Origin of the sequence: Microbacterium istanbulense (genome assembly GCF_037204145.1) — a bacterium.
Lineage (GTDB): Bacteria > Actinomycetota > Actinomycetes > Actinomycetales > Microbacteriaceae > Microbacterium > Microbacterium istanbulense.
The window spans coordinates 1-56,995 of record NZ_JBBDGN010000002.1 but is presented as its reverse complement, the minus strand read 5'-3'; the positions used below and the strand labels follow the sequence as shown (position 1 = coordinate 56,995).

At 67.4% G+C, this 56,995-nt stretch carries 52 protein-coding genes and 1 tRNA gene (1 of these 53 cut by a window edge); 18 read left to right on the top strand and 35 right to left on the bottom strand.

Annotation, left to right across the window (positions count from 1 at the left end; all coding sequences use genetic code 11):
- Positions 1 to 422, top strand: partial view of a response regulator transcription factor gene (locus tag WDU93_RS03265; protein WP_337317418.1) — the 3' portion only. 247 nt of this gene lie to the left of the window's left edge; the window shows 422 of its 669 coding nt (coding positions 248-669); its start codon lies off the left edge, out of view; it ends in the stop codon at positions 420 to 422.
- 24 nt (positions 423 to 446) lie between these two features.
- Here WDU93_RS03265 and WDU93_RS03260 read toward each other — a convergent pair whose 3' ends face one another.
- From WDU93_RS03260 to WDU93_RS03250, 3 genes are all read right to left on the bottom strand, one after another.
- Positions 447 to 989, bottom strand: coding sequence for a DoxX family protein (locus tag WDU93_RS03260; RefSeq protein ID WP_337317415.1), 543 nt, complete (start codon positions 987 to 989; stop codon positions 447 to 449).
- Between the two features lie 68 nt (positions 990 to 1,057).
- Positions 1,058 to 2,458 (bottom strand): choice-of-anchor K domain-containing protein, encoded by a 1,401-nt coding sequence (locus tag WDU93_RS03255; RefSeq protein ID WP_337317412.1) that lies wholly within the window; start codon positions 2,456 to 2,458, stop codon positions 1,058 to 1,060.
- Between the two features lie 542 nt (positions 2,459 to 3,000).
- On the bottom strand, positions 3,001 to 3,426 hold the full coding sequence (locus WDU93_RS03250) for a hypothetical protein (RefSeq protein ID WP_337317409.1): 426 nt from the start codon (positions 3,424 to 3,426) through the stop codon (positions 3,001 to 3,003).
- Positions 3,427 to 3,493: 67 nt separating this feature from the next.
- Here WDU93_RS03250 and WDU93_RS03245 point away from each other — a divergent pair, with 67 nt between their 5' ends.
- Both WDU93_RS03245 and WDU93_RS03240 read left to right on the top strand, forming a co-directional pair.
- On the top strand, positions 3,494 to 4,348 hold the full coding sequence (locus tag WDU93_RS03245) for a hypothetical protein (RefSeq protein WP_337317406.1): 855 nt from the start codon (positions 3,494 to 3,496) through the stop codon (positions 4,346 to 4,348).
- A gap of 312 nt (positions 4,349 to 4,660) precedes the next feature.
- Entirely contained in the window at positions 4,661 to 5,443 is a 783-nt protein-coding gene (locus WDU93_RS03240; RefSeq protein WP_337317403.1) for a DUF2971 domain-containing protein, read from the top strand.
- A gap of 12 nt (positions 5,444 to 5,455) precedes the next feature.
- On the opposite strand, the gene WDU93_RS03235 is transcribed toward WDU93_RS03240, so the two are convergent.
- Together WDU93_RS03235 and WDU93_RS03230 are read right to left on the bottom strand one after the other, a co-directional pair.
- Positions 5,456 to 6,751 (bottom strand): COG1361 family protein, encoded by a 1,296-nt coding sequence (locus WDU93_RS03235; RefSeq protein ID WP_337317399.1) that lies wholly within the window; start codon positions 6,749 to 6,751, stop codon positions 5,456 to 5,458.
- Positions 6,752 to 6,885: 134 nt separating this feature from the next.
- Complete coding sequence (locus tag WDU93_RS03230; RefSeq protein ID WP_337317396.1) at positions 6,886 to 7,377, bottom strand: hypothetical protein; 492 nt, start codon at positions 7,375 to 7,377, stop codon at positions 6,886 to 6,888.
- Between the two features lie 212 nt (positions 7,378 to 7,589).
- Between WDU93_RS03230 and WDU93_RS03225 the strand changes: the two genes are divergently transcribed.
- A complete protein-coding gene (locus WDU93_RS03225; protein ID WP_337317393.1) occupies positions 7,590 to 8,003 on the top strand; it encodes a hypothetical protein in 414 nt (137 codons plus the stop codon).
- Between the two features lie 127 nt (positions 8,004 to 8,130).
- Here the strand turns inward: WDU93_RS03225 and WDU93_RS03220 are convergent, their stop codons facing one another.
- The 3 genes from WDU93_RS03220 to WDU93_RS03210 are packed head-to-tail and all read right to left on the bottom strand — an operon-like array spanning position 8,131 to position 9,409.
- The gene (locus WDU93_RS03220) at positions 8,131 to 8,523 is read right to left on the bottom strand and encodes a hypothetical protein (RefSeq protein WP_337317390.1); all 393 of its coding nucleotides are present in this window, start codon (positions 8,521 to 8,523) and stop codon (positions 8,131 to 8,133) included.
- On the bottom strand, positions 8,520 to 9,143 hold the full coding sequence (locus tag WDU93_RS03215) for a hypothetical protein (protein ID WP_337317387.1): 624 nt from the start codon (positions 9,141 to 9,143) through the stop codon (positions 8,520 to 8,522). Before WDU93_RS03215 ends, WDU93_RS03220 begins: the two co-directional genes overlap by 4 nt.
- A complete protein-coding gene (locus WDU93_RS03210) occupies positions 9,140 to 9,409 on the bottom strand; it encodes a hypothetical protein (protein WP_337317384.1) in 270 nt (89 codons plus the stop codon). The genes WDU93_RS03215 and WDU93_RS03210 overlap by 4 nt, the downstream gene beginning before the upstream one ends.
- Positions 9,410 to 9,675: 266 nt before the next feature.
- On the opposite strand from WDU93_RS03210, the gene WDU93_RS03205 reads away from it, so the two are divergent.
- Together WDU93_RS03205 and WDU93_RS03200 are read left to right on the top strand one after the other, a co-directional pair.
- Positions 9,676 to 10,104, top strand: coding sequence for a hypothetical protein (locus WDU93_RS03205; protein ID WP_337317381.1), 429 nt, complete (start codon positions 9,676 to 9,678; stop codon positions 10,102 to 10,104).
- Positions 10,105 to 10,204: 100 nt separating this feature from the next.
- Positions 10,205 to 11,092, top strand: coding sequence for a hypothetical protein (locus WDU93_RS03200; protein ID WP_337317379.1), 888 nt, complete (start codon positions 10,205 to 10,207; stop codon positions 11,090 to 11,092).
- A 127-nt stretch (positions 11,093 to 11,219) separates the two neighbouring features.
- Here WDU93_RS03200 and WDU93_RS03195 read toward each other — a convergent pair whose 3' ends face one another.
- From WDU93_RS03195 to WDU93_RS03175, 5 genes are all read right to left on the bottom strand, one after another.
- Positions 11,220 to 12,242 carry an SIR2 family protein gene (locus WDU93_RS03195; RefSeq protein WP_337317376.1) on the bottom strand — a complete coding sequence of 341 codons (1,023 nt, stop codon included), beginning with the start codon at positions 12,240 to 12,242 and terminating at the stop codon, positions 11,220 to 11,222.
- 250 nt (positions 12,243 to 12,492) lie between these two features.
- A complete protein-coding gene (locus tag WDU93_RS03190) occupies positions 12,493 to 13,056 on the bottom strand; it encodes a hypothetical protein (protein WP_337317373.1) in 564 nt (187 codons plus the stop codon).
- Positions 13,053 to 14,243 carry a toll/interleukin-1 receptor domain-containing protein gene (locus WDU93_RS03185; RefSeq protein WP_337317371.1) on the bottom strand — a complete coding sequence of 397 codons (1,191 nt, stop codon included), beginning with the start codon at positions 14,241 to 14,243 and terminating at the stop codon, positions 13,053 to 13,055. The genes WDU93_RS03190 and WDU93_RS03185 overlap by 4 nt, the downstream gene beginning before the upstream one ends.
- The gene (locus tag WDU93_RS03180; RefSeq protein ID WP_337317369.1) at positions 14,210 to 15,316 is read right to left on the bottom strand and encodes a hypothetical protein; all 1,107 of its coding nucleotides are present in this window, start codon (positions 15,314 to 15,316) and stop codon (positions 14,210 to 14,212) included. Before WDU93_RS03180 ends, WDU93_RS03185 begins: the two co-directional genes overlap by 34 nt.
- 36 nt (positions 15,317 to 15,352) lie before the next feature.
- Positions 15,353 to 16,705 (bottom strand): ApeA N-terminal domain 1-containing protein, encoded by a 1,353-nt coding sequence (locus WDU93_RS03175; protein WP_337317367.1) that lies wholly within the window; start codon positions 16,703 to 16,705, stop codon positions 15,353 to 15,355.
- A gap of 217 nt (positions 16,706 to 16,922) precedes the next feature.
- Between WDU93_RS03175 and WDU93_RS03170 the strand changes: the two genes are divergently transcribed.
- Positions 16,923 to 17,996 carry an IS1249 family transposase gene (locus tag WDU93_RS03170; protein WP_337318079.1) on the top strand — a complete coding sequence of 358 codons (1,074 nt, stop codon included), beginning with the start codon at positions 16,923 to 16,925 and terminating at the stop codon, positions 17,994 to 17,996.
- A gap of 164 nt (positions 17,997 to 18,160) precedes the next feature.
- Here WDU93_RS03170 and WDU93_RS03165 read toward each other — a convergent pair.
- A tRNA-Tyr gene (locus tag WDU93_RS03165) sits at positions 18,161 to 18,241 on the bottom strand.
- Between the two features lie 86 nt (positions 18,242 to 18,327).
- Positions 18,328 to 19,239 carry a carbohydrate kinase family protein gene (locus WDU93_RS03160; RefSeq protein WP_337317365.1) on the bottom strand — a complete coding sequence of 304 codons (912 nt, stop codon included), beginning with the start codon at positions 19,237 to 19,239 and terminating at the stop codon, positions 18,328 to 18,330.
- Positions 19,240 to 19,329: 90 nt separating this feature from the next.
- Here WDU93_RS03160 and WDU93_RS03155 point away from each other — a divergent pair, with 90 nt between their 5' ends.
- Positions 19,330 to 19,956, top strand: coding sequence for a hypothetical protein (locus tag WDU93_RS03155; protein WP_337317363.1), 627 nt, complete (start codon positions 19,330 to 19,332; stop codon positions 19,954 to 19,956).
- Between the two features lie 70 nt (positions 19,957 to 20,026).
- Here WDU93_RS03155 and rpoC read toward each other — a convergent pair whose 3' ends face one another.
- Both rpoC and rpoB read right to left on the bottom strand, forming a co-directional pair.
- Complete coding sequence (gene rpoC / locus WDU93_RS03150; protein WP_337317361.1) at positions 20,027 to 23,902, bottom strand: DNA-directed RNA polymerase subunit beta'; 3,876 nt, start codon at positions 23,900 to 23,902, stop codon at positions 20,027 to 20,029.
- 87 nt (positions 23,903 to 23,989) lie between these two features.
- Complete coding sequence (rpoB, locus tag WDU93_RS03145) at positions 23,990 to 27,493, bottom strand: DNA-directed RNA polymerase subunit beta (protein ID WP_337317359.1); 3,504 nt, start codon at positions 27,491 to 27,493, stop codon at positions 23,990 to 23,992.
- A 243-nt stretch (positions 27,494 to 27,736) separates the two neighbouring features.
- Between rpoB and WDU93_RS03140 the strand changes: the two genes are divergently transcribed.
- From WDU93_RS03140 to WDU93_RS03130, 3 genes are all read left to right on the top strand, one after another.
- Positions 27,737 to 28,603, top strand: a complete 867-nt coding sequence (locus WDU93_RS03140) for a spermidine synthase (protein WP_337317357.1) — start codon at positions 27,737 to 27,739, stop codon at positions 28,601 to 28,603.
- A 102-nt stretch (positions 28,604 to 28,705) separates the two neighbouring features.
- Positions 28,706 to 29,233 carry a hypothetical protein gene (locus WDU93_RS03135; protein WP_337317356.1) on the top strand — a complete coding sequence of 176 codons (528 nt, stop codon included), beginning with the start codon at positions 28,706 to 28,708 and terminating at the stop codon, positions 29,231 to 29,233.
- Positions 29,234 to 29,291: 58 nt separating this feature from the next.
- A complete protein-coding gene (locus tag WDU93_RS03130) occupies positions 29,292 to 29,780 on the top strand; it encodes a SprT-like domain-containing protein (protein ID WP_337317355.1) in 489 nt (162 codons plus the stop codon).
- 12 nt (positions 29,781 to 29,792) lie between these two features.
- Here WDU93_RS03130 and WDU93_RS03125 read toward each other — a convergent pair whose 3' ends face one another.
- The 9 genes from WDU93_RS03125 to WDU93_RS03085 form a co-directional block, all read right to left on the bottom strand.
- Entirely contained in the window at positions 29,793 to 30,188 is a 396-nt protein-coding gene (locus tag WDU93_RS03125; protein WP_337317353.1) for a DUF3054 domain-containing protein, read from the bottom strand.
- Between the two features lie 50 nt (positions 30,189 to 30,238).
- A complete protein-coding gene (locus WDU93_RS03120) occupies positions 30,239 to 30,901 on the bottom strand; it encodes a 2-phosphosulfolactate phosphatase (protein WP_337317351.1) in 663 nt (220 codons plus the stop codon).
- A 224-nt stretch (positions 30,902 to 31,125) separates the two neighbouring features.
- Positions 31,126 to 32,583: an ABC transporter permease gene (locus WDU93_RS03115; RefSeq protein ID WP_337317349.1), complete on the bottom strand. Its 1,458-nt coding sequence runs from the start codon at positions 32,581 to 32,583 to the stop codon at positions 31,126 to 31,128.
- The gene (locus WDU93_RS03110; protein WP_337317348.1) at positions 32,580 to 33,341 is read right to left on the bottom strand and encodes an ABC transporter ATP-binding protein; all 762 of its coding nucleotides are present in this window, start codon (positions 33,339 to 33,341) and stop codon (positions 32,580 to 32,582) included. The genes WDU93_RS03115 and WDU93_RS03110 overlap by 4 nt, the downstream gene beginning before the upstream one ends.
- Before the next feature lie 253 nt (positions 33,342 to 33,594).
- A complete protein-coding gene (locus WDU93_RS03105) occupies positions 33,595 to 34,230 on the bottom strand; it encodes a response regulator transcription factor (RefSeq protein WP_337317345.1) in 636 nt (211 codons plus the stop codon).
- Positions 34,230 to 35,459: a sensor histidine kinase gene (locus WDU93_RS03100; protein WP_337317343.1), complete on the bottom strand. Its 1,230-nt coding sequence runs from the start codon at positions 35,457 to 35,459 to the stop codon at positions 34,230 to 34,232. Before WDU93_RS03100 ends, WDU93_RS03105 begins: the two co-directional genes overlap by 1 nt.
- A 73-nt stretch (positions 35,460 to 35,532) precedes the next feature.
- Positions 35,533 to 36,324, bottom strand: coding sequence for a class I SAM-dependent methyltransferase (locus WDU93_RS03095; protein WP_337317341.1), 792 nt, complete (start codon positions 36,322 to 36,324; stop codon positions 35,533 to 35,535).
- Positions 36,325 to 36,354: 30 nt separating this feature from the next.
- A complete protein-coding gene (locus tag WDU93_RS03090; protein WP_337317339.1) occupies positions 36,355 to 37,491 on the bottom strand; it encodes an AMP-binding protein in 1,137 nt (378 codons plus the stop codon).
- Between the two features lie 7 nt (positions 37,492 to 37,498).
- The gene (locus WDU93_RS03085; protein WP_337317337.1) at positions 37,499 to 38,509 is read right to left on the bottom strand and encodes a 1,4-dihydroxy-2-naphthoyl-CoA synthase; all 1,011 of its coding nucleotides are present in this window, start codon (positions 38,507 to 38,509) and stop codon (positions 37,499 to 37,501) included.
- 60 nt (positions 38,510 to 38,569) lie between these two features.
- Between WDU93_RS03085 and WDU93_RS03080 the strand changes: the two genes are divergently transcribed.
- Together WDU93_RS03080 and WDU93_RS03075 are read left to right on the top strand one after the other, a co-directional pair.
- Positions 38,570 to 39,595, top strand: coding sequence for a GNAT family N-acetyltransferase (locus tag WDU93_RS03080; protein WP_337317335.1), 1,026 nt, complete (start codon positions 38,570 to 38,572; stop codon positions 39,593 to 39,595).
- Positions 39,596 to 39,619: 24 nt separating this feature from the next.
- A complete protein-coding gene (locus WDU93_RS03075) occupies positions 39,620 to 40,591 on the top strand; it encodes an o-succinylbenzoate synthase (RefSeq protein WP_337317333.1) in 972 nt (323 codons plus the stop codon).
- A 145-nt stretch (positions 40,592 to 40,736) separates the two neighbouring features.
- On the opposite strand, the gene msrA is transcribed toward WDU93_RS03075, so the two are convergent.
- Both msrA and WDU93_RS03065 read right to left on the bottom strand, forming a co-directional pair.
- Positions 40,737 to 41,285 carry a peptide-methionine (S)-S-oxide reductase MsrA gene (msrA, locus tag WDU93_RS03070; protein ID WP_337317331.1) on the bottom strand — a complete coding sequence of 183 codons (549 nt, stop codon included), beginning with the start codon at positions 41,283 to 41,285 and terminating at the stop codon, positions 40,737 to 40,739.
- A 131-nt stretch (positions 41,286 to 41,416) separates the two neighbouring features.
- Complete coding sequence (locus WDU93_RS03065) at positions 41,417 to 42,034, bottom strand: TetR/AcrR family transcriptional regulator (RefSeq protein WP_337317328.1); 618 nt, start codon at positions 42,032 to 42,034, stop codon at positions 41,417 to 41,419.
- Between the two features lie 135 nt (positions 42,035 to 42,169).
- Between WDU93_RS03065 and WDU93_RS03060 the strand changes: the two genes are divergently transcribed.
- Both WDU93_RS03060 and WDU93_RS03055 read left to right on the top strand, forming a co-directional pair.
- The gene (locus tag WDU93_RS03060; RefSeq protein WP_337317325.1) at positions 42,170 to 44,959 is read left to right on the top strand and encodes an MMPL family transporter; all 2,790 of its coding nucleotides are present in this window, start codon (positions 42,170 to 42,172) and stop codon (positions 44,957 to 44,959) included.
- Complete coding sequence (locus WDU93_RS03055; protein ID WP_337317322.1) at positions 44,956 to 46,977, top strand: YhgE/Pip domain-containing protein; 2,022 nt, start codon at positions 44,956 to 44,958, stop codon at positions 46,975 to 46,977. The genes WDU93_RS03060 and WDU93_RS03055 overlap by 4 nt, the downstream gene beginning before the upstream one ends.
- 483 nt (positions 46,978 to 47,460) lie before the next feature.
- Here the strand turns inward: WDU93_RS03055 and ccsB are convergent, their stop codons facing one another.
- The 6 genes from ccsB to WDU93_RS03025 all read right to left on the bottom strand — a co-directional run bounded on the left by ccsB (position 47,461) and on the right by WDU93_RS03025 (position 53,325).
- Positions 47,461 to 48,441 (bottom strand): c-type cytochrome biogenesis protein CcsB, encoded by a 981-nt coding sequence (gene ccsB / locus WDU93_RS03050; RefSeq protein WP_337317320.1) that lies wholly within the window; start codon positions 48,439 to 48,441, stop codon positions 47,461 to 47,463.
- The gene (resB, locus tag WDU93_RS03045) at positions 48,434 to 50,155 is read right to left on the bottom strand and encodes a cytochrome c biogenesis protein ResB (protein ID WP_337317317.1); all 1,722 of its coding nucleotides are present in this window, start codon (positions 50,153 to 50,155) and stop codon (positions 48,434 to 48,436) included. The genes ccsB and resB overlap by 8 nt, the downstream gene beginning before the upstream one ends.
- Positions 50,136 to 50,918: a cytochrome c biogenesis CcdA family protein gene (locus WDU93_RS03040; protein ID WP_337317314.1), complete on the bottom strand. Its 783-nt coding sequence runs from the start codon at positions 50,916 to 50,918 to the stop codon at positions 50,136 to 50,138. The genes resB and WDU93_RS03040 overlap by 20 nt, the downstream gene beginning before the upstream one ends.
- Positions 50,915 to 51,562, bottom strand: coding sequence for a TlpA family protein disulfide reductase (locus WDU93_RS03035; protein ID WP_337317310.1), 648 nt, complete (start codon positions 51,560 to 51,562; stop codon positions 50,915 to 50,917). Before WDU93_RS03035 ends, WDU93_RS03040 begins: the two co-directional genes overlap by 4 nt.
- A 42-nt stretch (positions 51,563 to 51,604) precedes the next feature.
- A complete protein-coding gene (locus WDU93_RS03030) occupies positions 51,605 to 52,228 on the bottom strand; it encodes a histidine phosphatase family protein (RefSeq protein WP_337317307.1) in 624 nt (207 codons plus the stop codon).
- Between the two features lie 110 nt (positions 52,229 to 52,338).
- The gene (locus WDU93_RS03025) at positions 52,339 to 53,325 is read right to left on the bottom strand and encodes a DUF368 domain-containing protein (RefSeq protein ID WP_337317304.1); all 987 of its coding nucleotides are present in this window, start codon (positions 53,323 to 53,325) and stop codon (positions 52,339 to 52,341) included.
- Between the two features lie 103 nt (positions 53,326 to 53,428).
- Here WDU93_RS03025 and aspS point away from each other — a divergent pair, with 103 nt between their 5' ends.
- Positions 53,429 to 55,210: an aspartate--tRNA ligase gene (gene aspS, locus WDU93_RS03020; protein WP_337317301.1), complete on the top strand. Its 1,782-nt coding sequence runs from the start codon at positions 53,429 to 53,431 to the stop codon at positions 55,208 to 55,210.
- A 124-nt stretch (positions 55,211 to 55,334) separates the two neighbouring features.
- Here the strand turns inward: aspS and WDU93_RS03015 are convergent, their stop codons facing one another.
- Entirely contained in the window at positions 55,335 to 56,156 is an 822-nt protein-coding gene (locus WDU93_RS03015) for a sulfite exporter TauE/SafE family protein (RefSeq protein WP_337317298.1), read from the bottom strand.
- Between the two features lie 25 nt (positions 56,157 to 56,181).
- On the opposite strand from WDU93_RS03015, the gene WDU93_RS03010 reads away from it, so the two are divergent.
- Positions 56,182 to 56,697: a GNAT family N-acetyltransferase gene (locus WDU93_RS03010; RefSeq protein ID WP_337317295.1), complete on the top strand. Its 516-nt coding sequence runs from the start codon at positions 56,182 to 56,184 to the stop codon at positions 56,695 to 56,697.
- A gap of 79 nt (positions 56,698 to 56,776) precedes the next feature.
- Positions 56,777 to 56,959 carry a YegP family protein gene (locus WDU93_RS03005; RefSeq protein WP_337317293.1) on the top strand — a complete coding sequence of 61 codons (183 nt, stop codon included), beginning with the start codon at positions 56,777 to 56,779 and terminating at the stop codon, positions 56,957 to 56,959.
- Positions 56,960 to 56,995: the final 36 nt, after the last annotated feature.

Sequence of the window (56,995 nt, the reverse complement as noted above, 5' to 3'; positions counted from 1 at the left end):
CGGTGCTCGTGCTCTCGGCATACGTGACCGGCCCCTACGTGCGCGAGCTGCTCAGCGGTGCGGGGGCCGACGGCGCCGTCGGTTACCTGCTGAAGGAGAAGGTGGGGCGTGTGGCCGACTTCGTGCGGGTGCTCGAGACCGTGGCCGGCGGTGGTGTCGTGATCGACCCCGAGGTCGTGCGTCACATCACCGCGGCAGATACCGCAGAGCAGGGACCGTTGGCGCGGCTGACGCCCCGCGAGCGTGAGGTGCTCGCGCTGATGGCCGAGGGACGTTCAAACGGCGAGATCGCGGCCGAGCTGTTCCTGTCGGGTGCGGCGATCAGCAAGCACGTTGCGAACGTGTTCGTGAAGTTGGGGATGCCGCCGGATGAGGGCAACCGGCGGGTGAAAGCCATCCTCACCTGGTTCGAGCACCGCTGACGTCGTTGGCGCCGCCGCGGGCGTTCAGACGGCGATCGGCTTCTTCGGCGGCGTGGGTCGATAGAACAGCGCCAACTGGCCGAGCGCCCCAAGGATGCCAAGGCCCGCGCCGATCGCGAAGGCCCACCAGCCGCTGAAGAGGCCGGCGATCGGCGTGCCTGCAAAGAGCAGGTGGTCGACGCTGAAGCGGCCCGCCCCGATCATCGCGAGCAGCACTGGGGTGGCGGCGAGCACGAGGTTGTATTCGTAGCCGTTGGCGGTGATGAAGAAGCCGTTGCGGCCGCTCACCGTGCGGATGGCGACGAGCATGACCGCCACGAACCCGGCCGCGGCGAGCGGCGTGAACGCGCCCAGCGCGAGCGCGAGCCCGGCGGCGAGTTCGACGGATGCCGCAGCGCGGGCGTTGAACAGTCCCGGCTTCATGCCGATGCTCTCGAACCACGCCGCGCGAGCCTGGATGCCGCCCTTGCCGAAGAACTTGTTCCAGCCGTGGGCGGCCATCGTGAGCCCCAGCAGCAGCCGCATCAGTAGCACGGCGATGTCGAGTTCGACGCCTCCAGCGATCATGTCTGCACTCCTATCGGAACCGTGTGGTCACCCTACCGCTGTCGCGGTTGCGTGCACGGGCGTGAAGATCAGTCGGTGGTCGAGGTGCGGCGTGCGCGGAGGGCGAGCAGCAGCACACCGCCGACCGCCAGGGTCAGCCCGCCTGCGAGGAGCCAGGGCTGGAGTACGCCGCCGGTGGCGAGGAGCGCGCTGGTCGTCCGTTCTGGCGCTGCGGGCGCGGCCGTCGCACCGCCCTGAGTCGTGGGTGCCGTCGTCTCGGTGGGCCGGGGCGTGGCAGTCTGCTCGGTGATCTCCGTCGGCTTCGTCGTTCCGGTGGGCCCGGTCGTCCCTGCGGGCTCGGTGGGCGCCACGGGCTTGCCCGGGGAGACGAGGCCGGAGTTACCCGGCGTCGTGGCGTCGGCCACGTTCAGGATCGTCACCGCAGTCGGCGCCACGGAGGAGACGCCCTCGGTCACCGCGATCAGGCAGAACTCGGTGTTCGCGCGCTCCGCCGTGTAGGCGGCGTCGCCGGTCGCGCCGCAGGTACCGTCGGGCAGCATCCGACCGAACGACAGATGCAGGTCGACGAGGGCCGATCCGAGGTCGATCACCGAGTCCTCGGGCTGCTCGAGAATGAGCCGGTCTGCGCAGGCGTAACTCGCGTTCGGCACGTCCGCGCCCTGGTACTTGCAGTCCGCCGCGGATCCGCTGTCGCTGGTCTCGTCGATACGCACCGTGTACGTCCGGTCGACCGTCTGCGTCTGACCTGTCGCGCGGTCGGCAAACGTAAAGGAGGTCACCAGGTCGTAGTTGTGGACTCCGCGCAGGATCGTCTGGTTGAAGTGGGTGAGTGTGGCCACCGTGCTCTCGCCGAGGGGAAGCTCCTCACCCTCCGGGGTCGGGCTCGCGGTGAAGCCGAGGCCCGTCTGGTTCTGGGGGGCGAGGGAGCAGTCACGCCAGAACGGATGCCAGCCCGAGCGCACCTCAGAGGTGCCGTTGCCGGTCAGGCACTTGTAGTCGAGGACGTTGCCCTTCGGCTCGGGGTTTCGCGTCGGGTTGACGAACACGCCCGAGGCCGAGGCGACGGCGATCCCGCTCGTGGTCGCCGGCACGAGCGTGCCGGCGGTGAGCCCCGTCAGTTCGGCGTCATCGGTGTCCTGCTCGAAGCCGTCGCGCCTTTCCTGCTCGACGTCGTAGAGGCACGGGGTCGTACTCGACTCATCGGCGAACATCGTCAGATCGTCGAACGTCGCCGCGCCCGTCGAGTCGGTCGTGGCGGTGGCCGCCGTCGGCACGGCGCAGTTCGCACTGCTCAGCGTCAGCTGCCAGCCGTCGAGCGGCGCGGTGCGGCCCTCGACCTCGACGGATACGACGATGGAGCCCGTCAGTTCAGCGGCCGATGCCGGAGCGGCAACGACGAACGAGAGCACGGGGGCCAACAGCGCGACGGTGGCGCCGGTGACCAGGCGCGACAGAGAACGAGAAGACAAGGAATTTCTCCTGAGAAGACCACCGGCGGGTGAACGGTGGATGGTGAGCGGCGAACAGTGGCGGTCGGCCAGGCAATCAGAGCAGCCGACCCACTGTTCAAGATGCAAAGTCAACCGAAATATTACGCGATTCGGGGCACATTCCCTGAGATTCTCCTGCGTTAGCGACGATCCTGGGCGGTTCGTCCGTGCGTCTCTTTCCTGTCCACCCGCGTAGATGCCAGGCTCGGACCCTGACCATTTCGGAACTGAACCACGCGCGGGAGATCCAACCAGGAGCATATTTCGCCCCACGGACGCGAAAAAGCCCTGGACCTCAGCATCTGAATACCTGGTCAGGGGCTCTTTCTACAACGTGGGGCAATCCCGTATCTCTTTTCGCTCTACTCTCTACGGGTCGGGTGAAACGCTATTCCTACGCGTTTCCCACGCGATCCTTTCGCTATTCCCATGGGCACCCTCGACAGCCCTACTCCCGCTTGAGAATCTGCCTTCTGAAATCGGGGTCTGCGAGCGTCGGCTGCTCGTCGGTTCTCGGGGCGTCAGAGTCGTACTTGCGTCACCCGCGCGACGAAGGTCCCGCGGAGCTCCATACGCTCGAGCTCGCTGTCCATGATGTGCGTGGTCCTCTCCTCGAGGATCTCCACGGCGCTCACCGTCCAGGGCACTCGTTCGGTCGCGAGTGCGCTCGCCTTGTCCACGATCTCGGCGAGAGGTAACCGCGGGTCTGATGGGCGAACCTCGACTTCGGTGAAGCCAAGCCCCCGAAGACGATTCGCCGCCGTGCGGGCGTACTGAAGGTCGATCTCGAAGTGCCGGTCGTCCTCGGGCCACCGCGCACTGAGTTCTCGAGTGAAGAGGTCTCGGAGCGCGTCCGCGCCCTCCGGAAGCTCCACAACAACGCGAGTCTCTTTGGTCGCGACCATGTGCTTCAGCTCGAAGGTAAGGGTGGTGATGATGTCGACCATGAGATCAACGTAGTGGTGAGTGCGGTTGGATGGACGCGTCAACCGCATGCGGTCGAAAGGATGCCCCTTGTCTGTGAACCAGTGGTCACGCCTGAAGCTCACCCGAAGCTGGTGGCTGTTCAGTGAGCTGCTCGGGCGCGTTGAGACGTGGAACGCATCCGGGGAGTTCGCCGCGGACGTCCGCGTGCTTGATGACCGGACGGCGCTCGAGTTCTTGACCCCAGCTGGCTTCCGGCCTCCAGTGGCTGAGTGGGCGCTGCTCGTAGGTGACGCGGTACACAATGCGCGGTCAGCTCTGGATGCGCTCGTCTGGGATCTCGCGCATTCGGACGGCGCCACGCCGGCGAACCCGACCAGGGTGGCGTTCCCTATCACCACGACCGCGCGCGAGTGGAAGAACAACGTGAAGTCGCTCGAGACTGTTCCGGAAGGCCCGCTCGAGCGGATAAGGCTCGCGCAGCCTTGGGTGGCTTCCTCCGACAACATTCACGGCGACTGGCTCAACATCTTGAGCAGGTTGGACAACGACGACAAGCATCGCGGTCGCGTGGTCGCAGTCCCGCTGGAGGAGAGCGTTGAGTTGCACTTCGACGGCCTGACGCTAGGAGATCGTCTCCCGGAGGGCGGGTTCTTCCATATCTGGGAATCGGGCCTTTCCGGGTTGGAGGTTGCTGGAACGCCGTTCGCGCGATTCGGCTTCGGTGCTCGCATCAATGGAGACGGGCCGGTGGCCGGCACTGCCACCATCACTCTCGCTCCAGCTGTGACCGTCTTCGACCAGGTCATCCCCGTCGGCGCGCTGCAAGGGGAAATGCTTCCTCGCCTCCATCGTCTGCTGAGTGAGGTCTCAGCCGGAGGCGAACTCCAGGAGGCGTGGATCGAGCCAGAGTCGTTCGACCCTGCCGCACCTCCGCCTCGCTGATACCGCGTCGACGGCCACGATCCTTCGTCTCGTCAGGTGACCTGGACGTTGGGGTCCGGTGAGGACTCGCGGCTCAGCCTCGCCCGCTCACGCGCCTCATCGGCCCGAGACGTCGTTCACGTCTTCGACGCGTGACCCAGCCGCCAGTTCTTCTGTGCGACCCGAACTGTGCACACCGCATGGAGATGGAGGCCGGCGAAGTCACCGCAAACGACGTGTTCAAGGCGCTCATCGAGTGTCTCGATGAAGCCCACGTTCCAGTTCGCTCGCTCTTTCGGCGTCGCCGACTGGCCCGCGCAATAAGCTCCAACGGTGGACCTTGACCTCAAGCTGGCGGACCCTTCAGTCCAGATCGACGACGACGTGCCGTTGTGGCGTTACCTCGATCTCCCGAAGTATCTCGACCTGCTGACCACCCAATCGCTGAAGATGCCACGCGCGTCGAGCATGGAAGACGTCTACGAGGGGCTCATGGCGCCCGGCGCTATCGCTGCGACGATTGCGAGGGATCTCGCGGACGGCGCACCGGGTTATGTCCGGCACGCTCGGATCAATCAGGTCCACAAGAGATCACTTTTTCTGACACATCGGACCTACATATCCTGCTGGAACGCCTTCCCGTCCGAGAACGCTGGCCTCTGGCGACTCTACGGTGATGAGAAGGGCGTAGCGATTCGGACAACGTGGGGGTCGCTCCGCCGCTCCCTCGCGGGCACCGCCGACTGCGTTCGTGACGTCTTCCACGGCAAGGTCGAATACCGCTCGGCCCAGGAAGACGACAGGATTCCGCAGACCTACACCGACCAGTACTTCATCAAGCGGAGAGAGTTTTCCCACGAGAACGAGTTCCGCCTCGTCGCGCATGACGAATCCCGCGAGCACAAGTTCAACGAGCCTTCTCTCGAGGGGCTCCCCCGCCTGGCTACTCTGCCTTGCGATCTGAACACCCTCATCGAGGAAGTGGTGGTCAGCCCACGACTCGGCGAGTGGGTATGGGAAACCGTGAGAGACGTGTCCCACAAATACGGCGGGACGTGGGACGTCACCCACTCGCGCCTCTACCAGCCACCGCCCGACGAGATCATGGACTATTAGAGACCGCGCTTCTCACAGCCAGACCAAGGTGAGCTGGGCGCACTTCGTTCCGTTGTTCGTATGAACGGCCACGATGTCGATCTCTTGGAGGTTCGCGTCGGCGAGAGGGCCGTCAATGACTACGTCGAACGTGACCCACACGTTCGCGTTCGGCGCGTAGGACCCGACGTTGATCCGTTCCCCGACGATGCTGTCGGTCATCGCGGCGACGTCCTTCGTCCGCGCGTTCGACCAGAACGTTGTCCCCTTCACCAAGTGCATGTTCGCTGGCAGCTCCACCTCGAACACGACGTCATTCTGCTGTGTCGTCCCCGTGTTCTGGTAGGTGCCCATCAAGGTCACGCGTTGCCCGGGAGTCGCGACGAGCGTTTCCGACCAAGCATCCGCTCCATCCTGCTGAGCGAAGGCGCCCACTTCAAAGTTCGGCTGGTCGATACGGATCTCAAAGGTCACCCAGGATCGGCAGCGTTCACCAGCAGGGAGCGTGCCGTCGAGCTGGTCGCATCCGAGCTCTACTCCTGTGGTGAAGATGTCGTCGGAGAGGACTGTGCCGTTTGCTCCTCCTTCTGAGTGCAAGACCGCGGAGCTCGCGACGTAGCGAAGAGCGAACTCTAGTTCGGGATCTTCCCCGACGTAGTTGACACCGTCCCAGATCTCGTTGGGTGCGACGTTGGATGTGACGAAAGCGTGCGACGGCGCGCTTCCTTTCGCCACACCAGGCATCTGCACGCGAAGCCGGACATCGCTAGCCGTGTCGCCGCCCTCCGCGGCGTCGTTGTTCACGATGACCGCGACCTCGTAGTCCTTCCCAGGCACAGCGACAACCGAGTTCCGCCAGTCCGCGTCCGGGTCGCCCGCGAGCCTCACCACCATGAATCGTCGTTCGTCGCCGAAGTCAGGGTCGTCGACGACAGAGTTCAGCATGGCCGCGACCGGTCGCTTGGAGTCGGTGGCAACGTCACGTGCAGGTCCCCACCCTGCGGAGGCGACCTGTGTGCCTTCCGACGGCGTCGGCGTGGGTGACACCGGCACGCTCGGAGCGGAGGTCGGCGCCGGTTCCGCGGTCACGTCGCCGCCCGCCAAGGCCACCGAGGTTACGACGCTGACGACGAGGCATAGCGCGAGCACGCCCCCAGCCGTCCCCGCTGCTACTCGATGCTGTCGTGCGCCTCCCCAAAGCCGCCGCAAGGGGTTTTCGTCCTGCGGACCCTTCATCCAAACACGCAAGATCAGGAACGCCAGCCCGCCCCACAGCGCCGCGAGAACGATGTTCACGGTCCACCCGTTGACCTGCTGCAGCCACCCCATGGCCGGAGCATAGCAGCGGCCGAATCGTGCGTCCCCGGCCGTGACGTGGAGCGTGTCAGCCTCGGCTTGTAGGCCGTCGAAGGTTCACACCCACCCAGTACGCGCACCTATGCACACTGAGAATCTCACCCACGTCAGACCGGCCCGAAAGCCTCGTCCTGGATGGACCTCACCACCTGCTCGCTGGCCCCCGCCCATCCGAACCGTCGGAGTAGGTGAAGACTAGGAGCAACGACAAGTTCACGACCCGAGTCCTGGACGCCACCCGCGGGAAGCAGGACCGTGCGTTCCCACGCCGCTGTCTGCAGTCGGTGCTCTTCGTAGAAGGGTCGCCAACGACGGTCCCCCGGGACCAGTTCCCACCCTTTCGCGCCGAGAAGCTCCATCGTGACCTGGTAGGGCTCCGTCGACGCCACAGCAGCTTGCAGTCGCTGCGCGAATATAAGAACTTCGGTGAACTCTGTAATCGGCTTCCAGAGCGGGAAGTACCCGTGACCGGGTTTCGCGTCGGCACCTCCATCGAATGCGTGTCGACCATCAAGAGGCAGCGCGTGCCATGACTGGAACTGCCCGCTCTCGAAAGCGACCCAGGCCTCACGGTGCATAACCGTCTCCTGCTCGGTCACCCAGGTGGCTCCTTGTTCCGGGCGAGAAGCGCACCAACCGGCACGTCAGCGCCCCGCGACGCACGAAGTCCACGAAGAAGGGCGCGGCATGCCGGCCGGACGCCGCGCACGGTTCGGCCTCGTGCCGGCGTGACCACGTCGCACCGTAGGCCGCGCATTAAGGAGGGGCACCCGGAAACCGGGTGCCCCTCCTTCACAGAAAGCACATGACCATGACCACGACCGCGATCCAACCCGTCCACCCTGACGACTACGTCAGCGACATCGCCGTCGAGATCGGACTCGCCCTCCGAGAGATGCTCGAAGACCGATACGCGGGAAAGATCCGCCAGCGCCTGCGCGACAGCCCACTGACGACCGTCCCCGGCCACACGATCTTCGTGCCGTCCGCCGAGTCACTGCACTCGACGCCGGAGTCCTCGACGACCACCGAAGCAGCCGCGAGGATCCTGCCCATCGTGATCCGTGATCTGCGACGGCAGCTCGACGACGCCGGCGTCACCGAAGCATCGGACTGCTGGGACTTCGCGTACACCTGGGACGGCCACGGGCTGTTCGGAGACTGCCAGTTCGTCGAGCTCGGCTTCCGGTTCGATGCCTACATCGAAGTGTTCCCGCGCGCATAACGGGGTCATGGCGACCAGAATCCGCATCGCACGTCACGAACACGGGTGCGTGTCCTCGGCGTGCACCGGAGTGTCCGAGTTTGCCTCTAGGCCTGGGACAGCGCCTGTTCGCTGCCTTCAGGAGCCATCATGCGTGACTCGTGATGAGGTCGCCGGAGGGGTCGCGTGTCAGCATGAGTCCGAACTCCTCGAGATCATCGACATCGGCGGCGACGCGTTCGCCGTCGTCGCCCTGCACACGGTAGCGAGGGCTCTCACCGGCCCAGTCCTCGATGACGTGCGCGTGTGCGCCCCAGATCTTTCGCACCCACGCGTCGATCTGTTCAGCGCACTCCACCAGCCCATGAACATCGTCGACCCCGTGAACGATGACGAAGATGAGTCCGCCGGCCTTCCAGGCCTCGAAACGGATGCGATGATCTCCGAACGGCTGCGTCATGGGCATGTCGACCATCGTGGGGATGGAGCCGTCGGGTGCATGCTCCGTGTACACGGTGCGGGAGAAATCGAAAGGGATCACCGATCCACCGTATCGAGGACCGAGGTCCGCTCGAACCGGTCCAGGATCTTCTCGAGCCTGCCGATGCTGTGGAAGCCTCCGTTCATCTCCGCGTGCTGGATGACCACAGCTCGGTCGTAGTACCCGGTCTGCGCCAGGTCGCTGAGGTACTTCATGGTCAGCTGGTCGGCGAGCTCATCATGCCAGCCGTTGTACCCCTCTCGCACGATGCCCTCGAGCGCCTTCGTCGCCGCCTCGTCATGGCCCGTTGCCATCACCTCTCCGGTGGCCACGTTGTACGCTCCCGTGAGCTTGGCCCAGGCGTCGAAGCTCATCGAAGTCGGCTCGACGAGCAGCACGACGTTCTTCGTCCTGGACAGCCTCTGCAGGAGCTTGCGTGTCGGGCACCACGCGACGACGACCGTGTTGTCCGGGATATGACCGGACCTCTCCGTGACGATGTGCTGCTTCGAGAGGTACCGACGCGAGCTGACGTTCGCTTGTGTCGCGGCGAGCACTGTCACACGCCGTGCGAGGTGCCGGGCGAAGCCTTCGGCGAGCTGCTCACCCAGGGTGAACGTGTCTCGCTCCAGAGACGACGGTAAGTAGAAGAACTGATAATCGCGCAGGTCAACCATCACGCGTTCCAGTCGATATCGTCGGCTGTCAGCTGTATCCGGGTTCCGTCCTGGATGCGCTGCGCCCATTCGCTGAGGTCCGATTCCGTGATCTTCCCGTCGTAGCGCGCGAACAGCTGTTGGAGTGCTGGGCGGATCGCGTCGAGCGGCGCGCCCGTGTACTGCTGGCGCAGCTGTTCGAGCTCTGCTGTCTGCTCGGCGGCTACCTTCTCCAATGCCTCCTGCGCGATGCGCTTGAAGGCCTGGTCATCGAACTCGAAACTGCTCATGTGATGCTCCCGTCGGTGGTTGCGAGTGTAGGAGCAACGTCGGACATCGCCCTTCCGCCGGAAACCGAGAGAGTCCCGGTTAGATGGGGTCGCCCATCGCTTCCAGCGCGGCGCACACGAGGCCTCCACGGGCCGCTGACGTGTCGCGTGTGGGTCGCCGAGGTCACCAGCGAGAAGAGCCCGTAGACCGCCGTACTTCGCGCCGCGGCAACAATGCAGCTACTGGCTGGTCTCTCGGCGCTGCTCGAACGCTGGAAGATAGAAGCATGTATGACGAGTACGACGAAGAGCTTGACTCAGATGACTGGACCCGAGACGAAGCCCTGATGTTCGCACCGAAGATGGCCAACGACGAGTACGTCGATGGGCTTGGTCGTCAGATCTTCTCCCTTCTCGACGGAGCATTCCCGGGGCAGGTTCAAGTCGCCAACGTGATGTTCGAGCGAGGGAACTACACGATCCAAGAAGGCTTTGCGGATGAAGCAGCCGAACACCAGTTCGCAGCCAAGGCGTTCCCCGTATTGAAGCAAGAGATAGTTCGACAGGTCAGGGGCCTCGGAGCCCTGCCCGGCGACTGGACTGTTCGCTTCGAAGTGGACGGTTCTACCTCTCGGCAACGAGGAGCCGACACAGACCCGTACGCCGCTGTCAGCGTGCTCGTCGTTGAAGGTCCGCGAGACCCTGACTTCGATTGATCCTCCGAGACGGCACTGCGGCGGCGGGTCTGTGAACCCGCCGGCCAGTGAACGCGCACCGAATCCCGGAGCCATCCCTCGCACGGTTATCGTCTGAGCCATGACAGAAGAGTCGCCGTCCACCACAATCGCTCTCGTCCCACCGTCCCTCGTCCCCCTTGCCCCGTTGCCTCCGACGGACCGGGAGACGTACATCTCCGACACGGCGATGGAGCTGCAGAAGACGGGCGGCAGGCCCGATTCCACCGGGGCGTTCGTCTTCTTTCACCTTGGGCCCGAGTGGGTGGATCGCATCACGGAGATCATGGGACGCGTCGGTTCCGCAGGTGAGCAACTCGCGATAGCCCTCGCCACGAACAGGGACGCGCGCCGGTGGACCGCCCCTGACGCGTCCGGGATGGATGTGCAGTTCGCGACGATGGCGGTGCGGGCGCAGGCAGAGATGACGGCTATGTGGACGCTCAGCGCCGCTCATGGTCTGGCGAACGCGCTCGTGCGCCTATTGTTGCTGGACGCTGATGCGGCGAAAGTCCTCACCGACGCACGTCCGAACGCGAAAGGGTTCCCACCGTTCAGCGAAGACCAGGCGGCGTGGGTCTCGTTCGAGCCCACCATCATGAAGGTGGCCAGAAGAGCGGCAGCGGCGTCCCCGTCGCCGGCGGTGGTCGTCGCAGCAAGGGCGCTGTCTTCGCTCTTCGGTGACAAGCGGTGGGATGACCTACTCGATCTGCGGAACGTGGGCTTTCACCGATGGCGGCCGCAGACGGTCGACGGCGGAACTCCGAAAGCGTCCTCCGTAACAATCTCCGCCACCTCACGCTCCATCAGCGTCGGCGTGGGACCCTCCAATGTGGCGCCCGACATCGAGACGACGTTGAAGATCGCCGAGGCAGGCTTAGACATCTTCGCCAAGGCTGCACGAACGTTCGACGAGTGCATCCATGCCGCCATCAACGAACTCAGCGGTAAGGAGCTCTTCCAGATCTGACAATGGGAGGCCGCTCATCCTGTGACGGTCGGTGAAACCGGGAGCTCAACGCGCGCAATACCGCGAGCGATCCGGAACCGAAGCCCCGGTACGCCGGCCACTGGCGGATTGATGGCCAGCGGCCGATTCAATCGAAAAGGCTGCCGAATGCCGTCGCCGCCGACTCCTCGATAATGCGGACACGTTCTTCACGACCGGGTATCGTGTCGTGCCGCAGCCCCGCGACAGTGTGCCCGAACCACTCGCTGCCGGACTTCTCGAGGGCTTCGAGGTCGCGGGGGTTTCGGGTCGGATCGACAACCAAGAGCCGGCGGGAGCCGTCGTTCGCCGCCCATCGGTCCAGCGCGACATCGACATGGACGTCTCGGAACCCGTAGCCGACGGTCACTACAAGAGCGCTGTCTTCGAGGAGCTCGGAGAACGCGCTGAGCAGTGCGGGCATCGTCCCATCCTGGGTGAGCTTGTTCTCCAGGCCGAAGCGCAGGTCGGAGAAGATCCCGCTCCCGTTGAAACGGAGCTCCGCCTCACGCGACATCGTCTTGAGTCCACTACGCGGGATCGGCCCGCCCCCTAGAACCACGGAGTGCCAGTCCAACGATCCATGGAGCTTCAACAATGGGGTAGCGTCGCGAGGGATCGGCCACTTGAACGCGCCTTCCCAGTCGTCTGCCCCCGTCGCGACGAGGGCGCCGCAGGCTTCGGCGGCAGTCTCCACGAGCGTGTCGAAGTTCAATGTCGCGATCCCGACGATGTCGGCGCGGACCAGCGAGTCGAGGTACGCCGTCGGCGCGTTGACGGAGTGGTTGCGCAGAGACGCGACGGCGACGTCGAGGATGTTGAACTGGACCGTCTCGATGGACTTCGCGGTGACGATGTCCGGTACGTTCAAGAGGCCTGCCCATGTCGACTGCTCGACGAGCACGTGCCGCAGATCGTCGAGAGAGCGCCACAGCTGTTCGACGTCAATGGCGTCCTGGTCCACATGCGCTCTTACGAACTCCCAGGTCCGAGGTTCCCTCGACCGCTCGTCGAGCGTGTCGAAGACGATCTTCGTGAGATCCTTCGACATCGGAAGACCTGCCGGAACAGAGGCACCCGCGCCGAGGAGCACCGTGATCTTTCCGGACGCCTCAGCGACCCATTCGTGCACGCACTACTCCTGTTCCCTGGGCTGGTGCAGGAGCCGCATGATGTCGGCAACCTCCTCTGGCCACAACGTCTGCAACATGTCCTCATGTCTGCTCACGGGTGAAGCGCCAGACACGAGGATTGTCCACTTTGTGGAAGTCGTCAATTGTCATCATGACACGCGGCGTCGCGCCGAGTGACCGACACGGGTGACGATCCAATGCGCATGCTCCGTCCCCTGCGGCAGGTCGGCCTCAAGCACACACGCCGGGCTAGCGCATGCGTCGGCGTGACCAGACATTCTTTCGCCGACTCTCCACGGGCGCCTTCTCACTCATGACCTGCACATCGCCCGCAGCCCCTACCCGCGCACGCAGCGTGCGAACAGTAACGAGGGCGTCAGGAACCGCGTTCTTCAGCGGCGGTATCGGCACGCCGTCGCGACGAACGATCCCGCCGGCGTTCACCACCGCGCCTCCCGCATCGACCACGAGCCGAATGACTTGAAGAGTGCCGTCGTCGATGCGCGGGCTCGCCTCCCGCCACTCTTTCTCCTCGAAGTCACCAAGCGACCACGTCAAGCGACCGAGGCGGACATTGCCACGCCACGCCCACCAACCCTTGTCACCGTCGAAGCGCACGTCGACCACATCGCCGATCCGGATCGTCGCGACGGCCTCTCGGTCCACCGACCGCTCATACATCTTGTTGACGAGGTTGTAACCGGCCGCGCGGAGCTGTGCTGTGGCGTCAGGAAGCACGCGTACGCCGATGTGCGTACTGCCGTCCTTGTTCGGTCCGCTGAGGATCTCCCAGCGCCCCAAAGCCCTTCTCACGACCTCAGCGCAGCCACGACGCGAGCGACGAGCTCCTCCGCGAGCGCATCGCTGTTCTGGGCGATGCCTTCCCCGCGGACGGTATCGGGCATTGGCGTCGGGAACCGGTCTTCGAATCCCATTCCCATCGACGCGGAGTTCCGTGAGCCGACGATAGAAGCGTCACCCACCATCAGCGACCTCGAGGGGTGGATGCGTGCCGTGATGCCGTATCTCTCGGCGACGGGAAGGTCCACGCTCATCAGCAGCTGCACCACCCGGGCTACACGCGCCCGGATCTGGGAGGGGTCAAGCACCCCGCCCAGCATGTCGTGCGGCAGCGTGATCCACGCTGTCCGCTGCCCCTGACGGGTTACCAGGAGCCCGGCCGCATCGTCCCCCTCCACCCGCGCATACGCGACGTCCGCCGTAAACCCGTTGTCCACCGCGCCAGCCTGGGCGAATAGCCCCGCCGACCGCCCAGTCACGACGAACTCGTTCGCCACCGCCTCCAACTGACCGAGGAGCAGCGACTGAGTCTCCGCAGGCACTAACGAGACCTCCAAGGCAACGTACACGTCGTCTCGGTGATGCCGCGGCAATACCGCTTCACGGGCCATAGACGTCATCGTGGACCCTGCGGGCGCCCAGTTAAGTCCGCCAGCGGGCGTCACGCGTGCAGGTGATGCTGTCTTCGGTTCGACGCCAGGGAATGCAGGTTCGTTGGCGGGCTTGCTGCGTCCGGGCTCGACAGCGGCGATGAGCGCGGCCGCTGCATCCTCGCGGCTCAGGCCGACAAGCTTCACGTAGACGATCTGGCTGAGGAGACCGTCGAGATGGGTCGGCTCGATGAGCACGGGAATCACGTTCCGGTTCAGCCCCTGCGGATCCTTCGCGAAGCCGGCGGCCCACTCCGAGGCTGCCATTCCGCTCTCAAGGAACGCAGGTGAAAGCACGAGCAAGGTCTTCTTCGCGGTGGACGCTGCCCTGTTCATCTCCAGAACGAAATTGCTGCCCGCCTTGAAGTCCCACTTCTGGAACACGACCTTGTGTCCTGCAGCCTCCAGCTGCCAGGCGATCCACTCTGCCCACCCGGAGTCCGCCTCGGTGTAGCTGACGAAGAAGTCTGGGGTGTCATCGACTGCGCTCATGCCCCTGATCTTCGCAGAGGTAATCACTCGAACGCGTCCGTGTCCCGAGCGAAGCACGTCAGCACCGACGTCGCGTTCATGATGGCGAGCACCGCGTTGATCCGCGAGTACTGATGCGAGGTCACAGCGTGCGTGGTCGCGTTGCGGTGGAACGCGTTGTGTCGCTCATGAACCGTGTGCTCACCCCTCATCAGGGTGAACGAGGGTCGCAGCGCGAGCTGCAACCTCCAGCTGCGCTCCTCAGCCAGCTGCCTGCTGTACTCGGGGTTGAGCATGCTGCCCATCGTTCGTCCCAGCGCAGCCCGACTGAACCCACTCAGGAGTGTGTCGAGCACGTTGGTCGCGAGAGCCTGGGCCGCCTCGACATGTCCGTCCTGAAACGCGCGTACGGCGCGCACAATCGTGTCCGCGAGGAACAGCGGGCGTCCACCGAGCGGAAGGGACGACACGACGTTCGCACACGTGGTGACGATCCCTCGACGGTTGTTACTGATGACCCGGCGACGCGCCTGAGCGTCTGGTGCGTCCAGGAGCAGGATGATGACGCGTCTGTTGGGCACCCACGCGAGCGGAATGCCTTCCGAGAGGATCTGGAAGACGTCCTGCTCGATCTCGTCGACATCGACTCTCACACCCCGCCAGTTCGACGGCAGGTGAAGCTGCAGACTGGCGAGGTTGGGCAGCCAGGACGGAATCGACTTCAGGATGGTGGAGTCGAACTGCTTCATCACTGAGGCGGCGAGGTTGTCCACCGCCCTCGACATCCGCTCGGTGAGGTTCGCGGAGATGCTGTTCGCAAGGAGCTCAGGCATCTTGAACGACGGCATCTGGGAGGCCAGTTGTGCGGTGACCGAATCGGTGAGGAGGGATTCTCGCAGCCCGAGGACCTCCGGCGTAAGCATCCGCGAAAGGTTGTCGAGAGTCGCGGAGAGGCCGAGGCTGTCCAGAGTCGGCAACCGCGGCACGATCTTGTCTAGGAAGCCCGGCGGCATCGTGATGATGGGCGCGGCGATCTTGCCGGAGTCGATGAGGGCTTGGAAGTGAGCCACGTCGTCGTCGAGGTCATCATCGAACTCCACCTCCACGAGCGGGTTCGCGGCGCTTGCGTCCGAAGAGTCGCGCTCATTCATGAACTAAGCGAAGCACACGACGCCGACACCGGCGCGTCAGTCGTGCACGGCGAGCTCGCGAGCAACGCGCTGTTGATGCTCCCCAGGGAGGCCCAACTTCTCCATCAGGACGAGAGTCAGCACTCCAGTCGTCATCTGCTCCAGCGTGAACGGATTCGTGTCCAATGTGTGGTTGCCCGTGTGCGCAAGAGTGTTCCGCGCCGCGACGACATCGTCAACCCAGGTCTCAACGTCCGGAACGACGAGGGAGCGAGCCGCGCGGTCCGGTATCCGAGTAAGAGCCCGCAAGCGCCTGCGGAACGACATTCGGTTCGCCAACGCGCTGTCCACCCAAGCCCGCTCGTCCTCATCCTCCACCGCGTCGAGCACCTTCGCTCGGAGCACCTCGAAGTCCTCGTCCGCCATGTGGGTCGTCGTATCCGAAAACGCGGCATGGAACCCTTCCGCAGCGATGGCGCTCAGCAGCAACCGGGTCTCGGTATAGCCGGGGCGGGCGTACTGCATCCCGAAGAACACGTTGCATGCCGTCGCGGCGTCCTCGCGGAGCGTTAGCCACGCAGGGATGACGTCCTCGAACGCGATGTCGTTGCATGTGAACCGAAACTCGTAAAACGACGTCCCCTCGACATCAGGGGATGCAGTGTGGATCCGTCGTCCATAAGCCTCAACGGTCGCCGGCATCTCGACGAATCGCTCCAAGGTGTCACCTGCCGCAGGCTCAGTATCCGTCGCGACGGTGAACAGGGTGCTGACGAGGCCACAGGCTTCCCCGGAGGCCAGGGTCATCAAGTCCGACAGGTGCTGGATCAGGCCGTTGAAAGCGTCAACCGCGACCGGTTCCGGCGGGGTCAGATGCAGGTACGGGGTGACAGACGTGGACACCGTCGTGCTCGCCCGCGACTCCACGGATCTGAAGGAATCTGCGTGGGAGCGCGCGGTAACTGTCCACTCCCCGTAGTGAGCGGTCGACTCGAGCCCAGAGACCGCGGCGACCAGGCCTGGTCGGTCCTCATCGACCATACGGTTCACGACGGGGGCCGCGAGGAAGCCCGTCAGGTTCTCCAGGCTGACCCGCGCGCCGCTGAAGATCGCTTCCTCAGGATGGAAGTGCGCCCCGACGTACGCCCGCCGGGCATGAAGGCGTTGAAACTCCCCACCCGGACCAGGCCCAAGGCCCCGCTGAATGAGCGAGAAGCAGTGGGTCAGCGTGACAGGGATACCCTCCGCGACGCCCCAGATCACTGGGACCGTGTCATCGAATCGCATCAGCGACCCCGAGAGGTCGAGCCGGACCGAACCATCGACATGGATGACGAGGCGCCCCATTACGTGTGGCTGCCCCTCCTTGAACCACCACTGCCCATACAACTCTCGCGCCAGATCAGTCACGTGCTCATTCTGGAGGGCGCTTCAGACGTTTGGTGTATCCGCTGCCGAACAGGGGCACCCGTGCACAACGTGCTGGAGGGACTTCTCGCGCTCGCGGGTTATAGGCCAAAAGGAGTGGATGGTTTCTTGGTCTAGCGGCGTGATCATGCGGTGAGATCGGGTTTGTCATGGTCTGCGAGGCTTACTCGTGGATCTTCCCTCGAACTCGACGACCTGCATGGTATGCGGCGGTCATCTGGTGAAGAACGGCCGGCACCGATCCGGGACACAACGGTGGCGGTGCCCGTCATGCGGCGCATCGTCCGTGCGTCGGCGCCCTGATGTGACCCGGCGTGAACAGTTGCGCCGGTTCGTGACGTGGCTGACCGGGAAGCAGACCCAGGCCGAGATCGACGGCACGACGACAGGACGGACGTTTCGCCGCGAGATCGCATGGTGCTGGGCGCTGGAGCCGCGATTGCCGCCCGCGACCGAGATCCATCACGCCGTCCTCGTCGACGGGTTCTGGGTGAGCGGATGGTGCCTGCTGATCGCGCTCAGCGACACGGGCCGTGTCCTCGCCTGGCAATGGTCCGGAGGCGAATCCGTCGCCGCCTGGAAAGCACTCCTCGAACAGGTCGCAGCGCCCGGCGTCCTCGTCTCAGACGGTGGCAGCGGCCTCCCGACCGCGCTGGCCGTGTGCTGGCCCGAGACCAAGCACCAACGCTGCCTGTTCCACCTGCAGATGAACGTGTCCCGGCACCTGACACGCAACCCGAGAACCGACGCCGGGCGCGCCCTGCGCGCCCTCGTGATGCGCCTCAGCGACATCCATGACGAAGACGCAGCGATCGCCTGGCGGCTGAAACTCGAGGTCCGGTGGAAGGCCTTCGGGCACCTCACCCGGGAAAGGACGATGTTCCGCAACGGACAATGGGGCTTCACCCACGATCGCCTCCGCAAGGCCTGGCAGCTGATCCGTCACGTCTCCCGCAACGAGACCCTGTTCACCTGGATCACCTACGGCAACCCCCGCACAACATCACCATTGGAAGGCGGGATCAACAGCCAGATCCGTGACGTCCTGCGCCGACACCGCGGCCTCAGCGAACAACACCAAAAACGCGCCGTCGAATGGTTCCTCGCCCTCCACGAGCTCCCGCTCGACGAGGCCATCGCCCTCGCCAAACCCGCCCCGACGCCAAGCCCGCAGACAGAACCCAACGAAACGAGCAACACCGCCCCCTACGGCACCGGCCTCGACCCAGCCGAAGGCCTCTGGACCCGATCAGGATGGGCAGGACACGGATGACACACCCGACCCCATCCACTCTTTCTGGCCTATAACCCCCGGATACGGGGACCGATTCGCGTCGAAAACGAGGAAAGCCACCGGATTCTCGGTGGCTTTCCTCTTGTGACCTGGCCTTCTGAGATACGAGAACAAAATCCTCGAGATCCGGGAATGGCCCAACGTGGCAAGTGAGGGATTCGAACCCCCGAAGCTTACGCGGCTGATTTACAGTCAGCTCCCTTTGGCCGCTCGGGCAACTTGCCAGTGCACACCCGTCCGGCTTTTCCAGCCAACCGGGGGCGCGAGTATCAAGCATACCCGCCCACGGCACCGGCAAGAAATCGACGGCTCAGCTGCCGAACACGCCCCGGTCGGCCTCTGCCAGCGACTCCGGCGTGCGCAGCAGACCACCCTCGGCACGCACGGTCGCCGCAGCGATCAACATCGCCCTCTCGACCAGCTCCTGCCAGCCGTCTGCGGTCTCCGGCTCGCCGGCCGCGAGACCCGCCGTGATGGCGGCGAGCGTGGCATCCCCCGCGCCTACCGTGTCGACGATCGGGCCGGGAAGCACGGAGATCGGGGCCGTGAACGTGCCCGCATCCGTCTCGAGCACGGCCCCGTCGGGGCCTGCTGTCGCGAGCACGGCGGTCGCACCCAGGTCGCGCAGACGCGCGCGCAGCGTGTGCACGTCGCCGTCATACAGCAGTGCTGCGTCGTCGGCGCCGACCTTGACCAGCGCCGATCGTCCGACGAGGTGCTCGAAGCCGCGGATGAACCGCACGCGGTCGGACATCATGCCCGCTCGCGGGTTCGGGTCCACAGCCAGCGGCGCATCTCCCAGGGCGTCGACGAGCGCGTCGACCTCTTCGTGCACGTCGAACGGGAAGCAGCTGATCGCGACGATCCCCGCCCCGGCGATCGCAGCGCGCGCCTCGTCGCCGTATCGGATGCTGCGCCGCTGCGCCGCCTCGTTGAACACGTACTCCGGCTCGCCGCCGGGACCGCGCGTGACGATGGCCCTGGACGACCCGCGTGGCGCCTCGCTCTGGATGAGCGTGACGTCGTGGTCGGCCAGGTACCCACGGATGTGATCGCCGGGCTCGTCGTCGCCGACCATCGCGATGAGGGTGGTCGGGATGCCGAGCCGCCGCAGCCCCACGGCGACGTTCAACGCCGCGCCGCCGACCAACTCGCGCACGCCGTGCTCATCACGGATCTCGTCGATCAGGGCATCGCCGATCACCACGGCCCCGGCGCTCACGCCTTGCTCCTCGAAGTCATGCGCCCATTCTTCCCCACACCACCAGAGCGGCGGCACGGTTGTGACGGAGAAAAGCGGTACTTTGGCGCCATGAAGACGCGATTCGCGTTCGCCGGTGCCGCAGCGCTGCTCGCACTGGTGCTGTCCGGATGCGGCGGAGCCGCCGATCCTGTGGCATCAAACGCGCCAGCAGCATCAGCATCCGCCTCGTCGGAGAGCACGACATCACCGCAGCCGACGGCATCCAGCGATCCGGATGCCGCGACGGTACCGATCCCCACCGACTGTCGCGCCATCCTCGCCCCGGCCGTCCTGGCCGAGCTCGACGGAATCCCCCTCAACGATCCTGCCTTCGACCCGAGCGGCTCGCTGGAGGACGGCTCGCTGCGCTGCGTCTGGGCCGACCCCGGCGCCGACACCACCAGCCTCGTCACCGAGATCATGGGGCTCGGGCGGGAGTCTGCGATGGAGCTGCTGAACGCCCTCGCGGACGACGACGGGTTCACCTGCTACGCCCCCGACGGCGGCACCCGCTGTGAGAAAACGTGGGAGAACGAGCAGTATCCGGTCACCGACGGTCGCACCCTGTTCTGGCGTGACGGGGTGCTCATCGACACGCGGTACTCCAACCTCGCGCCGTCGGGCTACACCGCATCGATCGTCGAGTACATGTTCCCGTCGCCGCAGCCGACCGCCACGCCGAGCCCGACGCCCTGACGACCCGGTCCAGGTACGGCTGAGGCCCCGAGTTCCGAAGAACCCGGGGCCTCAGTCAGACACCTATCGATCAGTTGTAGGTGCCGGGGGTGATGTCGTCGGTCGAGAACGCGTCGAAGTCGACGTAACCGAAGTCACCGTCGGCGTACGCACCGTCGGATGCGAAGATCCGGTTCGGGTAGCGCTCGCTCTTTGCCTCTTCGGTCGCCTCGACCGTGATGTCACGGTACTTCGACAGACCGGTTCCGGCCGGGATGAGCTTACCGATGATGACGTTCTCCTTGAGACCGACCAGCGGGTCGCGCTTGCCCTCCATGGCGGCCTGCGTGAGCACGCGGGTCGTCTCCTGGAAGGATGCGGCCGACAGCCACGACTCGGTCGCCAGCGACGCCTTGGTGATACCCATCAGCTCCGGACGACCCGACGCGGGACGCTTGCCCTCAGACACAGCCTCGCGGTTGATCGTCTGGTAGCGCTTCAGATCGACCATCTCACCGGGCAGCAGGGTCGTGTCGCCGTGGTCGACGACGGTGACCTTGCGCAGCATCTGGCGCACGATGACCTCGATGTGCTTGTCGTGGATCGGCACACCCTGCGAGCGGTACACGCCCTGCACACCGCCGACGAGGTACTTCTGCACCTCGCGGGCACCCATGACACGCATGACCTCCTTGGGGTCGAGCGTGCCGACCTGCAGGGGCTGACCGACGGTGACGTGCTGGCCGTCCTCGACGAGAAGCGTCGCACGCTTCAGCACCGGGTAGACCACCTCTTCGTCGCCGTTGTCGGGCGTGAGGATGACCTTCTTGGCCTTCTCGTTCTCTTCGATCGTGATGCGGCCATCGGCCTCGGCGATCGGGGAGGCCCCCTTGGGGGTACGCGCCTCGAAGAGCTCCTGCACACGGGGCAGACCCTGGGTGATGTCATCCGCCGATGCCGAACCACCGGTGTGGAAGGTACGCATCGTCAGCTGGGTACCGGGCTCACCGATCGACTGAGCGGCGATGATGCCGACGGCCTCACCGATGTCGACGGTCTTGCCGGTCGCGAGCGAGCGGCCGTAGCACTGCGCGCAGACACCGACGGCCGAGTCGCAGGTGAGCACGGAGCGCACCTTGATGGACTCCACACCCGCCTCGACGAGCTTGTCGATGAGCACGTCACCCACGTCGTCACCGGCGGAGGCGAGAACCTCGCCGGCCTCGTTGACGACATCGGCGGCCAGGGTACGGGCGAACACCGAGTTCTCGACGTTCGCGTCGCGGACCAGCTCGCCGGCCGAGTTCGGCGCGGCGATCGGCAGCTCGAGGCCCTTGGTCGTGCCACAGTCCTGCTCGCGGATGATGACATCCTGCGAGACGTCCACCAGACGACGGGTCAGGTAACCCGAGTCGGCGGTACGCAGAGCGGTGTCGGCCAGACCCTTACGGGTACCGTGCGTCGCGATGAAGTACTCCGCCACCGACAGACCCTCGCGGTACGAGGAGATGATCGGACGGGGGATGATCTCACCCTTGGGGTTGTTCACCAGACCACGCATACCGGCGATGTTCCGGATCTGCAGCCAGTTACCACGGGCGCCCGAGGACACCATGCGGTTGATGGTGTTGTCCTGCGGGAAGTGCGCCTTCATTGCGGCCTGGACCTCGTCGGTCGCCTCGGTCCAGATCTTGATGAGCTCCTGGCGACGCTCGGCGTCGGTGGTCAGACCCTTGTCGTACTGCGACTGGACCTTCGCGGCCTGCTTCTCGTAGCCGGCGACGATCTCCGCCTTGTTCGGCGGGGTGAGCACGTCGCTGAGCGCCACGGTGACACCCGAACGGGTGGCCCAGTGGAAGCCGGCGTCCTTGATGCGGTCCAGCGTTGCCGCCGTCTCGACCTTGGGGTACTCCTCGGCCAGCTTGTTCACGATCTGCGAGAGCTTGCCCTTGTCGGCCACCTCGCGCACGAAGGGGTAACCCTTCGGGAGCGCGGCGTTGAAGATCGCCTGACCCAGCGAGGCGTCGACGAGCCCGTGACGCTCGTAGCCCTCCGGCGCCTCTCCCTCGAGGAAGGTGAGGCCGGGGACGCGGATGCGGACCTTCGCCTGCAGGTCGAGGGAGCCCTCGTCCTTGGCGAGGATCGCCTCGGAGACCGAGCCGAACGCACGACCCTCACCGGCAGCGCCTTCCCTGACCGTGGTCAGGTGGTGCAGACCGATGATCATGTCCTGCGAGGGCAGGGTGACCGGACGGCCGTCAGACGGCTTGAGGATGTTGTTCGAGGCGAGCATCAGCACGCGGGCCTCGGCCTGAGCCTCGACCGACAGCGGCAGGTGCACAGCCATCTGGTCACCGTCGAAGTCGGCGTTGAAGGCCGCGCAGACGAGCGGGTGCAGCTGGATGGCCTTACCCTCGACGAGCTGCGGCTCGAAGGCCTGGATGCCGAGACGGTGCAGGGTGGGTGCACGGTTGAGCAGCACAGGACGCTCGCGGATGATCTCCTCGAGCACGTCCCAGACCTCGGGACGGGTGCGCTCGACGGCACGCTTGGCGGCCTTGATGTTCTGCGAGTGGCCGAGGTCGATCAGACGCTTGATCACGAACGGCTTGAAGAGCTCCAGAGCCATCTGCTTGGGCAGACCGCACTGGTGCAGCTTCAGCTGCGGGCCGACGACGATGACCGAACGGCCCGAGTAGTCGACGCGCTTGCCGAGCAGGTTCTGGCGGAAACGACCCTGCTTACCCTTCAGCATGTCGCTGAGGGACTTCAGGGCACGGTTGCCGGTACCGGTGACGGGGCGACCACGGCGGCCGTTGTCGAACAGTGCGTCGACGGCCTCCTGCAGCATGCGCTTCTCGTTGTTGACGATGATCTCGGGGGCACCGAGGTCGATCAGACGACGCAGACGGTTGTTGCGGTTGATCACACGGCGGTACAGGTCGTTGAGGTCGGAGGTCGCGAAGCGGCCACCGTCGAGCTGCACCATCGGGCGCAGCTCCGGCGGGATCACCGGAACGACGTCGAGCACCATGGCGGCCGGGCTCATGCCGGTCTCCAGGAACGAGTTGACGACCTTGAGACGCTTGATCGCGCGGATCTTGCGCTGACCCTTGCCCTCGGCGATCTGCAGGCGCAGCGACTCGGCCTCGGCGGCCAGGTCGAAGCTCTGCAGACGACGCTGGATGGCCTCGGCGCCCATGTGGGCCTCGAAGTACTGGCCGAAGCGGTCCTGCAGCTCGTGGAAGACGTCGTCCTCGGGGCGTAGTGCGCCGACCTCGAGCGTGCGGAAGTCCTCCCACACGCGCTCGAGCTTGGCGATCGCCTCGTCGGCACCCTTGCGGATGAGCGACATCTCCTTCTCGGCGGCGTCCTTGACCTTCTTCTTGGCGTCGGCCTTGGCACCCTCGGCCTCGAGAGCGGCGAGCTCCTCCTCGAGACGCGCGAGACGCGAAGCGATGTTGGCGTCGCGACGGTCGGCGAGCGTCTTCAGCTCGAGGCGGATGTTGTTCTCCTGCGTGGCGAGGTCGCGGTGACGAGCATCCTCGTCGACCGAGATCACCATGTAGGCGGCGAAGTAGATGACCTTCTCGAGGTCCTTCGGGGCCATGTCGAGCAGGTAGCCCAGACGCGAGGGCACGCCCTTGAAGTACCAGATGTGGGTGACCGGGGCGGCGAGCTCGATGTGGCCCATCCGCTCACGGCGCACCGAGCTCTTGGTGACCTCGACGCCACAGCGCTCACAGACGATGCCCTTGAAGCGGACACGCTTGTACTTGCCGCAGGCGCACTCCCAGTCGCGGGAGGGCCCGAAGATCTGCTCGCCGAAAAGGCCGTCCTTCTCGGGCTTCAGGGTGCGGTAGTTGATGGTTTCAGGCTTCTTGACCTCGCCGTAGGACCATCCGCGGATGTCATCTGCGGTGGCCAGGCCGATCCGAAGCTCATCGAAAGTGTTTGACTCGAGCACTAGTTCTCCTGTGTCGGAAATTCTTTTTGAGAAATCGGGGCTTCGACGGGCTCAGCAGCCGCTCGGGGCGCTGAGCCTGTCAAAGGGTCAGATCTCGTCGATCGAGGCGGCCTCGAAGCGGCTGGAGATGTTGATGCCGAGCTCTTCCGCTGCGCGGAAGGCCTCGTCGTCGGTGTCGCGGAGGTTCACCGTCGTACCGTCGGCCGAGAGCACCTCGACGTTCAGGCAGAGCGACTGCATCTCCTTCATGAGCACCTTGAACGACTCGGGGATGCCCGGCTCCTGGATGTTCTCGCCCTTGACGATCGCCTCGTAGACCTTGACGCGGCCGAGGATGTCGTCGGACTTGATCGTGAGGAGCTCCTGGAGCGCGTATGCGGCGCCATAGGCCTCGAGGGCCCACACCTCCATCTCACCGAAACGCTGTCCACCGAACTGCGCCTTACCACCGAGCGGCTGCTGGGTGATCATCGAGTACGGACCGGTCGAGCGCGCGTGGATCTTGTCGTCGACGAGGTGGTGCAGCTTCAGGATGTACATGTAGCCGACCGAGATCGGAGCCGGGAACGGCTCACCGGAGCGGCCGTCGAACAGCTGGGTCTTGCCCGAGCTGTCGATCAGGCGCACACCGTCGCGGGTCTCGCGGGTCGAGTCGAGCAGACCGGAGATCTCCGCCTCGCTCGCGCCGTCGAACACGGGGGTCGCGACCTTGGTGTTCGGGGCGACGTCGCGGGCGTGCTCGGGGAGCTTCGCGGCCCACTCCGGGTTGCCCTCGACCTTCCAGCCCTGCTTGGCGATCCACCCGAGGTGGGTCTCCAGCACCTGACCGAAGTTCATTCGACCGGGGATACCGAGCGGGTTGAGCACCACGTCGACCGGCGTGCCGTCCGACAGGAACGGCATGTCCTCGACGGGGAGGATCTTCGCGATGACACCCTTGTTGCCGTGGCGGCCGGCGAGCTTGTCACCCTCGGTGATCTTGCGCTTCTGAGCGATGTAGACCACGACGCGACGGTTGACGCCCGAGCCCAGCTCGTCGTCGCCCTCTTCGGCGTTGAACTCCTTGACGGCGATGATCGTGCCCTGCTCACCGTGCGGCACCTTCAGGGAGGTGTCACGGACCTCGCGGCTCTTCTCGTTGAAGATCGCGCGGAGCAGGCGCTCCTCGGCGCTCAGCTCGGTCTCGCCCTTCGGCGTGACCTTGCCGACGAGGATGTCGCCGGGGCGAACCTCGGCACCGATGCGGATGATGCCGCGCTCGTCGAGGTCCTTCAGCAGCTCGGGGCTCACGTTGGGGAGGTCACGGGTGATCTCCTCCTTGCCCAGCTTGGTGTCGCGCGAGTCGACCTCGTACTCCTCGATGTGGATCGAGGAGAGGGTGTCGTCCTTCACGAGCTCCTGGCTGAGGATGATCGCGTCCTCGAAGTTGTGACCCTCCCACGGCATGAACGCCACGAGCAGGTTCTTTCCGAGGGCGAGCTCGCCGTTCTCGGTCGCGGGACCATCGGCGATGACCTCGCCGACCTCGACACGCTCACCGGCGGAGACGATGACGCGCTGGTTGTACGAGGTGCCCTGGTTGGAGCGGTCGAACTTGCGCAGGTAGTACTCCTGCGTTCCACCCTCGTCGAGCATGACCACGACCTTGTCGGCCGAGACCTCGCTGACCACACCGGCCTTGAGCGCGGTGACCACGTCACCGGCGTCGATGGCGGTGTAGCCCTCCATACCGGTGCCCACCAGCGGCGAGTCCGAACGGAGCAGCGGCACAGCCTGACGCTGCATGTTGGCACCCATGAGGGCCCGCTGGGCGTCGTCGTGCTCGAGGAAGGGCACGAGCGAGGTCGCCACCGACACCATCTGGCGCGGCGAGACATCGATGTAACCGATCTCCTCGGGGAGGAACAGGTCGACCTCACCGCTACCGCCCTTGGGGCGCGCGAGCACGTGGCTCTCGATGAAGCGGCCGTCCTTGTCGAGCGGCGCGTTGGCCTGCGCGATGTTGAAGTCGGCCTCTTCGGCTGCGGTCAGGTAGTCGATGTGCTCGGTGACCTTGCCACCATCGACCTTGCGGTACGGGGTCTCGATGAAACCGAACGAGTTGATCCGCGCGAAGGTCGCGAGGGCACCGATCAGACCGATGTTCGGGCCTTCAGGCGTCTCGATCGGGCACATGCGGCCGTAGTGCGAGGGGTGCACGTCGCGCACCTCGACGCCGGCACGGTCACGGCTCAGACCACCCGGGCCGAGGGCCGAGAGACGACGCTTGTTCGTCAGGCCCGCGAGCGGGTTGTTCTGGTCCATGAACTGCGACAGCTGCGAGGTACCGAAGAACTCCTTGATCGCGGCCACGACGGGGCGCACGTTGATCAGGGTCTGCGGGGTGATCGCCTCGATGTCCTGCGTGGTCATGCGCTCGCGGACGACGCGCTCCATGCGGGACAGACCGGTGCGGACCTGGTTCTGGATCAGCTCGCCCACCGCGCGGATGCGACGGTTGCCGAAGTTGTCGATGTCATCGACCGTGATCCGGATCTCGGCCTTCTTGCCCGAGCGGATGCCCTCGAACGTCTCGTCACCGCTGTGCAGACGCACGAGGTACTTGATGGTCGCGACGATGTCGTCGCGGGTCAGCACCGAGTCGGTGAGCGCGGCGTCGAGACCGAGCTTCTGGTTGATCTTGTAGCGACCCACCTTGGCCAGGTCGTAGCGCTTCGGGTTGAAGTAGAAGTTGTCCAGCAGCGAACGCGCGGCCTCGGCGGCGACCTGCTCGCCCGGACGCAGCTTGCGGTAGATGTCGCGGAGGGCGTCTTCCTGAGTGAGGATGGTGTCCTTCGCCAAGGTCTCCTCGATCGAGGGGTAGCCGGCGAACTCGGCGAGGATCTCCTCGCTGGACATGCCCAGCGCCTTGAGGAAGACGGTCACCGACTGCTTGCGCTTACGGTCGATGCGCACGCCGACCTGGTCGCGCTTGTCGATCTCGAACTCGAGCCACGCACCACGGCTGGGGATGACGCGCGCCGACACGATGTCCTTGTCGGACGTCTTGTCGGGGGTCTTGTCGAAGTAGACACCGGGCGAACGCACCAGCTGCGAGACGACGACGCGCTCGGAGCCGTTGATGATGAACGTGCCCTTGTCGGTCTGCAGCGGGAAGTCGCCCATGAAGACCGTCTGGGTCTTGATCTCACCGGTCTGGTGGTTCATGAACTCGGCCTCGACGTACAGCGGGGCGGCGTAGGTCTTGCCGCGCTCCTTGCACTCTTCGATCGAGTACTTCTCGGGCTCGAGGTACGGGTTCGTGAAGCTCAGCTGCATCGTCTCGCCGAGGTCTTCGATCGGGGAGATCTCCTCGAAGATCTCACCGAGACCAGAGATCTCTGCGACGTCGGTGCGGCCGGCCTTCTTGGCCTCTGCGACACGCGCCTTCCACGCGTCGTTGCCGACGAGCCATCCGAAGGACTCGGTCTGCAGCGCGAGAAGGTCAGGGACCGTCAGCGTGTCGGAGATCTTGGCGAACGAGAGGCGGGATGCTCCGCGTCCGTTCTTGTTGAGGGTGGTGGATGTGGATGCGTTGCGAGCAGCAGCCAAGGGAATAACCTCCGTTAGCCCACGCAGGGCTAGTCGATTCCTTGTCGTCAGTGGAGCGCGCTCAAAAGCTCAACATCTGCCGACCACCATATGAGGGCAGGGAGAAACGAGCGCAAGTTACCACTATACGCACAAAAGCGCGACATGGCAAGTGCAATCCTTGACCTTCGTCGCTTGCTGGGGTATTGCGCGCGCTGAAAGCCTAGCGCCGGTGGCATCCGTGCGCTCGTTAGGCTCGTTCCCATGGGACGAGCACGCGCACGCGACGCCGAGAATCCGCGGGCGCGGCTGGAACACGGTGGTATCGCCGAGGTTGCGGCGTCGGAGTTCACCACCGGCTTCGAGCTCGTCGTCGATGGCACTCCGCAGTCGCACGTCGATCTGGATGATCCGACCCACCTGCACTTCGAGTACATCGTGCGGATGGGCGCGGTGATCGATCAGGTCGGCGAGCCTGGTCGGCCGCTGACGGCCGTGCACCTCGGCGCCGGTGCCCTCACCATTCCGCGCTACGTCGAGGCGACGCGCCCCGGCTCGCGCCAGCAGGTCATCGAACTCGAGGCGCCCCTGGTGCAGTTGGTGCGCGAGTACCTGCCCCTCCCCCGCGGCGCGTCGATTCGCATCCGGATCGGCGACGCGCGCGCCGGGGTCGGCAAGCTCCCGGCGGCACTGCAGGGGCAGTGCGACCTCGTCGTCTCCGACGTCTTCTCCGGCGCGCAGACCCCCGCTCACCTGACCAGTGTCGAGTTCTACCGTGAGGTCGCGCAGCTGCTCGCGCCCACCGGCATCCTGCTGGTGAACATCGCCGATGGACCGGGCCTCGCGTTCGCGCGGCGGCAGGTCGCGACGGTGTCGGCGGTGTTCGCCGAGGTGGCGCTGCTCGCCGACACCCAGGTTCTCAAGGGGCGCCGTTTCGGGAACCTCGTCGTGGCGGCATCCGCCTCGCCGCTGCCCACGGAGTGGCTGCCGCGGATCCTGGCCGCCGGGCCGCATCCGGCGAAGATCGCGCAGGGCGACGAAGTGGCCGCCTTCGCGGAGGGGGCGCGGGTCGTGACGGATGCCGATGCCGTCGCCTCACCGCGGCCGGACGCGTCACTGTTCCTCCGCTGACCGCGCACCCGGGCATCCACTTGGCGGCGCCTGTGGCGTGGCTCAGGCGCAACCCGGATCCAGGAGGCAGACTGATCACACGCGCGGAGGGAGCATGCAGACGTGAGTTTTATCCAGGGTTACGACCCCGAGACGCTGCGTGAGCTGGTCGATCAGCGTGAGTGCGCGGCCCGCCTCGCCGAGATCGAGAATCAGCGCAGCCTGCCCGCCCTGCTGGAGCGCGTGTGGCTGCTGAAGGTGCTCGACCGGCTCGATGAGGCGCTGTCGCTGGCCGACGAGGCGGTGCGCCAGGCGCGCATGGCCGGTACGCGCAAGGACGTGCTGCGTGCCCGGGTGTTGCACGCCACCGTGCTGCAGTACCGCGGATCCCACGCGGCAGCCGAGCAGGAGCTCGCGACCTGCAGTGCCGAGGCCGAGGGGCAGCGCTGGGCGGGCATCGCCGCGTTCGCCTCCCAGCATCGCGGCAAGAACGCCCTCGAGGCCGGCGACTACGAGCAGGCACGGGAGAGCTTCAAGCAGGCGCTGTTCCTGCGCCGCGAAGCAGGTGCCGACGAGAAGGATCTCGAGACGGTGCTGCTGGCCATCGACACCGTCGAGCGGCTGCGCGTGCTGCAGCCCGTGTTCGTCTGAACCAGCGCTCGGCGGATGCCGGATGCCGGATGTCGGTGGTCCGTCCTAGTCTGTGCGCATGGCTGATCTTGATCGAGTGCGCACCTGGGGCGAGGCGCTGATCGGGCTGCACCTCGACGCCACCTGGTCGTTCGCGTTCGACAACGCCAAACGGCGGGCGGGCGCCTGCCACTATCAGTCCAAGCGCATCACCGTTTCGCGCTACCTCGCCGCCCGATTCGGCGACGATGAGATCCATCAGGTTCTGCTGCACGAGGTTGCGCACGCCCTCGCCGGCCACGCTGCCGCGCACGGTCAGGAGTGGAAGCGCATCGCGCGCGAGCTCGGCTATGTCGGCGGCACCACGCACACCGGTGAGACGGCGGTCGAGCTGGCGCCATGGATCGGTCAGTGCCCCTCAGGGCACATCGCCTACCGTCATCGCCGGCCGCAGCGCGCGATGTCGTGCGCGAAGTGCTCACGCAGCTTCGACCGGCGTTACCTGCTGGCGTGGACGCGGCGTGAGATCACGGCCGCCGACAGGATGGCGGCGACGCTGCCGCGGTGACCTCGACCCGGGTCACGCGACGTCGTCGGCCGGGTCGTCCGATGTGTGGGATGCCCGGCGCCGGCGCACGAGCAGCGCAATCACGCGCCATCCCAAGAGGAAGACGCCGAGAGTGATCGTGGCGACGATGATGAACGGCAGCTGCGCGGTGTCACCCGTGGCGATGCGCAGCAGCATCCCGCCTGCGACGGTCACGATCCACACGATCGCACCCCACGACAGCGACCACGGTCGGCGGGGGCGACGTGCGAGGCCCGCGGCGAGCAGGTGTCCGACGACGAGTGCGACGAGGAACGGCCACGCCGTGAGCAGGAATCCCGCGGGGTTCTCGTCGTGCGAGGCGCGGCCGATCACGGCGAACACCAGCACGAGCACGGCGTCGACGATGAGCGCGGGCAGGAACCTCATACCGCGAGCCTATGCCTGCCCGGCGAGGACCGGCGGAGCCATGCGGGGTGTCAGACGAAGGCGGTGAATCGACCGTCGCGGAGTTCGGGCACGACCTCGCTGCTGTCCAGTTCGGCGGCCTCGGCGACGGTGGCAGGGGTGATGCCCCGCTCCTGCATCCGGCTAGTCGAGGCCACGCCGATCTGCAGCTCGCGTCCGGAGCCGCTGGCGGTGAAGAGGTGACGCAGCGCCGGCCGCAGGCCGCGGAACGCCGTGGCTGCCGCGGCCGCCTCAGGCGAGCAGTGGTCGATGCCCACCGAGGTCAGTGCGTCGATGACGGCGCCGGCGGCGAGCTGATCCTCGACGGCGAAGCGGAGGGTGCCGTCAGGGGCGCGCTCCCCCGCGGCGATCACCGCGACCGAGGTGCGCGCCGCCCGGCGTTCCTGCACGGCGAGCACGGCCCGTGCGACAGCGGCCGCATTGCGCAGGCATCCGAGCAGCACGATGGCGCCCTCGCGCTGTGCGGCTCCGGCGGCATCCGCCCCGTTCGATGACCACACCCGCGCATCGTCAAGCGCGATCTCCGGGTGGGTGAGGACAGCATCCGTCATGGTCGACGAGAACCGCAGGGCATCGACGACGATGACGACATCGGCCGGCGCGAGCCGCGCGATCCCTTCCGCTCCCCACTCGTGGCGCACCTGATACGTGGACTGGTCGAACGGCGAGGCCATCCCTCCACCTTATGCCGCACCCGCCGGCGCGCCTCCCGGCATCCGCCTCCCCGGCATCCATGTCCCACTTTCCGCTGTACGTGTCCCACTTTCCGCGGTGCATGTCCCAATTTCTGCTGTAAAGAGGCCGGTTTGACAGCAGTTTTTGGGACATGGTCGGTTGGGGTCTGGGGGCCGGATGCCGGGGAGGCGGATGCCGGAGAGGCGGATGCCGGAGCATCCGCTCAGTCGGCGGCGAGCGCCTCGACGGGGGTGACCCGCGTGGCCAAGCGCGTCGGGGCGACCGCGGCGATGAGCGTGAGCACGGCCATCGCGGCCACTATCACCACGACGGGTGCCCACGGCACCGCGGGGTACACCAGGCCGGCCGGTTCGAAGTCGGGCAGCACCGGCACCGAGCCCAACAGCGACTGCGCCGCCACCCACCCGTAGCCGATGCCGAGCAGCAGTCCGACCAGCGTCGCGGCGACCGTCACGTGCACAGCCTCCAGCAGCACGGTCAGCCGCACCTGCGCACTGGTCAGGCCGATCGCTCTCAGCAACCCGAGCTCGCGCCGCCGCTGCACGACACCGATGGTCAACAGATTCACCAGTCCGACCGCGGCGATCACCGCCGACACGGCGACGAGCACCATCATCACGGTGGCGAAGACATCGACCGGCGCGAAGGCCGCCGCAGTCATGTCGCCTTCGACCTGACGCATCATCAGTGCCTTGGCCGACTCCATCGCCACAGCGAACATCGTCACCAGCGCGACCCCCATCACGACGCCGATCGCCATGCGGCTCGAACGTTCCGGGTGCCGCAGCGCGTTCTCCGCCGCCAGGCGTGCCGGCGCGCTCGCCCCGAACATCCGCCCGATCAGGCGCAGCACAGGCGGCATGATCACCGCGGCGCCGAGAGACAGGCCGGTGAACGACAGCAGGCCGCCGATGAACGCCACGACCACACCCAGGGGCGAGACCATCCCGATCATGACACCGAACCCCAGCATCCCGACACCGACGATCATCAGCAGCAGCGCGCCGACGTGCCGTGCCCGTCGCGAAGCGACCTCGTCATGGCGGCGCTCCACCGAACTTCCGATGGCTTCCAGGGGCGTGACGGTCAGCACGCGCCTGGACCCGATCCACGCCGCGAGCCACGTCGTCATCGCCACGCCGACGACAGGCAGAAGAATCCACGGCTGCACGAGCGAGAACGACTCGGGGGCGCGCTCCAGCATCCGATCGCCGATCGCGACGCCCGCGACCGACACGGCCAGGCCCACGACAAGACCGACCGCCGCACCGATCATTCCCACGATCAAGCCCTGGCCGGCGACCCGTTCGCGCTGCGACCGCGCCGAGGCGCCGAGCAGGCGGAGCAACGCGATCTGACGGATGCGCCCAGCGATGATCGTCGTGAACGTGTTTGCCGTGACGATCGCGGCAATGTACATCGCGAGGGCGACCAGCACCACCGACAGAATGGCCACCACCAGGGCGAGCATCTCGCTCCCGCCGATGAACTGATCGGCCTTCAGCATCGCGCCGATGTAGCCGGTCACCTCGACGAGGAACACTCCGAACGCCGCGGCGAGCACTGCGACGAGGACGCTCGCACCCATGCCCCGCTCGCGCAGCCAGGCCAGCGACCGCGTCCGCGCCGGCAGACCGGCATCGGCCACGACGGCGCTCACGACGCCAGCTCCGCAGCGAGCATGTACGCCGAGATCTCTTCGGCGCTGCGGCGAGGATGGTCAGCGACGAGATGCCCGTCACCGAGGAACAGCACCCGATCGGCGTGACTCGCCGCGATCGGGTCGTGCGTGACCATCGCGATCGACTGACCGTGCTCGCGACTGGCAGTGGCGAGCAGCTGCAGCACCTCGCGACCCGTGGCCGAGTCGAGGTTGCCGGTGGGCTCATCGGCGAAGACGAGGTCGGGGGCGGTGGCCAGCGCGCGGGCGATCGCCACGCGCTGCTGCTGACCTCCGGAGAGCTCGTGTGGACGGTGCCGCAGGCGTGTGCCGAGACCGAGCGCCTCGATGAGGCCGTCGATGCGAGCGCGTTCGATCGCGCTCGGCTGGCGCCCGTCGAGTTCGAACGGCAGCAGGATGTTGCCGATCGCGTCGAGCGTGGGAACAAGATTGAAGGCCTGGAAGATGAAGCCGACCCGGCGACGACGCAACACCGTCAGTTCGAGGTCGTTGAGCCCGGTGATCTCGGTGTCACCGATCCATGCACGTCCGGTGGTCGGGGCGTCCAGCCCGGCCATGATGTGCATCAGGGTCGACTTGCCCGAACCCGATGGGCCCATGATGGCGGTGAACTGTCCGCGGCGGATGCCAACGCTGACATCGTCGAGAGCACGCACCTCCCCTTCGCCGCTGCCGTATGTCTTGCCGAGGTGCTGCACGCGGGCCGCGAGGCCGAGGTCGGTAGTCGTGATCTCCATACTTCGACGCTACGAACCGGCATCCGTCGGTCGCGTCGCCCGCAGGTCGCAGGATGCTACGTCGCCAGGATGATCCGGTCTACATCCCTCAGACCATGTCCCAATTTCTGCTGCTAACCGGTGGTTTTGACAGCAGAAATTGGGACATGCTCTGCGAAAAGTGGGACACGTAGGGCGAAAAGTGGGACATGGATGCCGGGCGGGCGGATGCCCGAGGCGGATGCCGGGCGGGCGGATGCCGGGCGCCGGCAGCTCAGGCGAGGCCGTGTTCGAAGGCGAAGACCACCAGCTGCACGCGGTCGCGCAGGGAGAGCTTGGTGAGGATGCGGCTGATGTGCGTCTTCACGGTCGCTTCGCTGAGGTATTCGCGTGCCGCGATCTCGGAGTTCGACAGGCCCCGAGCGGCGAGCGCGAAGATCTCCTGCTCGCGGTCGGTGAGCGCGGCAAAGGCCGGCGGCACGGGCTTGGTCTGCTCGGTGAAGTGCGCAAACAGGTCGCGGGTCGCCGCGGCGGCGATCACGCTCGACCCCGCGTGCACCGTGCGGATCGCGGCGAGCAGGAATTCCGGCTCGGCATCCTTCAGCAAGAAGCCGCTGGCGCCCTGCTGGATGGCACGGGCCGCCGCCTCGTCGAGGTCGAAGGTCGTGAGCATGACCACGCGCGGGGCGGACGGCCGTGCCAGCAGCTCCGCCGTCGCGGTGAGGCCGTCCATCACCGGCATCCGAATGTCCATCAGCACCACGTCGGGCGTCGTGCGGGTGACGACCTCGAGCGCCTCCCGCCCGTCGCCGGCCTCACCGACCACATCCATGTCGGGCTGCGAGGCGACCAGCATCCGCACGCCGGCGCGGAACAGCGCCTGATCGTCGACGAGCACGACCCTGATCATCACTTCTCCTCGGGGATCCACGGTTCTGCCGAAAGGACCGCCGATGGACCGATCGGAAGCGACGCGCGCACCACGAACCGTGCCGCATCGCCCTCGGCCTGAAGCGTACCGCCCACAAGTTGCGCGCGTTCCCGCATTCCGATCAGGCCGTGACCACCGACTCCGGAGCGCTGATCTGTCACAGAGTTCGTCACCTCGAGATCGACCCGGTCGAGCCACCATGCGATGCGCACATCGATGTCGCCGTCACCGTGGCGTAGCGCGTTCGTGAGCGCCTCTTGCAGGATGCGGTACACGGCCAGCTGGATCGCTCCGGGTGGCTCGCCCGGTGGCATCGGGTCGATCGTGACCCGTGGTTCCGCCCCCGCCTGGCGCACATGGGCGAACAGCGTCTCCAGATCGGCGAGCGTCGGCTGCGGGCCCTCCCCCTGCCGGTGGCGCAGCTGGGTGAGCAGCATCCGCACGTCAGAGAGCGCCCCACGGGCGGTCTGCGCGATCGTCCCCAGCGCTTCCTGTGCGAGCTCGGGTTGGGTCGCGGCGGCGTACCGCGCGCCATCGGACTGCGCGATCACCACCGCGAGCGAATGCGCGACGATGTCGTGCATGTCGCGGGCGATGCGCACCCGCTCCTGCTCTTCGGCGGCGAGCGTCTCGGCCTGCACCTGCGCAAGCTCGGTGGCCCGGCCGCGCAGCACGACCCGACGCAACAGACCGGCGCCCCAGGCGAGGGCCAGCGACATGAGCACGGCCACACCGAACAGCCCGCCCAGCACGAGGGCCTGGATCTGTCGGTCGGTGTCAGGCGCGAAGCCATTGCCCTGCACGAGCACGATGTAGAAGCCCGCGAGGATGCCGCCGGCGAGCGCGGATGCCCCGCCGAGCCACAGCACCTTCCGGCTTCCCCAGGCGCCGGCGGCGAACAAGACGGTGAACACCGCGACATCGACCAGGCCCGGCCACATGCCACCGATCATCTGCAGCACCGCTCCGGCCCAGGCAACGCCGAGCGCGAGCGGCGGGCTCAGGCGGGCGATCGCGGCGGCCGACCACAGCACCAGCGCGACCACGACGTGGTGTTCGATCCGCATGGCGTCGTCGGTGATCCATCCACCGGTCGTGCCCGTCGTGCCTGCCGAGAGCAGCAGGTCAAGGCCGAGCGTGACGAGCAGCCCGACGAACGCGCCGACGATGTCGAGCACGATCTGGTACGTCTGCAGTTTGCGGAACACTCCCCCACGCTACGGGAGCGCGCGACGGCTCAGCATCCGCCTGGCGATGTATCCCCGGCCGGCCGGCACGAGATCAGACCCGGCAGAGGATCTCGCCGTGCGGTACGAGATACCACCCGTCGCTGTCGTCTGCCCACCGTTTCCAGGCGTCGCTGATCGCCTGCAGCTCGGTGTGCGTTGCCAGGCCGTCGTCGAGCAGTTGGCGGGTCAGCGCGGACTGCAGAATCCGGTCGGCCCACATGCCGCCCCACCAGGCGCGGCTGGCCGGATCGGCGTAGCACCAGCTGGTTGACGTGGCGGTGACATCGGTGAATCCGGCGCCTCGCGCCCATGCGAGGAGGCGTCGCCCGGCATCCGGCTCCCCACCGTTCGCCCTCGCGGCCGTCCGGTACAAGCGCAGCCAGTCGTCGAGCTCGGGCAGCAGGGGAAACCAGATGAAGCCGGCGTAGTCGGCATCGCGCACGGCGACGAGGCCACCCGGCTTCGTGACCCGTCGCATCTCGCGCAGCGCCTGCACCGGGTCGCCCACATGCTGCAGCACCTGGTGCGCATGGACGACGTCGAAGGTGTCATCGTCGAAGTCGAGGGCATGCACGTCGGCGACGACGAAGTCGATGTTCGTGACGCCGGCTCCGGCGGCCCGCTCCCGGGAGAGCGAGAGGGCATCCTCAGAGATCTCCACGGCCGTGACGTGCGCCACGCGCTGGGCGAATTCCAACGTGATCGTGCCCGGCCCCGCGCCGACGTCGAGCAGCCGCTGCGCCGGGGCGAGATGGGGCGTGAGGTACGCGGCGGAGTTCTCGATCGTGCGGGTGGTGTGCGAGCGGAGCACGGAATCGTGGTGTCCGTGGGTGTAGACGGCCATGCGCACAGTCTGGCACTGCCGTCCGCTGCCTCAGCGCAGCTCGGCTACCAGGCGCGAGATGGCGTCGCGGTCGGGCTTGCCGGATGTCAGCAGGGCGAGTTCATCGACGAGGATGAGGCGCGCCGGGCGCGCAGGCGCGCCGATCTCGGCCGCGACCGCGTCCCTGGCCTGCTGCAGGTGGTCGGCTTCGCTGCGGCGCAGCTGCTCGCCGCGCGGAAGCACGATGACGGATGCCTCACCCCAGCGGGCATCCGGCACACCGACGACGACGGCGCGGTCGAAACCCGGGATGCCGCGCACGATACGCTCCACCCGGTCGAGGGAGATGTTGATGCCGCCCGAGACGATGACGTTGTCGATGCGGCCGTGCACCCGGACCACGCCATCGTCGACAAGGCCCGCGTCACCCGTGCGGTACCAACGCAGGCCCTCGTCGTCGGAGACGAAGGTGCGCGCCGTGAGTTCTGCATCGCCCAGGTAGCCGGCCGCGAGCATGGGTCCGGCCAGCTGCAGCTCACCGTCGACCTCGCGCACAGCGACGGTGTCGAGCGGCACCCCGTCGTAGACGCAGCCGCCGCTGGTCTCGCTCGCGCCATAGGTGCGCACCAGGCGCATTCCGGCATCCGCCGCGCGCTCGCGCACCGACTCCGGCAGAGCCTGGCCGCCGACGAGGATGGCACGATACTGCGCGACCGCGGCGCGCACGGCCGCGTCGTCTGCCGCATCGAGCAGGGTGGAGACCTGCGCCGGCACGAGCGAGGTGTAGAGCGGCTCACTCGTGGCGTGCATGAGGGTGGCCTCGGCGAAGGCGATCGGGCTGAAGCGTCCGTCAAGCAGGATCGGATCGGTACCGGCGAGCAACGAGCGCACGAGCACCTGCAGCCCCGCGACATAGCCGGCAGGCAGGGCGAGCACCCAGCGCCCGGCGCCGATGCGTGCGGTGGTCGCCTCGGCGCTGGCCCGCAGGGCATCGGCGCTGAGCATCACCCGTTTCGGGATGCCGCTGGAGCCAGAGGTCGCGATGACCACGGCCACGTCATCGGGCACCTCCACGCCGACCCCGTCGAGCATGCCCAGGCCGATCGGCGGGCCGCCGTCGATCGCTGCCCGCACCGCATCACGTACCACCCGCGGATCGTCAGACGGCAGCGTGACCAGCGTGCTCATGGCGTGCTCAGTAGTGCCAGGGGTACGACGACCAGTCGGGGTCGCGCTTCTGCAGGAACGAGTCACGCCCCTCGACGGCTTCATCCGTGCCATAGGCGAGGCGGGTGGCCTCACCGGCGAAGACCTGCTGGCCGACCAATCCGTCGTCGACGGCGTTGAAGGCGAACTTCAGCATCCGGATCGCCGTCGGCGACTTGGTGAGCACGGTCCGCGCCATCTTCAGCGCTTCGCGCTCGAGGTCTGCGTGCGGCACCACCCGGTTCACGGCGCCCATCTCGTACGCGCGCTGCGCGGAATACTCCTCGGCGAGGAAGAACACCTCGCGGGCGATCTTCTGCCCGGTCTGCCGGGCCATGTACGCCGAGCCGTACCCCGCGTCGAAGCTGCCGACATCGGCATCCGTCTGCTTGAACCGGCCATGCTCGGCGCTCGCGATCGAGAGGTCGCAGACCACGTGCAGCGAGTGCCCGCCGCCGGCTGCCCAGCCGGGGATGACGGCGATGACGACCTTCGGCATGAATCGGATGAGGCGCTGCACCTCGAGGATGTGGAGCCGGCCCGTGGCCGCCTGCGCCTGGGCGCCCGAGCCTGTCGAAGGGTGGGTCCCTGAGCTTGTCGAAGGGTGGGTCCCTGAGCTTGTCGAAGGGTGGGTCCCTGAGCTTGTCGAAGGGTGGGTCCCTGAGCTTGTCGAAGGGTCGTACTGGTAGCCATCGCGGCCGCGGATGCGCTGGTCGCCGCCCGAGCAGAACGCCCAGCCGCCGTCCTTGGGGCTCGGGCCATTGCCGGTGAGGAGCACGGCGCCGATGCGGGAGTCCTGGCGGGCGATGTCGAGCGCCCGGTACAGCTCGTCGACCGTGTGCGGGCGGAAGGCGTTGCGCACCTCTGGACGGTTGAACGCGATGCGGGCCACGCCACCGTCGCGCGAGACGTGCGCGGTGATGTCGGTGTAGTCCTCGGCACCCGGGGCGAGCTGCCATTCGGCGGGGTCGAACAGGTCGGAGACGAAGTCGTCGGTCACCCTCCCAGCCTATTGCGCCGTGCGCGAGGGCGCGGGCCGGTCGCCCGATAGCGTGGACGGATGCTGCAGATCACCCCGATAGACCCGTTCGACGCGCCGACCTTCGACGCCTGGTGGGATGCCTACGCCGCGGCTCGACGCGGCGACCTCGGAGAGGACGCGGTGGTCTGGTCACGCGAGGAGAGCCGCGCCGAGCAGCAGCAGGAATCCGAGACGACGCAGCGCCAGGCGTTTATCGCACGGCGTGACGGCGACGTCGTGGGGGCGGCATCCCTCGCTCTCTTCCTCAAGGACAACCGGCACGTCGCCGGCATCGGCGTGAATGTGCCGCCGCAGCATCGCCGGTCGGGCATCGGCTCGGCCCTACTCGCCCATGTGGAGGCCGAGGCCCGCCGCGCGGGACGCACCACGATGCGCGCCGACATCTTCTGGCCGGCCACGCTGCCCGCCGACGGCGCCGGCGCGGCGAACCTGGAGTTCGCGCGGCGTCACGGATACGAGGTGGCCCTCGGTGACCTGCAGAATCGGCTTGCCCTGCCGGTCGCCGCGGCGGTGATCGACGGCTTACTCGCCGAGGCGCCTGCGGTGGGATACGAGATCCACAGCTGGATCGGGCCGGTTCCGGAGCGTTTCCTCGCCGAGTGGGCGGCGCTCGACGCCGTGCTCGACACCGAGGCACCGACCGGAGACCTCGACCTGGAGGCATCGTCGGGCGACACCCTCGACTACCGCGCCGGGGAGAGACTGCAGGAGCAGCAGGGGCGCACCTCCTACGGCACCGTCGCCCTCGACGCCGACGGACACATCGCCGCGTACACCCAGATCGTCGTCTCATCGGATGACGGCAACGCCTATCAGTGGGGCACGCTGGTGCGACGCGCGGATCGCGGGCACCGCCTCGGCCTGCGAGTGAAGCTGGAGAACCTGCGCGCGTTGCAGCAGCACTCCCCGCAGACATCGCGGATCTACACCTTCAATGCCGAGTCGAACGCGCACATGCTCGCGGTCAACACCCGCCTGGGCTTCCAGATCAGCGCCCGGATGGCCGAGCTGCAAAAGCGGCTCGGCGACGCTCCCCACTCCTGAGGGGACGGGCGGCATGATGGAGCCATGACACCGCCGCTCGCAGACCTGCTCGCCACGGCCCGGGTTCTCGCCCTGCCGCTGCACACCCGGTTCCGAGGCGTGGACGTGCGCGAGGTGCTGCTGTTCGAGGGGCCGCAGGGCTGGGCGGAATTCTCACCGTTCGTCGAGTACGACGACGCCGAGGCGTCGACCTGGCTGGCCGCGGCGATCGACTTCGCCTGGACCGAACAGCCCGCGCCGCTGCGCGACCGGATCCCGGTGAACGCCACCGTGCCCGCGGTGGATGCCGGCGCCGTGGCGGGCGTGCTGGCGCGCTATGACGGATGCCGTACCGCCAAGGTCAAGGTCGGCGAGCGGGGCCAGCGCCTCGCGGATGACGTCGCCCGTGTGCGTGCGGTGCGCGAGGTGATGGGCCCGGACGGGCGGATCCGCATCGACGCGAACGCCGCGTGGAACGTCGACGAGGCTGAGCACGCCGTGCACGCGCTGGCCGAATTCGACCTCGAGTATGTCGAGCAGCCATGCGAGAGCGTCGCGGAGCTCGCCGAGCTCCGCCGACGCGTGAAGTACATGGGCATCCCGGTCGCCGCCGACGAGAGTGTGCGCAAGGCCGCCGATCCGCTGGCCGTGGCGGCAGCGGGGGCCGCCGATCTGCTGGTGATCAAGGCCCAGCCGCTCGGCGGCATCCATCGCGCGCTCTCGATCGTGGCCGAGTCGGCGCTGCCCGCCGTGGTCTCCAGCGCGCTGGACAGCGCGATCGGCCTGTCGCAGGGAGCGGCGCTCGCCGCCGCCCTGCCCGAGCTCGACTATGACTGCGGCCTGGGCACCGCGTCGCTGTTCGTCGACGATGTGTCGGACGCACGGCCGGTGGGTGGCTCGATCTCGGTGGAGCGGGTCACGCCGGATGCCGCCGCGCTCGACCGCCTGTCGGCCGACACGGAGCGGCGTAACTGGTGGTTGGCGCGCCTCGAGCGCTGCCACGCGCTGCTCGGCTGAGCCCGGGCCCTTCGACAGGCTCAGCCCTTCGACAGGCTCAGGAACCCATCCGGACAGGCTCAGGGCCCTTCGACAAGCTCAGGGACCGACCTGCCGAACCCCTGGGTCGCTGAGCGTGTCGAAGCGTCCCAGGGGTTCGATGTGATCAGACCGTCTCGCGGCGCGGCAGCACCCATCCCGCGCGCGGGAAGTGGCAGGTGTAGCCGCTCGGGTAGCGCACCAGGTAGTCCTGGTGCTCGGGCTCGGCCTCCCAGAACGGGCCGGCGGGCTCGATGGTGGTGACGGCCTTGCCCGGCCACAGCCCCGAGGCGTCGACGTCAGCGATGGTGTCGCGGGCGACCTGCTCCTGCTCAGGGCTGAGCGGGAAGATCGTGGAGCGGTAGCTGGAGCCGATGTCGTTGCCCTGCCGGTTGAGGGTCGACGGGTCATGAATCTGGAAGAAGAAGGCGAGGATGTCGCGGAACGAGGTCTTCGTCGGGTCGAAGACGATCTCCACCGCCTCGGCGTGGCCGGGGTGGTTGCGATAGGTGGCGTGGTCGTTCTGACCGCCGGTGTAGCCGACGCGGGTGCCGAGCACGCCGGGCTGGCGGCGGATCAGGTCTTCCACACCCCAGAAACACCCGCCGGCGAGCACGGCGGTCTCGGTGCCGGGGGTGCGGGTGATGGCGCCGGTGTCGGTGATGCCACTGGTCATGGGAGAGTCTCCTCGCTGCTGTGGGAGGCCCGGTCGGGCCGAGGGGCTTTCTGCGCCCTCAGAAAGGACAACACGGGATGTGCCCGAGTTGGTCCCGCAAACCTGAGAGCGGGCTGTGAGTTCTGAGCGGGTCAGACCTTCATCAATTCGACCATCCGGCCCAGCGCGCTGCTGCCCGCGCGGCGCAGGTCTTGGGTGTCCTCGCCGCCCATCGCCCCGCGCACGACCATGCCTTCCCACACGACCATGAGCAGGCGGGCCGCCTCTTCGGCGTCGATGCGGAGGGTGATCTGCCCGGTGTCGACGATCTGTCGGATGATCGCGGTGATGCTCGCGACGATCTCCCGCTCACCGGCCAGGTAGGCAGCGCCGAAGACGGGGTCGCGCAGGGCTCGGATGCGGATCTCGCTCATCAGCATGACGTCGAGGCGGTCATCCTCGCCCGAGTCCATCACCTGCTGCACGAGGTCGGCCGGATCGCACTCGCTGATCGCATTGGCCTCGATCATGGCGGTGATGCGTTCGCGCACGGTGCTCACGCGGGCTTCGCCCACCGAGTTCGCCAAGGTGAGGAACAGCTCGTCCATCGACTCGAAGTTCGAATAGAAGGCACCGCGGGTGAACCCGGCTCGCTCCACGACCGCCTCGACCGTGGCTCCCTCGAGCCCGACCTCGGCGAAGACCTGGGCGGCGGCATCCAGCAGTCGCGCCCTCGTGTTCTGCCTGCTGCGGGTCGCCGGTGTCGTCATCGATGCCTCCACTCTTCACTCTCGCACGTCTGCCGCGCCTTCACATCGCACGTTCAGCATGACTTCGCGCGATTCCCCTACGATACAGGTACGTACTGAATACATCTGTGTATCGAACCTGCTCGGAGGAGCCGCGTGTCCACTCTCCTGTCCTCGCTCGGACGCTGGTCGTACCGTCACCCCTGGCGCGTGCTCGTCACCTGGTTGCTGCTGCTCGGCATCGCGGGTGGCGGTGCCGTCGTGCTGGGCACCGGAACCGATAACACCTTCTCGATCCCCGGCACGGAGTCGCAGGCGGGGCTGGAGCAGCTCGAGCGCACCTTCCCGCAGGTGAGCGGCACGAACGCGCAGTTCATCGTCGTCGCTGCCGAGGGTGACGATGTCACCGACGCCGCCTACCGCGATGAGATCGAGGATGCCGTCGACGACCTCGGCCGGCTCGACGGTGTACTCGCTGCGACCTCCCCCTACGACGAGAACATCTCGGGCATGGTCAACGACGACGAGACCGCGGCGATCGTGCGCCTGCAGTTCGACGGACAGGCCACCGACGTGTCCGCCGAGACCAAGGCAGACCTGCAGGCCGTTGTCGACGACCTCAGCACGACCCTTCCCGACGGGTCGCAGACCGCGCTCGGCGGCGACCTGTTCGCGATGTCGATCCCCGCCCTGACGCTCACCGAGGCCGTCGGCCTCGTGATCGCCCTGCTGGTGCTCATCGTCACGTTCCGCTCGTTCGTGGTCGCCGGCCTGCCTCTGCTGACCGCCGTGCTCGGCGTCGGCATCTCGATGGCCGGCATCTTCGCCGCCACCGCCTTCGCCACTGTGTCATCGACGACCCCGCTACTCGCCCTCATGCTCGGCCTCGCCGTGGGTATCGACTATGCGCTGTTCATCGTCGCCCGCCACCAGGATCAGGTGCGCGCCGGTGTCGACCCCGAGGAATCCGCCGCCCGTTCGGTCGGCACGGCGGGGTCTGCCGTCGTCTTCGCGGGCGTCACGGTGCTCATCGCCCTCATCGGGCTCGGCTTCGCCGGCATCCCGTTCCTGACGACCATGGGCATCGCGGCATCCGTCGCCGTCGCGATCGCCGTCGCGATCGCCGTCACGCTCACCCCGGCCTTCCTCGGCTTTGTGAAGGGGCGCGTCGTCGGTCGCCCGAAGCGAGCGAAGAAGAAGGCGAAGGATGCTACTGAGCCGCGCTCGTTCAGCGCCCGCTGGGTCGCCGGCGTGACCCGGCGCCCGTGGCTCGTGAGCATCGCGGTGGTGCTCGGCCTCGGCATCGTCGCGGTGCCCGCGCTGAGCCTGAACCTCGCGCTGCCCAACGCGGGCGTGCTGCCGCAGGGCTCGGAGGCGCGGGTCAGCTACGACCTCACCGCCGAGGAGTTCGGGCCCGGTTTCAACGGCCCGCTCATCCTCACCGGCACGATCGTCACCTCGACCGATCCACTCACACTGATGCAGGATCTCGGCGACGAGGTCGAGAAGATCCCCGGCGTGCGAGAGGTGGCCCTGGCCACCCCGAACGAGACCGCCGACACCGGTATCGTGCAGATCATCCCCGAGACCGCACCAGACGACCCGGCCACCTCCGAGCTCGTGCGGGAACTGCGTGACCACCACGACGAGTGGCTCGACGAGTTCGGCATCGACCTGAAGGTCACCGGCTTCACCGCCGTCGCCATCGACATCTCCGACCAGCTGGGTGCCGCCCTGTTGCCGTTCGGCATCTTCGTCATCGGCCTCTCGCTGATCCTGCTCGCGATCGTGTTCCGCTCGATCTGGGTGCCGGTGACCGCGGCTGTCGGCTACCTGCTGTCGATCGTCGCCGCCTTCGGTGTCGTCGCTGCGGTGTTCGAGTGGGGCTGGTTCGCCGACTTCCTGCATGTGGCGCGCACCGGCCCGATCATCAGCTTCATGCCGATCGTGCTGATGGGCGTGCTGTTCGGCCTCGCGATGGACTACCAGGTCTTCCTCGTCTCGCGCATGCGCGAGGACTACGTGCATGATCCTGACTCGCGCGCAGAAGCGGCGCCCGGGGGCGACGGTCTCGCCCCTGCCGCGGCGCGTCGTCGCGAGGCGGCCATCCGCGCCGTGCGCAGTGGCTTCACCAGCTCGGCGCGAGTGGTCACCGCCGCCGCCCTCATCATGTTCGCCGTGTTCGTCGCGTTCGTGCCCGAGGGCGACTCCTCGCTCAAGCCGATCGCGCTGGGGCTCGCCGCCGGCATCGCGATCGACGCGTTCCTCGTGCGCATGACACTGATCCCTGCCGTCATGGCGATCCTCGGCGACCGCGCCTGGCGCATCCCGGCGTGGCTCGAGAAGATCCTGCCGCACGTCGACATCGAGGGCGAGGCCGTGGAGCGTGAACGCCATCTGGCCGACTGGCCGGGCGACGGCAGCGTGATCGCCGCCGATGACCTCGCGCTGACGGATGCCGGGCTCAGTGGCATCCGCCTCCGGGTTGCGCCGGGCGATGCCCTCATCGTGACGGGCGCGTCGCGAGGTGCGCTGCGGGCGCTGGCTTTGGCCGTCGCCGGCCGTGTAACACCGGATGCCGGGCGACTACGGGTGGCCGGCCATCTGCTGCCGGGGCGCACCGCCTGGGTGCGGGCGCATGTCGGCGCGGTGATCGCGACCGATGCCACCACCACGCTGCGCGACCTCGATGAGGCGCTGCGCGGCCGCACCGGCGTGGTCGTGCTCGACGGCGTCGACCGCCTCCCCGAGGCGGCCCGCGATCAGGTCGCCGCCCGACTGCGCGACAGTGACGCTGCCGTGCTGGTGACTTCCACCACACCGGATGCGGCCGAGCGGCTCCTCGCCGACGCGGGCCGTCAGGCATCCGTCCACGATCTCTCCTCCCCCGTCCCCCTCGCCGAGGCCCCGAACTCGCAGAACGACACCACTGAGGTGACCGCATGACCCTCTCGATCGAACGCGCGCGCTCCCGTCGACCCATCACGTGGCTGACCCTGCTGGGGGTGCTCCTGCTGCCAGCCCTCGTCGGTGGCGTGCTCGTGCTGGCGCTGCAGAACCCCACCGAACGGCTCGACTCGATGACCGCCGCGGTCGTGAACCTCGACGAGCCGGTCACGATCGACGACCAGTACACCCCGCTCGGGCGACAGCTCGCCGCAGGGCTGGTGGAGGGCTCGGATGAGTTCGACTCGAACATCAGCTGGGTGATCTCGAACGAAGACGACGCCGCTGAGGGGCTGGCGGACGGCACGTATCAGGCCGTGATCACGATTCCCGAGACGTTCTCGGCAGATGCGACCTCGGCCGGCACCGTACTCGCAGACGGCGAAGGGGATGCCGAGCAGGCCAAGATCACCGTCACGACCCCACCCGACGGCCGGGTGGCCGATGACCTCATCACGCAGCAGATCGCCGCGGTCGCGGCATCCACCATGGGCGACCTCATCTCCGAGGCGACCGTGGGCAACGTGCTGGTCGGCTTCAACACGATCGGCGATCAGATCGGCGAGGCGGCCGACGGAGCCGACAAGCTCACCGACGGCGCCGAGGCCGCGGCCGACGGGGCCGGTGAGATTCCCGATGGGGCGGCTCAGCTCGCCGACGGCGCCGACGGTCTCAGCAGCGGTGCCACCCAGCTCAGCTCCGGCGCATCTCAGCTCTCTGACGGTCTCGGCACCATCAGCTCGAAGACCCGCGAGGCGGCCAGCGGCGCAACGCAGCTGGGCCAGGGGCTCACCTCAGGGGCGGATCAACTGGTCGCGCAGGGGCTCGTGCCCGATCAGCTGTTCGCCGCGGCGAAGGGCTCGGCGCAGGCCACCGCCGGTGTCTCGAACGGCGTGGATGCCACGGCAGCCGGTATCGACCAGCTCGTCGCGCTGTGCGGCACGCGCACTCCGGGGCTGGATCCCGTCGGCGACCAGGTCTGCGCGGGGCTCTCCGGTGTGCAGGCGGGGATGCCCCAACTGCAGCAGGGCGCCTCGCTGGCCGAGCAGGCCGCCGCGGGCACCTCGGCCGGACTCACGCAGTTCGACAAGCAGGCTCCCGCCGCGGTCGCAGCGCAGCTGCGCGAGGCGGGCACGGGCGCCACGAAGCTCGGTTCGGGTCTGCAGCAGCTCGCCTCCGGCGTGGACCAGTCCGCGGACGGAGCCGACGAACTCGCCTCCGGCGCCGCGCGACTCGGCGACGGCGCGTCGCAGCTCGGCGACGGCGCGACCGCGCTGGGTGACGGTGCGACCACGCTGGCCGATGGCCTCGACGAACTGGCCTCCGGAACCGGCGAGCTCGCAGACGGTCTGCACACGGCATCCTCGGCCCTCCCTTCGTTCAGCGAGGACGAGTCGACGTCACTGGCATCCGTCATCGCGAACCCCGTCGCAAGCGAATCGGGCTCGCCGAACCTGTTCGGGCCGACGGCGATCCCCCTACTCGCCGGCGTCGTGCTCTGGGTCGGTTCCTTGGCCTCGTTCATCGCGCTGCGCGCGGTGCCGGGCGGGGTGCTCACCTCGCGGCGCTCGTCGGCAGGACTGGCCCTGCGCAGCTTCTGGCCGGCCGCGGCCCTCGGCGCCGGGCAGGGCATCCTGGTGGCGCTCATCGTTCAGCTCGTCGCAGGCTACGACCAGGCGACCTGGTGGGGCTTCGCCGGCGTCGCCGCGTTGGCGGGCGTCGCGTTCGCTGCGGTGAACCAGGCGCTGGTGGCCCTCTTCGGCGGAGCAGGACGCTGGATCAGCGCGGTGATCGGAGTGTTGGCGCTCGCGACCGGCCTCATCTCGACGGTACCGGGATGGCTCGCCGGGTTGGGAGCCGCGATGCCCACGGCCCCGGCGGTGGCAGGGCTGATCGAGCCCAGCGGCGCCGCGGTCACGGGCCTGATCGTCTGGGGCATCCTGTCGCTCGGTGCGACGACGCTCGCCGTCGCGCTGCGCCGCTCCACGTCGACGAAGGCCGTGCTCGCCGCCGCCTGACGCGCCCGCCCCCTGGGCATCCGCGCGCGCGGTGAGCGCAAACGCACCGGAATCCCCCGATTCGCCAGCATTTCCGCTCACCCAGCACCGCGGTGTTCAGAAACGCTGCCCGGATGCCGATCCCCGCGACGTTACTGCACACCGCGCGACGAGGGTGGCGGGCGCCAGCCCCGTCCCGCGCACCCGCCCGCGCGGTGAGCGCAAACGCATCGGAATCCGCCCATTCACCGGCATTTCTGCTCACCCGGCACCGCGGTGTTCAGAAACGCTGCCCGGATGCCGAACTCGGCGACGTTTCTGCACACCGCGCAACGCGAACGCCGCGCGCCGGCGCCGTCCCGCGCATCCGCGCCTACAGTGAGCGCAAACGCTTCGGAATCCCCCGATTCGCCGGCATTTCCGCTCACCGAGCACCGCGGTGTTCAGAACCGCTGCCCGGATGCCGATCCCCGCGACGTTACTGCACACCGCGCAACGCGCGACTCAGCTCAGGCCGGAGTACGCGTGCAAGCCCTTGAAGAACACGTTCACGATGGTGAAGTTGAAGATCACGGCCGCGAAGCCGGTGATCGACAGCCACGCCGAGGGGGTGCCGCGCCAACCACGCGTCGCGCGGGCGTGGATGTAGCCGGCGTAGACGACCCAGATGATGAACGTCCAGGTCTCCTTCACGTCGAAGCCCCAGTAGCGACCCCACGCGTCCTGAGCCCAGATCGCGCCGGCGATGAGCGTGAACGTCCAGAAGATGAACCCCACAACGGTGAAGCGATACGCGAGGTTCTCGAGGCGCGTCGAGTCCGGAATCGTCCGCAGGAACCCCGGGCCGGTCTTGGCTGCACCCTCGGCGATCAGGCGCTCGCGACGAGCCTGCATGAGCTGCATGACCGACAGCGCGAACGCCAGCGCGAACAGCGCCGTCGACAGCGACGCGACGAAGACGTGGATGACCAGCCACACCGACTTCAGGGGCTCGGCCAGCGGCACGATGACCACGTAGAAGTTCGTCGATGCGAGGCCCAGCAGCACCACGACCAGGCCGATGATGAACGTGCCGAGGTACCGCAGGTCGAGGCGTGTGAGCACCCCGAGGTACACCGCGACGATGAGCAGCGTGCCGATCATCGCGAACTCGTAGAGGTTCGCCCACGGCACGTGCCCGGCCTCGATGCCGCGCAGCAGGGTCGCCGCGAAGTGGAACAGGAAACCGAGCACGGTCAGCGAGGTGCCGATGCGCGCCATCACGAAACGGGGCTTCTTCGACTCATCGGATGCCCCATCACCACGCCCACCACCGTCGACGTACGCGCTGCCGCCGCCCGCGGTGACGAGCACCTCGGTCTCGACCTTGGCCACCTTCGCCGACGACCGCGAAGCAAGGTCGAACGTGTACGCCACGAACGCCGCCGCGTAGATCGCAATCGCGGTCCACAGCAGCAGCACCGAGAGGGATTCGAGATCAGCCATTGTCGTGCTCTCCCTTCACCGAAGTGTCGCGCCGCGGCGCCACTCCGTCAAGCAGTCGCTCATGCCCCTGCGCGAGATCGCTCACCGCAGCAGACAGAGTCGGATCCTCGCCGCGCGCGAGCCCGGCGTATTCGAGTCGGATGCCGCCGTCTTCGGCGGTCGCTTTGACCCACATCCGCCGGCGGGGCACGAACAGGGCGAGCCCAAGGCCGCCCAGCGCCAGCAGCGCGAACGCCAGCACCCACCCGGCGGAGTTGTCGTGGTGGATCTGCAGCGACACGTACCGCTTGACCGACTGGCTCAGGTCGGTGGCTCCGGCGGGCGACGCGTCTTCGAACGTGACGGTGCCGCGGCCACCGGGCAGGTCGGCGGTCTCGCCCGGCTCGAGCTCGATCGACTCGACGTCGGTGCCGCGGCCGGTGAGCTTGTCGAGCTCGCCAGTGTCGAGCGTGTACACCGATCGCGGCGTGCCGTCGTTGATGCCCAGGTCGCCCTCGTAGACGTCGAGAGTGAGCAGCGGACCATACAGGTCACCGAACACCGAGGTGTACGCCCCCGAGTCGAGCTGCGCGGCGGTCGGGTAGAAGAATCCGGTCAGGCCGAGCTGCTCGGGCATCCCGTCGGTGACCTTGACCACACCGAGCGAGGTCATGTTGTTGTCCTGCGGCAGGAACTCGACCGGCTGGCTGTAGACGATGTCGCCCTCGGCGTTGCGCACCGTGATGGTGGGCGCGTAGCCGTTGCCGAGCAGGTAGATCTGGTCGCCGCCGACGCGCAGCGGGTGGTTGACCTTGACTGATCCGTCCCACTCCGATCCGTCGACGTCGCGCACCGAGACGTTGGCGGAGAAGTTCGCGGCCTGACCGCCGCCGGCCTCGCCGAGCGGCACGTAGGTGACGTCGAACGAGTCGAGGGTCATCGCGTACGGCTGCAGAGCCTCATCGCTGACGAAGCGACCACGGTTGATCGACGAGTAGTCCAGCAGCGAGTTGACGAAGGTGGTGCCCTCGACGACGACCTTCTGCCCGGTGTACGAGAACCCGCCACCGATGCCGACCGTGATCAACACACCGACCAGAGCGATGTGGAACAGCAGGTTGCCTGTCTCACGCCAGTAGCCTCGCTCCGCCGACACCGACCAGGTGCGGCCGCGGTCGTAGCGCGCTACCCGGTAGCCGAGCGCCTTCAGCTGCTTCTGTGCGGCATCCGCGGCGGCTGCAGCCTCGGCATCCGCATCGCCACCGTCGGCGACCACGCGCTGGGTGACGATGTGGTCATCGAGCCGGGCGAGGCGGGCGGGGGTGCGCGGCGGCTGGGCGCGCAGCGCCTTGGCGTGGTGCTTGATGCGCGGAATGATGCAGCCGACCAGCGAGATGAACAGCAGCAGATAGATGGCCGAGAACCACGGCGACAGGTACACGTCGAACATGCTCATCGCGTCGAGCACGGGGTACAGGTCGGGGTTGTCGGTCTTGAACTGGGTGACGCCGTTGGGGTCGGCCATCCGCTGCGGGAAGATCGAGCCGGGAATCGCGGCGATCGCGAGGATGAGCAGCAGGATCAGCGCGACCCGCATCGAGGTGAGCTGACGCCAGCCCCAGCGCAGCCAGCCGACAAAGCCGAGCTTGGGCTGAGCGACCTCCGCGTCGTCGGCGACGGAATCGATGTGGTCAGACGGGCGGAGCGGGTCGTTGTCAGAGCGGGAGTTCGACACTCGAGACCACCGCCCCCAGCTTCGACATGATGTCGGTCCAGACACCCGTGACCATGAGCAGACCGAGCACGATGAGCAGCACGCCTCCGATGATGTTGACGATACGGATGTGACTGCGCAGGAAGGTCAAGGCACGCGTCGCCCAGCCGAACCCGAGCGCCACGAGCAGGAAGGGGATGCCGAGGCCGGCCGAGTACGCCACACCGAGCAGGGCCGCCCGCCAGGGGTCACCGAGCGTCCAGCTCACCCCGATGATGGCCGACAGGGTCGGGCCGATGCAGGGCGCCCACCCGATGCCGAGCGCGAAGCCCAGCAGCGGAGCGCCGATGAGCCCGGTGGTGCCCGAGACGTGCATACGCATCTCGCGCTGGGCGAAGCCGAACAGCCCCAGAAAGACCAGACCCATCACGATGATCACGCCGCCGAGGATGCGGGTGATGAGGTCGCCCCATTCCAAGAAGAAGACGGATGCCGCGCCGCCGATGACCGTGTACGCGACGAATACGACGGTGAAGCCGAGGATGAACAGCAGCACGCCGAGTGCGAGGCGCGCCCGGGTCGGAGTCTCGACGACCGCGGTGCCGGCGGGACTGCCGGCAGGCGAGGCGGTCTGACGCGGGGCGACGGCTCCGCCGAGAAAGCCGAGGTAGCCGGGCACGAGCGGCAGCACGCACGGGGAGAGGAACGAGACGAGCCCGGCGAGCATCGCCACCGGGATGGCGAGCCAGAGGGCGCCCCCGCCGATGAGGTCGGCCACGTTCACGCGGATTCCTCGAGCAGATCGCCCACGATCGTCGAGAGGATCGACGGGCTTTCGAGCTGGCCGATGATGCGGGCGGCGACCCGGCCATCCTTGTCGAGCACGAGCGTGGTGGGCGGCGCGAGGGTGGGCGCGACGCGGGCGAAGGCGAGCTTGGCCTCGCCGGTGTTCACGTCGATGAGGCTCGGGTAGGTGACGCCGTACTGTTCGGCGAACGCCTTGGCGGTGTCGGCCTGGTCGTAGATGTTCACGCCGATGAACTCGACATCCTCGCCCTGGTACTCCTGCCAGACCGACTCGAGGTCTTTCGCCTCGACCCGGCACGGGCCGCAGGCCGCGTACCAGAAGTTCACGACGGTCACGCCGCCGCGGGTGTCATCGCTCGAGAACTCGTCGCCGTTCTCGGTGACGCCGCCGAAGTCGACCGGTTCACTGCGCTCATCTGGCGCGAACTCGGTGACTGTCAGGTCGACCGACACATAGCCCTTGTTCTCGCCGTTCAGGTACGACTCAGTCGCGGGGTCGGGCGCGCACGCGGCAAGACCGAGGGCGAGAGCGCCGACGAGCGCGGCTCCGGTCACGCGTCCGAGACGGATGCGACGGAGCGGGCGTTCGCGGCGGACAGCACGAAGCGACGCGGGAAACACGCTGTCAGTGTAGGCAGAGGTTCCTATGGGTGAGCCGGACGCTCACACCGCTCCGAGGTCGATTCCGGCGGCTGCGGGCTCTGCATAGGCCACCTCGCGCCACACGTCTCCGACGCGTTCGAAAGAGGTCACGCTGGAGAGCGCGCAGCGCCTGGTACGCGGGTCGTGCGGCAGCGGGAGCCCCGCCACCGAGAGATGCGCGATCCAGATCGGCGCCTGGTGCGAGACGAAGACGATGTCGCCGGATGCCGTGGCATCCCACGCTTCGTCCATCGCCGAGCGCATGCGTGTGGCGATCTGGGAGTATGGCTCTCCCCAGCTGGGAACCGACGGACGCCGCAGGTGCCGCCAGTTGCGCGGGTCGCGCAGGGCCCGGCGCATCTGTCGCCCCTCGAACACGTTCGACGGTTCGATGATGCGCACGTCGAGTTCGGGGACGAGACCGAACAGCTCGGTGAACGGCTCGGCGGACTGCTGTGTGCGCTCCAGCGGCGAGGCGGTCAGTTGTGCGACCGGACGACCAAGCCCGTGCACGTGTTCCGCGGCCGCGCGCGCCATCCCGACGCCGGCGGTGCTGAGCCGGTAGCCGGGCAGTCGCCCGTAGAGGATGCGATCGGGGTTGTACACCTCGCCGTGACGCACCAGGTGCAGGCGTTCAGCGGCCATCGCTGCGCCGTCCGTCCACGGGGTTCGCGTCCATGAGTCCTCCGGGTGCTCGTCGCCGCCACTCTATCGGCGGCGCCCCCTGCGGCAGAACTCGGGTGGGATGCGCGGGGTCAGGCCACGCGGGAGACGACGTCCCGCTCTTCCGCGGCCGCGACGGCCGGACGCGACAGCTTCGCGTCGACGACGATCAGGGCGAAGACCGCAGCCGCTCCAGCGAGCGCGAGCAGCACCGGCATCCACACGTCACCGCTCGGCGGCAGCAGCACACCGACGCCGGCCGGGTCGCCGTCCTCGGCGGTCTGCCAGGGCCACAGCGCGCGCAGCGACCCCAGCATGAGCCCGGTCATCGCCAGCAGCGTCAGTCGGCGCTGGTGCGCCAGCAGCCAGCGCAGTGCGCGCACGATCGTGCCGAGGCCGACGAGGGCGCCGAGGGCGAAGACGGCCAGGTAGCCGAGGTCACGCGATGCGACCGCCTTGAGCGTCGGGGCGTACAGGCCGATGGCCAGCAAGAAGAACGACCCCGAGACGCCGGGCACGACCAGCGCGCAGACGGCGATGGCCGCGGCCACGAACACCATCAGCAAAGGCGGGTCGGCGACCACTCCTCCTCCGGCGAAGCCCACGAGAGCGAAGGATGCCCCCGCGGCGAGGACGAAGACGAGGATGTCGGCGACGCCGCGCGACCCCGCGCGCAGCGCGAGCCGCCAGGGGACGACGAGGCTCGCGGCGACGAGGCCGAAGAACAGGGCGCGGGAGGCGACAGGTTGCGAGGAGACGAGTGACTCGACGACGCCGGCCGCGATGATCACCATGGCCGCCATGCCGACCAGCAACGGCGTGAGGAACATCCACTCGACCTGGCGGATCGTGCGCAGGAACGATGCCCGGCGGTCCGGTCCGGTGAGCAGCTGACGCACCGCGGCGCCGAGCAGCGACAGGTTCAGCAGCAGACGCTCGTACACGCCGACGACGAGCGCGACGGTGCCGCCGGAGATGCCGGGCAGCAGCTCGGCCATGCCGATCAGAGCCCCGCGGAGGGCGTTGGTCAGCATCCGTACCGGAGTGGCGCGCTCGCGCGTGGGGGCAGTGGTCGTCATCACCTCTGACGCTATCGCTCCCCACCTCCGGGAATCCTGCGAGCGCCCCTGCGGGCCGTAGACTAGGCCGATCTGTCCACTCCGAACGAAAGAGGACTTCCCCGTGCTTCGCACACACACGGCAGGCTCACTCGACGCCTCGAACATCGGTCAGACCGTCACCCTCACGGGTTGGGTCGATCGCCGTCGTGACCACGGAGGAGTCGCCTTCATCGATCTGCGCGATGCTTCGGGCATCGCCCAGGTGGTCATCCGTGACGAAGAGGTGGCGCACCCGCTGCGCAGCGAGTTCGTGCTGAAGGTCACCGGCGAGGTCTCTCGCCGCCCTGCCGGCAACGAGAACCCGAACCTGCCCTCGGGTGAGATCGAGATCGTCGCCACCGATGTCGAGGTGCTCAACGAGTCGGCCCCGCTGCCGTTCCAGGTGTCGTCCGGACTCATCGACGCCGACCCGATCGGCGAGGAGGTGCGCCTGAAGCACCGCTACCTCGACCTGCGTCGCCCGGCGCCCGCCGCGGCCATGCGCCTGCGATCGGAGGTCTACAAGGCCGTGCGCGACGTGCTGCACGAGCGTGGTTTCCTCGAGGTCGAGACGCCCACCCTGACCCGATCCACCCCCGAGGGCGCCCGCGACTTCGTGGTGCCCGCTCGTCTGCATCCCGGCAGCTGGTATGCCCTGCCGCAGTCGCCGCAGCTGTTCAAGCAGCTGCTCATGGTCGGCGGCATCGAGAAGTACTTCCAGATCGCGCGCTGCTACCGCGATGAGGACTTCCGCGCCGACCGGCAGCCGGAGTTCACGCAGCTCGACATCGAGATGAGCTTCGTCGAGCAGGAAGACGTCATCGAGATGATGGAGGCCGTCATCACCGCGATGTGGGCCACCATCGGTGTTGAGGTGCAGACGCCGCTGCCGCGGATGACGTACGCCGACGCGATGGCCAAGTACGGCTCGGACAAGCCCGACCTGCGGTTCGGTCTGGAGCTCGTCGAAGCGACCGAGTACTTCGCGAACACCCCGTTCCGGGTGTTCCAGTCGGAGTACGTCGGTGCCGTGCTCATGCCCGGTGGTGCGTCGCAGCCGCGCAAGACGCTGGATGCCTGGCAGGACTGGGCCAAGCAGCGCGGCGCCCGCGGTCTGGCGTACGTGCTCTTCAACGAGGACGGCACCCTGGGCGGCCCCGTCGCGAAGAACCTGTCCGAGGCCGAGCAGGCGGGCCTTATGCAGCTCGTCGGCGCCCAGCCCGGCGACTGCGCGTTCTTCGCCGCCGGTGAGACCAAGGCCTCGCGCGCGCTGCTCGGTGCGGCCCGCGTCGAGATCGGCCGCCGCCTGGGTCTGCTCGACCCGGACGTCTTCGCCTTCACCTGGGTCGTCGACGCGCCGATGTTCGAGCCGGCGGCGGATGCCGTGGCATCCGGCGACGTCGCTGTCGGTGGCGGCAAGTGGACGGCTGTGCACCACGCGTTCACCGGCCCGAAGCCGGAGTTCGAGGACACGTTCGACACCGACCCCGGTTCGGCGCTCGCTTACGCGTACGACATCGTGTGCAACGGTTCCGAGCTCGGTGGTGGGTCGATCCGCATCTACCGCGAGGACATCCAGAAGCGCGTCTTCGAGGTCATGGGCATCAGCGACGAGCAGGCCGAGGAGAAGTTCGGCTTCCTGCTCGAGGCGTTCAGCTACGGCGCTCCCCCGCACGGCGGAATCGCGCTGGGCATGGACCGCGTCATGCAGCACCTGACCAAGACCGACTCGATCCGCGAGGTGATCGCGTTCCCGAAGTCTGGTGGTGGGTTCGACCCGCTGACCGAGGCACCGGCGCCGATCAGCGCCGAGCAGCGCGCCGAGGCCGGCGTCGACTTCGTCCCCGAAGACGACGAGGCCTGACTCGCGCGTTCCGGCCCCCGAGCCCGCCGCTCGGTCGCCGAGACCCCGCTTTTTCGCCGAGACCCCGGCTTGCAGACGTCTGCAGCCCGGGGTCTCGACGCTATCTGGGGGTCTCGGTGATCCGTCAGACCCCGAAGAGGGGCACGAGGTTCTCGTTCCACACGTCGACGCCGAGTTTGGCGATGAGCACGGTCACCACGATGAGGAACACCACGCGGATGAACGTTGTGCCGCGGGCGATCGCCATGCGGGAGCCGAGGTAGCTGCCGCCGATGTTGGCCCCGGCGAGGATGCCGCCCAGCAGCCACAGCACCGAGCCGTGCGGGATGAACAGCAGCAGCGCGCCCGCATTCGTGGCGAGGTTGACGATCTTCGCCTTGGCGCTGGCCTGCAAGAAGTCGTAGCCCATGAGCGCGACCAACGCGATCACCAGAAACGTGCCCGTTCCCGGCCCGATCAGACCGTCGTAGAACCCGATCACCAGGCCGGCGACGCCCGCCATGATGTAGTGCCGGTGGCCGTCGAAGCGCAGTTTGGTCGCGGCCCCCATCTCGGGTTTGAACGCCGTGAACAGCGCCACCGCGAGCAGCGCCACGACAATGATCGGTTTGAATGCGGCGGCGGGCAGCACGGTCGCCACCGCCGCGCCGCCGAACGACCCGACCAGTGCGATCAGCGCCATCGGGATCGCCGTGCGGATGTCGGGCTTCGCCCGGCGGTAGTACGTGACACTGCTCGTCGCGGTGCCGAAGACCGATGCCAGTTTGTTGGTCGCGAGCGCCTGCACGGGCGCGATTCCGGGGATCAGCAGCAGGGCGGGCAACTGCAGCAGGCCGCCACCGCCGACCACGGCATCCACCCACCCGGCCGCGAACGCGGCAAGGATGAGAAGGGCGAGCATTCCCCAGGTCAGCTGCTCGAGACCGAGGAATGCTCCGATGTCCATTCCGCCAGAATGCCAGACTGGGCAGATGCTCGATGCTCTCGAACTTCCGCTCTCCCTGGCCACGCGTGCCAGTGCGGTCACGCTGCGCCGCGCAGTGCCATCGGATGCCGCGGCGCTGATCGCCCTCCTCGCTGACGACCCGATCAGCGCGGCGCGCGGCGATGTGGCGGCAGCCGAAGACCGGCCGGTCTATGAGGCAGCGCTGCGCGGCATCCTGGATGACCCGATGAACGACCTGCTCGTCGCCGAGGCGGCGGGCGAGGTGATCGGCACGTTCCAGCTCACCCTCATCCCCGGCATGGCGCGCCGCGGCGCCCGACGGCTGCTCGTCGAGGCGGTGCGGGTGCGCAGCGACCAGCGGTCGAGCGGGCTCGGCTTGGCCATGATGCGTTGGGTCACCGATGTGGCCGCGCCGGCGCTGGATGCCGGGCTCGTGCAGCTCACCTCGGACGCCGCACGTGTCGACGCGCACCGCTTCTACGAGCGGCTCGGCTTCACCGGCTCGCACGTCGGGTTCAAGTACGCCGTCACCCTGCCCTGACCCTCTTCCCTGCGACGTCCTCTGGCGCTACCGTGAGCGCGGGGATCGATCCCCGGATATCCGAGAGAGAGGACGCCTGATGGCGGGCAAGTTCGAGCTGTACGAAGACAAGGGTGGCGACTGGCGTTTCCGGCTGAAGGCGGGCAACGGCGAGGTCATCGCGACCGGCCAGGGCTATGCCTCGAAGTCGGGTGCGCTGAACGGCATCGACTCGGTGCGCCGCAATGCCGCGGATGCCGAGGTCGTCGAAGTCGAGTCCTGACACCCCGTCTTAACGTCGAGACCCCCTGCTGCGGGT

What these genes read in the sequence shown, in the direction of transcription:
- WDU93_RS03005 (WP_337317293.1), top strand. Translation starts at nt 56,777, where the DNA reads ATGGCGGGCAAGTTCGAGCTGTACGAAGACAAGGGTGGCGACTGGCGT.
- WDU93_RS03140 (WP_337317357.1), top strand. Translation starts at nt 27,737, where the DNA reads ATGGGACGAGCACGCGCACGCGACGCCGAGAATCCGCGGGCGCGGCTG.
- WDU93_RS03235 (WP_337317399.1), bottom strand. Translation starts at nt 6,751, where the DNA reads ATGGGGTGGCTGCAGCAGGTCAACGGGTGGACCGTGAACATCGTTCTC.
- WDU93_RS03025 (WP_337317304.1), bottom strand. Translation starts at nt 53,325, where the DNA reads ATGACGACCACTGCCCCCACGCGCGAGCGCGCCACTCCGGTACGGATG.
- WDU93_RS03110 (WP_337317348.1), bottom strand. Translation starts at nt 33,341, where the DNA reads ATGGAGATCACGACTACCGACCTCGGCCTCGCGGCCCGCGTGCAGCAC.
- WDU93_RS03065 (WP_337317328.1), bottom strand. Translation starts at nt 42,034, where the DNA reads ATGACGACACCGGCGACCCGCAGCAGGCAGAACACGAGGGCGCGACTG.
- ccsB (WP_337317320.1), bottom strand. Translation starts at nt 48,441, where the DNA reads ATGGCTGATCTCGAATCCCTCTCGGTGCTGCTGCTGTGGACCGCGATT.
- WDU93_RS03200 (WP_337317379.1), top strand. Translation starts at nt 10,205, where the DNA reads ATGACAGAAGAGTCGCCGTCCACCACAATCGCTCTCGTCCCACCGTCC.
- WDU93_RS03260 (WP_337317415.1), bottom strand. Translation starts at nt 989, where the DNA reads ATGATCGCTGGAGGCGTCGAACTCGACATCGCCGTGCTACTGATGCGG.
- WDU93_RS03095 (WP_337317341.1), bottom strand. Translation starts at nt 36,324, where the DNA reads ATGGCCGTCTACACCCACGGACACCACGATTCCGTGCTCCGCTCGCAC.
- WDU93_RS03090 (WP_337317339.1), bottom strand. Translation starts at nt 37,491, where the DNA reads ATGAGCACGCTGGTCACGCTGCCGTCTGACGATCCGCGGGTGGTACGT.
- WDU93_RS03030 (WP_337317307.1), bottom strand. Translation starts at nt 52,228, where the DNA reads ATGGCCGCTGAACGCCTGCACCTGGTGCGTCACGGCGAGGTGTACAAC.
- WDU93_RS03015 (WP_337317298.1), bottom strand. Translation starts at nt 56,156, where the DNA reads ATGGACATCGGAGCATTCCTCGGTCTCGAGCAGCTGACCTGGGGAATG.
- WDU93_RS03075 (WP_337317333.1), top strand. Translation starts at nt 39,620, where the DNA reads ATGACACCGCCGCTCGCAGACCTGCTCGCCACGGCCCGGGTTCTCGCC.
- WDU93_RS03210 (WP_337317384.1), bottom strand. Translation starts at nt 9,409, where the DNA reads ATGAGCAGTTTCGAGTTCGATGACCAGGCCTTCAAGCGCATCGCGCAG.
- WDU93_RS03180 (WP_337317369.1), bottom strand. Translation starts at nt 15,316, where the DNA reads ATGAATGAGCGCGACTCTTCGGACGCAAGCGCCGCGAACCCGCTCGTG.
- WDU93_RS03250 (WP_337317409.1), bottom strand. Translation starts at nt 3,426, where the DNA reads ATGGTCGACATCATCACCACCCTTACCTTCGAGCTGAAGCACATGGTC.
- WDU93_RS03120 (WP_337317351.1), bottom strand. Translation starts at nt 30,901, where the DNA reads ATGGCCTCGCCGTTCGACCAGTCCACGTATCAGGTGCGCCACGAGTGG.
- WDU93_RS03010 (WP_337317295.1), top strand. Translation starts at nt 56,182, where the DNA reads ATGCTCGATGCTCTCGAACTTCCGCTCTCCCTGGCCACGCGTGCCAGT.
- WDU93_RS03170 (WP_337318079.1), top strand. Translation starts at nt 16,923, where the DNA reads ATGGTATGCGGCGGTCATCTGGTGAAGAACGGCCGGCACCGATCCGGG.
- WDU93_RS03225 (WP_337317393.1), top strand. Translation starts at nt 7,590, where the DNA reads ATGACCACGACCGCGATCCAACCCGTCCACCCTGACGACTACGTCAGC.
- WDU93_RS03205 (WP_337317381.1), top strand. Translation starts at nt 9,676, where the DNA reads ATGTATGACGAGTACGACGAAGAGCTTGACTCAGATGACTGGACCCGA.
- msrA (WP_337317331.1), bottom strand. Translation starts at nt 41,285, where the DNA reads ATGACCAGTGGCATCACCGACACCGGCGCCATCACCCGCACCCCCGGC.
- WDU93_RS03055 (WP_337317322.1), top strand. Translation starts at nt 44,956, where the DNA reads ATGACCCTCTCGATCGAACGCGCGCGCTCCCGTCGACCCATCACGTGG.
- WDU93_RS03155 (WP_337317363.1), top strand. Translation starts at nt 19,330, where the DNA reads ATGAAGACGCGATTCGCGTTCGCCGGTGCCGCAGCGCTGCTCGCACTG.
- WDU93_RS03080 (WP_337317335.1), top strand. Translation starts at nt 38,570, where the DNA reads ATGCTGCAGATCACCCCGATAGACCCGTTCGACGCGCCGACCTTCGAC.
- WDU93_RS03125 (WP_337317353.1), bottom strand. Translation starts at nt 30,188, where the DNA reads ATGAGGTTCCTGCCCGCGCTCATCGTCGACGCCGTGCTCGTGCTGGTG.
- WDU93_RS03105 (WP_337317345.1), bottom strand. Translation starts at nt 34,230, where the DNA reads ATGATCAGGGTCGTGCTCGTCGACGATCAGGCGCTGTTCCGCGCCGGC.
- WDU93_RS03130 (WP_337317355.1), top strand. Translation starts at nt 29,292, where the DNA reads ATGGCTGATCTTGATCGAGTGCGCACCTGGGGCGAGGCGCTGATCGGG.